Below are 56,715 nucleotides of genomic sequence, written 5' to 3' on the forward strand. Positions count from 1 at the left end.
ACAGGAACGGGATCTGGCGCTCCAGGCAGTAATGCAGAAGCTCTTTGGAGTACTGATAGTTGTTATCCATCATGTACTTGCCGTCCCACTCTGTGGTGGAAGAGCAGGCGCCTTCATGGAACACCGCTTCGATTTCGCCAAATTCTTCGCCGGCCATCACCTGGATCAGGAAGTCTTCTTTATCCATGTAATCCGCGATGTTCAGGTCAACCAGGTTCACAAACTTGGTGCCGTCTTTCAGATTGTCTACGACCAGAATGTCGGTAATGCCTTTGTCATTCAGGGCCTTAACGATGTTGCTGCCGATAAAGCCTGCGCCGCCGGTAACGATGATCATAACTGTAACCTTTGAAGTGTGGCGTCCAGAGACAATCCGGACGCGAATATTCATATCATATCACCACATGGAGAAGGCTTCAGCCATTCGCCGAAAAGGGGGTGTTGAGCGTGATTAATGCTGCAAATAATTCATTAAGGCATGCATCATCTCGTATCAGCGTATAGCTTTGGGTAATATGTGCCAAATTTTGCCGAATCTGGAGAGTTGCAATGCGTGGTGATTTTTACAAACAGTTAACCAATGACCTGGAGACCGCTCGCGCAGAGGGGTTGTTTAAAGAAGAACGCATTATCACATCGGCGCAGCAGGCGGATATCACCGTCGGCGGCAGCAACGTTATTAACTTCTGCGCCAATAACTACCTGGGTCTGGCGAACCACCCGGCACTGATCGCCGCGGCAAAAGACGGCATGGACAGCCACGGTTTCGGTATGGCTTCCGTGCGCTTCATCTGCGGGACCCAGGACAGCCACAAAGTGCTTGAGAAGAAGCTGGCTGAGTTCCTCGGTATGGAAGATGCGATTCTCTACTCCTCCTGTTTCGATGCCAACGGCGGCCTGTTTGAAACCCTGCTGGGGCCGGAGGATGCCATTATTTCTGATGCCCTCAACCACGCTTCAATCATCGACGGCGTGCGCCTGTGCAAAGCGAAACGCTATCGCTATGCCAATAACGATATGCAGGAGCTGGAAGCGCGTCTGAAAGAGGCCCGTGAAGCCGGTGTGCGTCACGTGCTGATTGCCACCGACGGCGTGTTCTCAATGGATGGCGTCATTGCCAACCTGAAAGGCGTCTGCGACCTGGCAGACCAGTACGATGCGCTGGTGATGGTTGATGACTCTCACGCCGTCGGCTTCGTCGGCGACAACGGTCGTGGCTCCCATGAATACTGCGACGTGATGGGCCGGGTGGACATCATCACCGGTACGCTCGGCAAAGCGCTGGGCGGCGCGTCTGGCGGCTACACTGCCGCACGCAAAGAGGTGGTTGAGTGGTTGCGCCAGCGCTCGCGCCCGTACCTGTTCTCCAACTCGCTGGCGCCAGCAATTGTCGCCGCCTCGATCAAAGTGCTGGAGATGGTCGAGACCGGCAGCGAGCTGCGCGACCGCCTGTGGTCCAACGCACGCCTGTTCCGCGAAAAAATGACCGCCGCGGGCTTTACCCTCGCCGGCGCTGACCATGCCATTATCCCGGTGATGCTGGGCGAAGCCGTGGTGGCGCAGAACTTTGCGCGCGAACTGCAAAAAGAAGGTATTTACGTCACCGGGTTCTTCTATCCGGTGGTACCAAAAGGCCAGGCGCGTATTCGCACCCAGATGTCTGCGGCGCATACCCCTGAACAAATTGAACGTGCGGTGGAAGCCTTTACCCGCATCGGCAAACAACTGGGCGTCATTGCCTGAGGGTGTGAGATGAAAGCGTTATCCAAACTGAAAGCGGAAGAAGGCATCTGGATGACCGACGTACCGGAACCGGAAGTCGGCCATAACGATCTGCTGATCAAAATCCGCAAGACCGCGATTTGCGGTACTGACGTACACATCTATAACTGGGACGAGTGGTCGCAAAAAACCATCCCGGTACCGATGGTGGTAGGGCATGAGTACGTCGGTGAGGTGGTGGGTATCGGTCAGGAAGTGCGTGGCTTTAAGATTGGCGACCGCGTTTCCGGTGAAGGGCATATTACCTGCGGCCACTGCCGTAACTGCCGTGCCGGGCGTACTCACCTGTGCCGCAATACTATCGGCGTGGGCGTCAACCGTCCGGGCTGCTTCGCACAATATCTGGTGATTCCGGCCTTCAACGCCTTCAAAATTCCTGACAACATTTCTGACGATCTGGCGTCCATTTTTGACCCGTTTGGTAACGCCGTGCATACCGCGCTCTCCTTCGACCTGGTGGGTGAAGACGTGCTGGTATCCGGTGCGGGTCCGATCGGCATCATGGCGGCGGCGGTGGCTAAGCACGTAGGTGCTCGCAACGTCGTCATCACCGACGTCAACGAATACCGTCTGGGCCTGGCGCGTAAGATGGGCGTCACCCGCGCGGTCAACGTCGCGCAGGAGAACCTGACTGACGTGATGGCGGAACTGGGCATGACCGAAGGCTTCGACGTCGGGCTGGAAATGTCCGGCGCGCCGCCGGCCTTCCGCACCATGCTGGACACCATGAACCACGGCGGTCGCGTTGCGATGCTTGGTATTCCACCGTCGGATATGTCGATCGACTGGACCAAGGTCATCTTTAAGGGTCTGTTAATCAAAGGGATTTATGGTCGAGAAATGTTTGAAACCTGGTACAAGATGGCGGCTCTGATCCAGTCTGGTCTGGATCTCTCGCCGATCATCACCCACCGTTTCGGCATCGATGAATTCCAGCAGGGCTTTGACGCGATGCGCTCCGGTCAGTCCGGCAAAGTGATTCTGAGCTGGGATTAAGCCATAACGACTGCCGCCCGGCGATGGCCGGGCGTAACGTCGCGATCCACTGAGCGCCTGCGGGCGCTTTTTTTTATTTAGTTTTGGATAACATTTCAACGCGTCTGCATCGCAAACGCACTATTTCTAAATCGATTTTTAACCTATTCGTTTATACAGTCGTTTAATCACCGTTTAATTTTATAAAACCATGTTTAAACTCTCTGTTTGCCTGCTGACCTGTAATTCTGCCCGCCTTCTACGGCAGGTTTTGCCCCCGCTGCTCGCCGTGGCGGATGAGTGTATTGTCGTTGATTCCGGTAGCAGCGATGCGACTCTGGATATCTGCCAGCAGTTTGGCTTAACGGTTCATCATCACCCCTATACCGCCCATGGCGATCAGATGAACTATGCCACGGCCCTGGCCAGCCATGACTGGGTGCTGTGCATGGATAGCGATGAAATTCTTGATAGCGACGTCGTCGCGGCGATCCTGAAGCTGAAAGCTGGCGAGGTGCCCGATCCGGCCTGCGCGTGGCGTCTGCCGCGTTACTGGTATGTGCTTGGCGAGGCGGTCAGAACTATCTATCCCGTCTCCTCGCCGGATTACCCGGTCCGCTTGTTCAACCGCACCACCGCCGCCTTTAATGACCGCCCGGTCGACGATCAGGTGGTGGGCCACACGCGCTCACTCAAGCTGCCGGGCCACGTGCGCCACGATACGTTTTATTCGCTGCACGAAGTGTTTAATAAGCTGAATGGCTACACTACCCGGCTGGTTAAAAACCAGAAGATCAGGCCGTCGTTATGCCGCGGGATCGTCAGCGCGATTGGCGCGTTTTTTAAATGGTATCTGTTCAGCGGCGCGTGGCGTCAGGGAAAGGTTGGGGTGGTCACCGGGCTGTACGCGACCTTGTACAGTTTTCTGAAGTATTTTAAAGCCTGGTATGCCGATGATGACAAACGGGAACCTGCCGTGGAAAAGCAGACGGATTCCCGCTCGACTTAGTTATTGGGATTATCCCAGCCCTGCCATTTCAGCTGGTAGTACTGCACCAGGGTGCTCTGGCTGATGCTTTCGCTCAGGATAGTGAAGAAACGACTGGCGGAAACCGGCTCAGGCGGATGCTTCGGCTTGCAGAATTTCACGCCGCGGAACGGGTTGCGCGGCTGTGTGTTCTGCGCTGGCGGCTGGCCTTTGTCTGGCGTTGAGGTATCGACCTGAGGTTCGTTCAGCAGGCTGCTGGGGCGAACGAGGGTGATATCCGGCGGCAGGTTATAGACCATCTGCTGCAGCACGCGCACCGTGGTGGGGTGCGGGTGACCGATGGCGATGGCTGAACCATTGCGGCGTGCCAGGGCGATCGCCCGATTAAACTGGACGCGAATATCGGCCTCATTCTGTGTGTCATCCAGAAACACCTTGCGCTTGATAACCTTGACCCCGGTCCCCTGCGCGGCGCGCATGGCCTGGGTATTCCCGATGGTGACGCTATCGAGGAAGTAGAGGTTGTAGCGCTCCAGCGCCTGCATCACCTTTTGCATGCCGAACAGGCTGGAGGTCATCGCGCTGCCCATATGGTTGTTCAGGCCAACGGCGTAGGGCACCTTGCTATAGGCGTCGCGGATGATGCGTTCGATCTCACTGCTGCTCATATCAGGGCGCAGGGTATCTTTTTCCAGCGGCTGTTTGCTGATTGGCGCCATCGGCAGGTGGATCAGTACTTCGTGACCGAGATTGTGCGCCCGGGTCGCCATTTCATGCGCATGGGGCGCGTTCGGTAAAACGGCAATGGAGATGGTCGCTGGCAGCGCCAGCACCTGGCTTTCCGTCTGGGGACGGTAGCCAAAGTCGTCGATAACAATGGAGAGTTTGCCGGCAAATGCGGGCGATGCCATAGCCAGCGTACCGGCTACCGCGAATGCAATTCTGCGAAATTGAAGCAAAACTTATCTTCCCAACCACGGCTGTGGATTGACCGCCTGACCCTGGCGACGAATTTCGAAATAGAGCGACGGGCGGCCCTGACCGCCGCTGCTGCCTACGAGAGCAATCGGCTGGCCCGCCCGGACCTGAGTGCCGACGCTGACCAGCGCGCTTTGGTTATAGCCGTAAAGGCTCATGTCACCTTTACCGTGTTCGACCACGACTACCAGGCCGTAGCCCTGCAGCCAGTCGGCGAGGATTACCCGGCCATCGGCAATTGCCTTGACCTCGGTACCTTCAGACGCAGCGATAACCATCCCTTTCCAACGTAGTTCACCTTGCAGCTGTTCGCCATAACGATGAAGCAACGTTCCGCGAACCGGCCAGTAGGCCTGACCGCGCGGCGAGCCCAGACCGCCGGTACGAGACATCAGCGAACGCTCGCTTTCCGTTGGTTTGTAGGTGGTGCCTTTACGGGATGCATCCTGCTGGCGATCGCGCACGGCCTGCGCATCGCGGGCTTCTCGATCGGCACGGGCCTTCGCCGCGGCTTCCGCCTGAGCGATGCGACCACGCAGGCGCGATTCGTTGGCCCGCATTTCGCCAAGCTGCTGCTGGCCTTTCTGAATGGAGGATTCAAGGCCTGAAAGGGTTTTCTTACGTTCGTTGCGTGCTTGTTCCAGCTTCGCCTGCTGTGCCCGCTGTTCGTAAACCAGCGTCTGCTGCTGGCTCTGCTTCTCTTCCAGATCGGCCTTTTGGGCGGCGACCTCTTCACGGGTCTGCTTCAGCTGGAGGATGGTTTCCTGGCGAGCCTGGTTCAGGTAACCGTAATAGACCTGCATGCGCTGGTTACGCTGCCCCTCTTCGCCACTGAGGATCATCTGCACCCCGGTGTGCGGCCCCTGGCGGAACGCGGCATCGAGCTGAGCGGAGAGGTTGCGCTCCTGGGAGGCGCGCTGGCGCTCGAGCTTCGCGATAGACGCGTTCATCTCGTTAATCTGCTTATTCAGCTGATTAAGGGTGTCCTGGGTTTCACGGAGTTTACGGGCCGCGGCGGAAATGGCTTCTTCCTGGGCCTTGAGCTGGGCGAGCAGGGAAGCGCGCTGCTGTTGCTGCTGCTTGATCGCCTGCTGTTTCGCGGCGATGTCAGCCTGAATGGATTTTAGCTGGTCACGATCGTCCGCCTGAGCGGGTGCGGCGCACAGCAATACGCCAGCGCTGAGTGCGCTGGCGTAAAGGACGGATCGAACAGCCGTTGCGATCCATGTGTTTGAATAAGTCGCCTTTCCCCTCATGGGGAAGGATTATTCCACGATGAACAGCGGCTTGCCAGTCATCTCTTGCGGGATTTCCATTCCCATGAGCGACAACATGGTTGGCGCGATATCGGAAAGCTTGCCACCTTCAGCCACTTTGACGTTTTTATCGCCAACGTAGATCAGCGGAACCGGCAGGTTGGTGTGAGCCGTATGGGCCTGACCGGTTGCCGGATCGCGCATCTGTTCTGCGTTACCATGATCGGCGGTAATCAGCAGCTGGCCGCCGACGGATTCTACCGCTTTGGTGACCTGCTCGATGCAGTTATCCAGGGTTTCAACGGCTTTAATCGCCGCTTCCATTACCCCGGTATGACCGACCATATCGCCGTTCGGGTAGTTACAGATGATGGTGTCATACTGACCGCCCTTGATGGCGCCAACCAGTTTTTCGGTCAGCTCGGCAGAGCTCATTTCCGGTTGCAGATCGTAGGTCGCCACTTTCGGGGAGTTGATCAGAATGCGCTCTTCGCCCTGGAACGGCTCTTCGACACCGCCGTTGAAGAAGAAGGTCACATGCGCATATTTCTCCGTTTCGGAGATACGCAGCTGGGTTTTGTCGTTCTTCGCCATCCACTCGCCGAAGGTGTTGGCCAATGAAGCAGGCGGATAGGCGCAGGCGACTTTGATGTCAGCGGCGTATTCGGTCAGCATCACGAAGTCGAGTTTGACGGTTTTCTTACGGGCGAAGCCGTCGAAATCGGCGTTCACGAAGGCGCGGGTGATCTCACGCGCACGGTCGGCACGGAAGTTCATGAAGATCAGCGCATCGCCATCTTCCATGGCGGCATCGGCCTGGCCTTCAGCACGGATCACGGTCGCTTTAACGAATTCGTCATTTTCATCACGGGCGTAAGCGGCCTGCAGACCGGCTACTGCGCTGTCTGCCTGGAACTCGCCTTTCGCCAGGGTCATCAGGTCATACGCCTGTTCAACGCGATCCCAACGGTTGTCACGGTCCATCGCGTAGTAGCGGCCAATGATAGAGGCCACACGGCCTTTACCCAGGGCCGCAAATTTTTCTTCAAATTTGGCCAGGGAGTTTTCAGCGCTGCGCGGTGGGGTATCGCGGCCATCAAGGAAAGCGTGCAGGTAGATTTTTTCTGCACCGCGCTCTGCGGCCAGTTCCACCATCGCCATGATGTGGTCTTCGTGGCTGTGAACGCCGCCAGCAGACATCAGGCCCATGATGTGCACCGCTTTACCGGCAGCAACGGCTTTATCGACCGCGGTGGTCAGCACCGGGTTAGCAAAGAAGGTACGTTCTTTAATTTCGACATCGAGACGGGTCAGATCCTGATACACGATACGACCGGCGCCGAGGTTTACGTGACCCACTTCAGAGTTACCCATCTGGCGGTCCGGCAGACCGACTTCCAGACCCGAAGCGTCAATCAGCGTATGGGGACGTTTGGCCCACAATGCGTCCATGACGGGGGTTTTCGCGCTATAAATCGCGTTATCCTGCTGGTCTTCACGATAGCCATAGCCATCAAGAATGACCAGTACCATTGGCTTTTTAGAATTCGACATTGCGACAACCTCATGCTCAAAGACAGAAAATTTGCGTAATTTTACTACAGCTGAATCGATCAAAGCACCGTAAAAGATCAAAGAAAGAGAGCGGCAATCGTCAACGAAAGTCACGCGGCGATTATTTTTTCGTGACGGACCGCAGAAAATGCATTACATCGCGCTCACTGGCTGTATTTGCCGCAATGCACAGGTATACTCCTTCCCTGGTTTTTTTATCACTTAGTCGGGAGTTGTAACCCCCCATGCAAGAAATTATGCAATTCGTCGGCCGTCATCCCGTCCTGAGCATCGCGTGGATCGCGCTGCTGGTGGCGGTGCTGTTCACCACCTTTAAAGGGCTGATGTCGAAAGTTAAAGTCATTACCCGTGGTGAAGCGACGCGCCTAATCAACAAAGAAGATGCCGTTGTCGTCGACCTGCGTCAGCGTGACGATTTCCGTAAAGGCCATATTGCTGGCTCCATCAACCTGCTGCCGAGCGATATCAAGGCAAATAACGTGGGTGAGTTGGAAAAGCACAAAGCACAACCCATTATAGTGGTAGACGGTTCCGGTATGCAGGCTCAAGATCCAGCCAGCTCGCTGAATAAAGCCGGATTCGAGAAAGTCTTTGTACTGAAAGAAGGCATCGCTGGCTGGAGCGGCGAGAACCTTCCGCTGGTACGCGGCAAATAATTTACCCCGCGTCTTTATGGCGTGACCGGGTCCCCCATTGTGCTGAACCGCCGGGGGTGCCTTGTCTGCGGCGTAAAATCCTCAGGGTAAAAACAGGAGTGAAGTCATGGCCAATATTGATATCTATACCAAAGCGACCTGTCCGTTCTGCGTGCGTGCTAAAGCGCTGCTGAACAGCAAAGGCGTAACCTTCAATGAACTGCCGATCGATGGCAATGCCGCAAAGCGTGAAGAGATGATCCAGCGCAGTGGTCGGACGACGGTTCCGCAGATTTTTATTGATGAACAGCACATTGGCGGCTGTGACGACTTGTATGCGCTTGATTCAGGTGGTGGACTTGATCCCCTGCTGCGCTAATTTTGCGTCCATCCACCTCGGATAGACGTATTTAAGGACAACACGAAAGGGTTTTACTATGTCAGAACAAAACAGCACCGAAATGACGTTCCAGATCCAACGTATTTATACCAAGGATATCTCCTTTGAAGCGCCGAACGCGCCGCAAGTTTTCCAGAAAGACTGGCAGCCAGAGGTTAAACTTGATCTGGATACCGCTTCCAGCCAGCTGGCTGAAGGCGTTTATGAAGTGGTGCTGCGTGTGACCGTAACCGCCGCGCTGGGCGAAGAAACTGCATTCCTGTGCGAAGTACAGCAGGGCGGTATTTTCTCCATCGAAGGCATTGACGGCAACCAGATGGCACATTGCCTCGGTGCATACTGCCCGAACATCCTGTTCCCGTATGCGCGTGAGTGCATCACCAGCCTGGTTTCTCGCGGTACCTTCCCGCAACTGAACCTTGCACCAGTGAACTTTGATGCGCTGTTTATGAACTATCTGCAGCAGCAGGCTGGCGAAGGTGCCGAACAACATCAGGATGCCTGATGAACGCACTTAATGCTGCAATGACTGTGATCGGTGCCGGCTCTTACGGCACCGCTCTTGCCATCACCCTGGCAAGAAATGGCCACGATGTCGTACTCTGGGGCCATGACCCGAAACATATCGCGACGCTGCAGCACGATCGCTGCAACGCGGCGTTCCTCCCTGACGTTCCGTTCCCTGACACGCTGCATCTTGAAAGCGACCTTGCTGCCGCACTGGCCGCCAGCCGTGACATTCTGGTGGTGGTGCCGAGCCATGTCTTTGGCCAGGTCCTGCGTCAGATTAAACCGCTGATGCGCTCTGATGCGCGCCTGGTCTGGGCGACCAAAGGGCTTGAGGCGGAAACCGGCCGTTTACTGCAGGATGTCGCGCGCGAAGCGCTGGGCGACACTATCCCGCTGGCGGTCATTTCTGGCCCGACCTTCGCCAAAGAACTGGCGGCGGGGCTGCCGACGGCCATTTCGCTGGCCGCAACGGATCCGCAGTTTGCTGACGATCTGCAACGCCTGCTGCACTGCGGCAAAAGCTTCCGGGTATATATCAACCCGGACTTTATCGGCGTGCAGCTTGGTGGCGCGGTGAAAAACGTCATCGCTATTGGCGCCGGGATGTCTGACGGCATCGGCTTTGGCGCCAATGCGCGTACCGCGCTGATTACCCGTGGCCTGGTGGAAATGTCTCGTCTCGGCGCCGCGCTGGGCGCAGACCCGGAAACCTTTATGGGCATGGCGGGACTCGGCGATCTGGTGCTGACCTGCACCGATAACCAGTCGCGTAACCGTCGCTTTGGCATGATGCTCGGTCAGGGCATGGATGTACAAGGCGCACAGGATACGATTGGCCAGGTGGTAGAAGGTTATCGCAATACCAAGGAAGTTCGCGTTCTGGCACAGCGTTTAGGTGTCGAAATGCCAATAACTGAGCAAATTTATCAGGTATTGTATTGCGGAAAAAACGCGCGCGAGGCAGCATTGAGCTTATTAGGTCGTGCACGCAAGGACGAGCGTAGCAACTAACTGCGATGGAACCTGGATCACCTGAATGACCCGGCCAGCATAGAACTGGCCGGTCATTATTATATCGTCTGGAGTCAGCAATGCCGTGTGAAGAACTGGATATCGTCTGGAATAATATTAAAGCCGAAGCTCGGGCTTTAGCTGACTGTGAGCCGATGCTCGCCAGTTTTTACCACGCAACGCTACTCAAGCACGAAAATCTGGGCAGCGCCCTGAGCTATATGCTGGCCAATAAGCTGGCATCACCGATTATGCCTGCCATCGCCATTCGCGAAGTGGTGGAAGAGGCCTATGCCGCTGACCCGGAAATGATTGCCTCCGCCGCCTGTGACATTCAGGCCGTGCGCACCCGAGACCCGGCAGTCGATAAATATTCAACCCCGCTGCTGTACCTGAAAGGCTTCCACGCGCTGCAGGCCTATCGTATTGGTCACTGGCTGTGGGCGCAGGGGCGTCGCGCGCTGGCGATTTTCCTGCAAAACCAGGTGTCGGTCTCGTTCCAGGTCGATATCCACCCGGCGGCTAAAATTGGCCGCGGGATTATGCTCGATCATGCCACCGGCATTGTTGTCGGCGAAACGGCGGTGATTGAAGACGACGTCTCCATTCTGCAGTCCGTAACCCTGGGCGGTACCGGTAAAACCAGCGGTGACCGTCATCCGAAAATTCGCGAAGGGGTCATGATTGGCGCCGGGGCGAAGATCCTCGGCAATATTGAAGTCGGGCGCGGCGCGAAAATTGGCGCCGGCTCTGTGGTGCTTCAGCCAGTGCCGCCGCACACCACCGCGGCGGGCGTGCCGGCGCGTATCGTCGGGAAGCCGGAGAGCGACAAACCGGCGATGGATATGGACCAGCACTTCAACGGGATACACCATACTTTCGAATACGGCGACGGGATTTGATTGATTTCCCGGAGGCGATGCTGCGCATCTATCCGGGCTATAAAACCGAGCGCTGTCCGGGACTCAACTACGCAATACTGCGCCAGCATATCCCAGCTGGCGCCACGCCTCATATACCACTACCGACACGGCGTTTGACAGGTTCATGCTGCGGCTGTCCGGCATCATCGGGATGCGGATTTTCTGCTCTGCGGGCAGAGCATCAAGAATGCTGGCCGGCAGGCCGCGCGTTTCCGGGCCAAACATCAAAAAATCACCCTCTTGATAGCTGACCGCGCTGTGGGCCGGCGTACCTTTGGTGGTCAGGGCAAACAGGCGCTGCGGCTTCGCGCTTTCCACAAAAGCGTGATAATCGTGATGACGCTGAACGGCGGTGAACTCATGGTAATCCAGCCCGGCGCGGCGCAGGCGCTTATCATCCCAGGTGAATCCCATCGGCTCGATGATATGCAGGCGAAAGCCGGTGTTGGCACACAGGCGGATAATATTGCCGGTATTCGGCGGGATTTCTGGTTCGAATAATACAATGTTCAGCATGCTGCCCTGTCTCATTAGGCTCTTGATCGCGGGGGGCAGAATAGCAGATATTTGCCCGGCGCTCACCCCTGCGGGCGCGCCGGGCGGGCAGATTACGCCGCGTTACCCTGCTTGAGGGCCGCGAAGGTCTGGAGCGCGTCGGCGCTCTGCACCAGCGAATCACGGCTGATTTCGCCGATGCTCTTCGCCCCGGTCAGGGTCATCGCCACCTTCATCTCTTTCTCAATCAGGTTCAGCAGATTGGCGACCCCTTGCTTGCCGTGGGTGGCCAGGGCGTACAGATAGGCGCGGCCCAGCAGTACGCTATCGGCACCCAGCGCAATCATCCGCACCACATCAAGGCCGTTGCGGATACCGCTATCGGCAAGGATCGTGATGTCGCCTTTTACCGCATCGGCAATAGCCGGCAGGGCGCGGGCGGAGGAGAGGACGCCGTCGAGCTGGCGGCCGCCGTGGTTGGAGACCACAATCCCGTCGGCGCCGAAGCGCACCGCGTCGCGCGCATCTTCCGGGTCGAGGATCCCTTTGATCACCATCGGGCCGTCCCAGAACTCGCGGATCCACTCGAGGTCCTTCCACGAAATCGACGGATCGAAGTTATTCGCCAGCCAGCCAATATAGTCCTCAAGACCGGTCGGTTTGCCCAGATAGGTCGAGATATTCCCGAGGTCGTGCGGGCGACCATTTAAGCCGACGTCCCATGCCCACTGCGGATGGGTCATCGCCTGCCAGTAGCGGCGCATGGCGGCATTCGGGCCGCTCATGCCGGAATGGGCATCACGATAGCGCGCGCCAGGCGTCGGCATATCCACGGTAAACACCAGGGTTGAACATCCTGCAGCTTTGGCACGCTCCAGCGCGTTACGCATAAAGCCACGGTCGCGTAGTACGTACAGCTGGAACCACATCGGGCGCTTAATGGTTGGCGCAACCTCTTCGATCGGGCAGACCGAAACGGTGGAGAGGGTAAACGGAATGCCTTTATCGTCCGCCGCCCCTGCCGCCTGCACTTCACCGCGACGCGCGTACATGCCGCACAGCCCGACCGGCGCCAGCGCAACCGGCATGGAGAGGGTCTCTTTGAACAGCGAGGTCTCCAGGCTCAGATCCGACATGTTCTTCAGTATCCGCTGGCGTAACGCCACGTCGGAGAGGTCTTCAACGTTGCGGCGCAGCGTGTGTTCGGCATAGGCACCGCCGTCGATGTAATGGAACAGAAACGGCGGCAGGATCCGCTGGGCGGCGGCGCGATAGTCGCTGGCGGCTGAAATAATCATCACGGGTTCTCCCTGGCATTTTCATTATGGTCACCGGGCAGGCGGGTAATTCGTGCCTGGCGGGCCTGGTCTTCATCAAAGTGTTTAATCGTGGCGTGGACAAAGCCGAGATGCGCCATCATCGCCTGCCGTGCGCCTTCGGCGTCACCGGCGAAAATGGCCTCCATCACGGCCTGGTGCTGCTCGGTGAGGCGGGCGAATACCGGCGGAACGAGGTACATCCGCTGGCGGCTTTGCTTGACCGAGGATTGTAAGAGGTCGAAAAAGCCGCGCATGGTTTGCAGCAGCACAACGTTATGTGAGGCTTCGGCAATCGCCAGGTGGAAGCGGACGTCAGCCTGCGAGGCGAGGTCCGGGTCTTCGCTCTGGGTGGCTTCAAAGCACAGGCGAATACGCTCTTTTTCGGCATCGGTTGCCCGCAGCGCCGCATGCCAGGCGGTGCTGGCTTCAATGGCGTGGCGGGCTTCCAGAATATCAAAGCTGTAATCGGGGTCGTCGGCGAGCAAGGTTTTCAGTGGCTGGACGATGTTCTGTTCCGACCACGCCTCATGCTGCCAGCGCAGGAAGGTCCCACCGCCGCGGCGGCTGACAAGCAGACCTTCGTTGACCAGCATCGCCAGCGCTTCACGCAGTGAGTTACGTGAAACGCCAAGCTGTGCGGCCAGCTGGCGCTCGGCGGGCAATCGCATGCCCGCCTCCAGATGTTGTTCTTCAATCAGCGCTCGCACACGACGAGCCACATCGTCTGCAAGGCGCCGGGGCATCACTATCATGGGATCATCCAGGTTAATACATAGGCCTGCAGCGTGGTGATGATGCCAACCATACAGGTAAAGATCAGGCTGTGTTTCACCGTGAAGCGGAACAGGTCTGATTCTTTACCCACCAGGCCGACCGCCGCACAGGCGATGGCGATGGACTGCGGTGAAATCATCTTGCCGGTGACGCCGCCGGTGGTGTTAGCCGCGACCAGCAGGATATCGGAGACGCCGATTTGCTGGGCTGCGGTGGCCTGCAGCGCGGCGAACAGGGCGTTAGATGAGGTATCCGAACCGGTCAGGAATACCCCCAGCCAGCCGAGGAACGGCGAGAAGAAGGTAAACGCGTGTCCGGTATGCGCCAGGGCCAGCGCCAGCGTCGAAGAGAGCCCGGAATAGTTAGAGATAAAGGCGAACGCCAGCACCATACCGATGGAGTAAATCGGCAGCGCCAGCTCTTTCAGCGTGCTGCCAAAGGTGACCAGTGCATCTTTTGGCTTCATGCGCAGCCAGACAATGGAAAGCAGCGCTGCGAACAGGATGGCGGTGCCGGTGGCGGACAGCCAGTCGAACTTATACACCGCCGCGTAAGGGGTCTCTGCGCTGACTACCGGCGGCATGCGGGCGACCATCTTATCGAGGAACGGTACGGAGATATTGATGACGAAGTCATACATCGCGCCGCCGGGGGCGAACAGGGCTTTAAACGGCGGGATGCTCCATAAGGTCACGGTGGCGGTCAGGAACAGGAAGGGCGACCAGGCGCGAACCACCTGTCCGGCGCTGTAGTGGGTGCGGGCCAGCGTTTGATCGACCTGTGCCGCGCCCATATCGCCGAAGCGGAAAATACGCACCGGCTGCCAGCGTTTGAGGAACAGGGTCAGACAGACCAGCGACACCAGCGAGGAGATGATATCCGGTAGTTCCGGCCCGAGGAAGTTGGAGCTGAGATACTGGGCGATAGCGAAAGAGCCACCGGCGACCATAACGGCCGGCCAGGTCTCTTTGATGCCGCGCCAGCCGTCCATAATCGCCATAATCCAGAACAGCACGATAATGGTCAGGAACGGCAGCTGGCGACCCACCATCTGGCCGATGGCGAAGCTATCAATTCCGGTCACCTGACCGGCAACCAGAATCGGGATCCCCATCGCTCCGAAGGCGACCGGCGCGGTGTTGACGATCAGGCACAGCCCGGCGGCATACAGCGGGTTAAAGCCCAGGCCAACCAGCAGCGCGGCGGTAATTGCCACCGGGGCGCCAAAGCCCGCGGCCCCTTCCAGGAATGCCCCGAAGGAGAAGCCGACAATCAGCATCTGCAGACGCTGGTCAGGGGTAATCGAGAGAATCGACGAGCGAATAATGTCGAACTGCCCGGTTTTGACCGAGATCTTATAGACGAACACCGCGGCGATAATAATCCACGCGATTGGCCACAGGCCGTAAAAGAAGCCGTAAACCACGGAAGTCAGCGCGCGGTCGACCGGCATTTTATAGAACAGCAGCGCGACCGACAGTGCAATGGCGACGGTCCAGGTTGCCGCGACGTACCCTTTGAGTTTGAGCTTAATCAGGGCAAAAAAGAAAAACAGAATCGGTAGCGATGCGATAAGACTCGAGATCCAGATATTACCGGCCGGATCGTAGTTTTGTTGCCAGAGGTTCATGCAGGTCTCCATCGGGCCATCATAATGTGGTGCTGAGTCTGCGCTCCTTGCAGGTCACATTATTTGTAAAATTGGCCCAGCCAAATTCAGTTGTAGGATTAACGACAACGAATGGTTAACCAAATGTTATTGCCAGGCAATATATCTGTGACCAAAAATGATGGATATGTGAACTGCTGGACGGTTTAAGAAATAATTGGTAGGGCCAATAATGCGGGGGAGGAATCAGGTCGCCCCGGTAAGCGTAGCGCCACCGGGGGAATGTTCAGGAGCAAAAGATCAGAACGCGGTTTTTGAAAAGCCGGTCATCTCTTTGAGGCCCATTTCGCGGCCGAGCGCGGTCATCGGATGAACAATCACCAGCCCGCGCACGCTTTTCTTCAGCTTGCCCATATCGGCCTGCTCTTTTTTGGTGATCGCGCGGCGATGTGGCAGCTTCATCAACTGTTGCGCTTCTTTGCTCAGTTTCTGGCCCTGCACGTCGCGCAGGCGAACGAGCTCAGCTTCGATGGTGGTTTTTTCTTTTTCCAGTTCGGCGTACTTGTCCGCCGCTTCAACCAGAGACAGGTCCGCCTGCTGGTGGCGGATGGCGTCGAGACGGTCGCTCAAACGCTTAATTTCATTCTTTTCGACTTCTTTCATGGTGACTTAATCTATTAATAAAGGGATTTCGACGTCATATAGTATGGGCTGTGACGGGTATTGTGGGTAGTCATTTATCAAAAAAGCGGCGTTTTTTCCGCGCGAGCATCAAAAGTGATGAATCTTAATTATTTGAATATAAATAATATTATGACTAATGTTCGCCTGAATTTCATCTCTGTGAAGTTCGTCGGTAATACCGCACGTTTTCCTCAAACAACCCCCTGCTTTTATCCGATCCTTTATAAGATTTATCCATGAAAAAGAGGAGGGCATGATGACAAAAATCGGTGACGGCGTACCGCGTATTATCGACAAGACGGTTGATTTTATGGCTTCAAGCCAGGCATTTATGGAGTATCTGAAAAAATCCCCGCGCATACAGCGCGTGCCGCGCGATATTCCGCAGAATAAAGAGGCGCTGTATCTGAGTCGTCTGGAGTACTACCGGCAGCTTTACCGGCCTGTTGATGAACAGGTAGAGTCCGGATCAGAGCGTTGATTTCTGGAAGGCTTTTTTTAAGCTGATTCGGGAAATCAGCTCAGTCAGAGACAGCATCATCGTTGAACGCACAACCTGCTGGTAGCGCAGTTTCTGCATTGCCAGCAGCTCATCGTCGCTGTCATCGAACAGCGGCAACGGCGGCAGGGCGGCGACGCAATGCAGTTCGCCAAACGGCCCAAGAATCTCATCATCGGTAAAACTGTAGTCATTACCGTCGTGATTGAGCTCTTCCCGCAGGGCCATCAGCAGCTCGGCGTCTTCGTATTCGGCGCGACTTATCACCCCAAGGCCGTAAATCAGCTTCAGGCGTACAGAAAGGTCGCCCAGCGGCCCGTCACCATCCAGCAACGGTTCCACTGCGTATTTCACCGCGTAATCGTCTTTGCGGAAAACCTGAAGCACCAGAATATTGACCGCTTCCGTGAGTAATTCGACGGCCGCAATCAGGAAGCTTCGTACGGTTTTGCCAGCATTCAGACGCTCAAGCACGCGGTTTTCAAATGCCTGTGTTTCTTCCATTATTGCCTGCATATCTGACAGGGGTGGTAATGGGCGCGGTTCATACCGCGCCAGATCTTGCATCATTTGGTCGCGTTATAGTCGAGAACGGCCTCCGCTACCACGGCGCTTGCTGCATCGAGACCAGAAATTTCTGCCAGTGCAGCCTGTGGACCTTTCTCGTCAATCAACGCAGCCAGTTCCTGCGCCTGCGGATCGTCTTCGCTACGGAAGTGCATCGCGGCAGCGATCCCTTTCACCAGATTAACGTGCGGCAGTGCATACTCCAGCGTGCCCAGCAGCGGTTTGATCAGACGATCGCCGGCGCTCAGTTTACGTAGCGGCTGACGACCTACGCGCTCCACGTCATCTTTCAGGTACGGGTTCTCGAAACGGCCGAGGATTTTCTGGATGTAGGCAGCGTGCTTCTGTGCATCAAAGCCGTAGCGTTTGATCAGCACCGCACCGCTCTCCTCCATGGCCCCTTTGACCACCGCGCGAATACGCTCATCGAGAATCGCGTCGCGGATTGTCTGGTGACCGGCCAGTTTTCCAAGGTAGGCGGTTATAGCATGTCCGGTGTTTAAGGTGAATAGCTTACGCTCGACAAATGCCATCAGGTTGTCGGTTAATTCCATTCCTGGGATCTCGGGCAGCGCGCCTTTAAACTGGGTTTTATCGACGATCCACTCGCTGAAGGTTTCCACCGTCACTTCCAGCGGATCGTGAGTTGCGGAGGCGGACGGCGGCACAATCCGGTCAACGGCAGAATCGACAAACCCGACGTGGGCCTCAACCCAGGCTTTGTCTTCTTCAGCCAGGGCGTTAAACACGTGGCCTTTGAGCTGCGTGGTGCCGCGCACCATGTTCTCACAGGCGATGATGTTCAGCGGGGTGGCGATCCCCTGAGCTTTGCGTTGTGCCAGCCCCTTCGCGATAGCCGGTGCGATGCGTTCCAGAACCACCGGGCCGACAGCGGTGGTGATCAGGTCGACGTGGGCAATCAGGTCAACCACCTCGTCGCCGATGCTGCTGATAGCATTGACGCCGGAAACGGTATCCACCTGCTCGTTTTCGCCGACAACATGGACCTGATAGCTATGACGGGCATTCAGGGCATCCAGGACGACCTGATTCACATCGGCGAATGTTAATGCGAGTCCTGCATCAGCCAGCAGTTTGCCGATGAAGCCACGTCCGATATTACCTGCGCCAAAATGTAATGCATTCATAGTATTAACCTTCATTAATGTTTTTACCTGAGAGGGTTCGGGTGAGGCTTGTCCCTCACCGGAACCCTCTCTCCCGTTCAGGAAGAGAGGGCCTGGGTTAAATTACGCTTTATTCCCCGCCAGCAGCGCCAGAACTTCGTCAACGCTGGTGGCATGAGTCAGGCGTTCAATGACTGATTCATCATCCAGCGCGTTGGTCAGGCTGGTGATCACGTGGATGTGCTCGTTGTTGCGAGCCGCGATACCGATGACCAGACGGGCAATGTCATCTTCTTCTTCACCGAAGCGGACGCCCTGCGGATACTGGCAGAACACCACGCCGGTCTTGAGAACGCGGTCTTTGGCTTCAATGGTGCCGTGCGGTACCGCAATGGACTCACCCAGATAGGTCGGGGTCAGTTTTTCACGGTCCAGCATCGCCTGCACATACTCCGGCTCAACGTAGCCTCCTTTGACCAGCTGCTCACCGGCGAAGAGGATCGCTTCTTCTTTGGTTGCCGCTGTGCAGCCGAGGAAAATGTTATCGGCACCGAGTTTGAACAGGTTGGTGTCTTTGGCATCAAAGCTGTCTTTCAGGCTGTCGCGTACTTTCACTTCGTTGTCTTCATGGCGCTGCGCGGCAACCAGACGTTCGGTCAGGCTGGTATACAGGCCACTGTCGAGGAAGTTGGTCAGCGAAATATGCTGGGCCTGCGGCACCTGACGCATCGCCCGCTCGGTCAGGTCACGGTGGGTAATCACCAGGTCGACATCCGGCGGCAGGTTGTTGATCGCACAGTTGGTAACGGAGATTGCGCTCAGTCCCGCATCCTGCACTTTCTTACGCAGTACGCCGGCACCCATGGCGCTGGAACCCATACCGGCATCACAGGCAACGATGATTTTGCGTACGTGGCTCAGGTCGTTAGCGACGTTCCCGGCAGACAGCGGCGTTGCTGCGCCTTTGGATTCGGCTTTCATATCGTGCATGCGACGGGTCGCGGCATCGATATCATCTTCTTCTTTCACTTTGCTGGTTTTCAGCAGGATAGCGGAGACCACGAACGAGACCGCCATAGCCGCAACAATCGCTGCGATGTTCGCGAAATAGGCACCTTTCGGGGTCATCGCCAGTACCGCCAGGATAGAACCCGGAGACGCCGGAGAAACCAGACCGCCGTTGAGGATAGTCAGGGTGAAGACGCCGGTCATACCGCCAAGGATAACGGCGAGGATCAGACGCGGGTTCATCAGCACATACGGGAAGTAGATTTCGTGGATACCGCCCAGGAAGTGGATGATTGCCGCACCGCCTGCAGACTGCTTCGCGCTACCGCGGCCAAAGAACATGTAGGCCAGCAGGACGCCCATCCCCGGACCCGGGTTAGCTTCAATCAGGAAGAAGATGGATTTGCCCAGTTCGTGAGACTGCTGAATACCCAGCGGTGAGAAGATACCGTGGTTAATCGCGTTGTTCAGGAACAGGATTTTCGCCGGCTCGACGAAGATAGATGCCAGCGGCAGCATGTCATGGACAACCATGAAGTTAACGCCCGCTGCCAGAATTTTGGACAATACTTCAACCGCCGGGCCAATGCCGAGGAAGGCCAGGATGGCGAGGATCATCCCGATAATGCCGGCGGAGAAGTTGTTGACCAGCATCTCGAAGCCGGATTTGATCTTACCGTCTACCCAGCTATCAAAGTGTTTAATCGCCCAGCCGCCCAGCGGACCGGCGATCATCGCGCCGAGGAACATCGGCATATCGGCACCGACAATGACGCCCATGGTGGTAATGGCACCAACCACGCCACCGCGCTCACCGCCAATCAACTTACCACCGGTGTAACCAATCAGCAGCGGCAGCAGATAGGTGATCATTGGACCGACTAACTTCGCCAGCGTTTCGCTTGGTAACCATCCCGTTGGTATGAAAAGTGCGGTGATGATACCCCACGCGATAAACGCGCCGATGTTGGGCATCACCATATTGCTGAGGAAACGACCAAAGCTTTGCACCTTGATCTTGATATCGGATGACATAAAACACCCCTTCTTCTGTTGAGCTTATCGCGTAGGCTAAAAGCCTGAGGCTTGTTGTTAATATGGCGGCAGAGGTCGCCGGACCCTGTTTGATGAAGCGAATTTGGCACCGAATCGTAAAACTGTCCAGTTGGTGGCTTTTTATGTGATCCGCGTCACGTGAATATAGGCGTTTGACGGTCATTTATAGTGATACTCATCACAAAATGGCTGTGCAAAAAAAATGCAGGAGGTCAAAAATAGGCCATTTCGGATAATTAATGTGAGATATGTCACGAAATATGGTTTGTTGTTTGTTTTGATAATGTGATGTTAATCACAATAAAAAGTGCGCTGTTTTTTCCGACTGTGATCCACCACAAATTCCATCTGACTGTTAGGGGTCAGTTTGGATATAGAGAATTATTGTACGGTAAGCCTGTTTTTTGAACAGGCTTACCTATAGCAAAAGGGTGTACTCCTGCGCTACATGCAGTTTCCCGTGGATTTTGTCTTATCAGATAACCTAAATGCGATACCACAAGAGCGATAACTTAAAAACGATAGCCGCTAAAGCCAAATCAATCAGTTATAAATATCTGTTGGTCAAATAATGCGCTTAACGTACAGAAATACCCACCCCCCCAATCCGACGCCTTAATAATCAATTACGTTTTGTTTGTTACAAAATGGCTACATGCCCTGTAAACTAAGCCCACAATAACATGAGGGATTAATGTATGGCGTTATATGGAAAAATGTTACTGAATGGTGCTGATATCGCGCCACTTTCCTTTCCCGGAGTAGGGACGTTTATGGCGTTCTCCGGTAATGGGGCTTATAAGAACCGGGGGGATGTGGAAAATATTCAGGGACAAAAGCGGGTGACGGCCCCATTCCTGAAGGAAACTACTGGATTGTGAGTCGTGGTAGTGGCGGTAAAATATCAAAGGCTATTGCCTGGGTGAAGGACTCGTATAATCAACACGCCAGCGGCGCGGAGTTTAGCCGTGATGAATGGTTTGCGCTGTACCCGAACGACTGGAACATCGATGACACACTCTGGATAGAAGGTGTTAAGCGTGAACACTTCCGGTTGCATCCTGGCGTCCTGTCTGACGGCTGCATAACCCTTGTAAGCAATGCCGAGTTTCGCACACTGCGCAACGCTTTACTGGCTACCACGCTAATCGACGTGCCCTGCATGAAAGATTTGAAAGCATATGGCATGATCGAGGTGGTCAACAATGGCTATAACACTTGCCCGTAGGCTAGCGAAAACCATCTGGTTTCTGGCGCTGTTCTGGCTGGGTACACGCTTGGTCTACCCTGAGTCGTTCATCAGTCTGTACACCTCTGAACGTTTCGCACGATGGGTTCATGGGTATTCAAGCCAGGAGAACTTCGACGATTTATGGGTGCTGACCTGGGTGGTAGGTTCTTTCGCGTTCGCGGTGGTAGGGTATCAGTTCTCCATGTGGACTGTCAGAAAAGTGCGCCGCTAGGGGCGCACTTTTTTAAGCCGTCTTGCGCTCGTTCCACGCATCAGCGTATTGCACATTACCATCCATGTAGTGCCAGGTGATTTTTTCGTAATTCAGACTGACGTTCTCAACATGATTAATCTGCGAGCTGGAGAGCTTGGTGTTCGGGATAGAGGTATTAACGCTCGTCACCTTCACGTTCTCCAGGATGATTTTGTAGTAACATTCTTCCTGGCCTGCGTGATTAATTCGGTAGAAACGGAACTCAGCGCTTTTCAGTGCCTGGCCTGTCGCCACCGCGCGATTAAAGTATGGGGAAGAGCTGTCGATCTCCTTCTCAATCATCATCGAGGAATGCTGGCGCGTGCCGGTGATTTTACCGCTGGCGCTGTCAACCGGCAGGCTGAGTCCGTGGGATAGACCGATAATCTCAATACTCCCATCACGATCCTGAACATCCACTGAGCCTTTGATGTCAGCACCACCATCATCCTTGAGCCATAAATACGCTGGAATTGGCATCTTTCCTTTTTTCCTCATGTTGTTAGTAAATCCACATAGGAAGTGTAGGATCTTTAGATTGGCGAGTAAACGATCAATTTTTTGCAGAAAATGTCGGTGTCTCACCCCCCTTGATTTGTACAAAAAATGCGCTAAACGTACAATAATTTCCTATATCCAAACTGACCCCTGTTACCGCTTGCGCCAGCCACAACTGACGAACTGAATGAAAAAACATCATCGAAACCCGACATGGAAAAAAGTAAAGATCTGTCTTAAGCTCAACGTGTAAAGTTAAGTATGTTGTTATTAAAGATATATTTTGTCACGCTTAAAAACTTGCAAGGAGAATAGTGAAAACCAATACTCCCCGGCCTTAAATTATAAATACACGCTGTTTGTACTTTAATTTAATTAATTAATTTGATTGCTTAGCATTTTAAATCATTGACGATTTGACATCGTATTTAGTGAGGTACATATGTTTCTCAACTACTTTGCACTGGGTGTATTGATTTTTGTTTTTCTGGTTCTTTTCTATGGCATCATCGCGATCCACGATATTCCATATCTAATGGCTAAAAAACGTAATCACCCCCACGCTGACGCCATCCATACCGCCGGATGGGTGAGCCTGTTTACGCTGCATGTTATCTGGCCATTTCTGTGGATCTGGGCCACGCTCTATCAACCTGAACGCGGGTGGGGAATGAAATCCCATATCCCGCCTCCCGAACGCGATCCCAGCGTTGATCAACTATCGCAACGTGTTGCCGAGCTGGAAAAACGACTAGGGGCGGTGTCCCCCTCCACAGATAAAGAGACGCCGGAGCGCTAATCATGGATCTGCTTATTGTATTGACCTATGTCGCGCTTGCGTGGACCGTGTTTAAAATATTCCGTATTCCGGTTAATCAGTGGACATTGGCTACGGCAACGCTGGGCGGTATATTTCTGGTTGGGGCCCTCATTTTATTAATGAACTATAACCACCCTTATACCTTTACGGCGCAAAAAGCGGTTATTTCTATTCCGATTACCCCGCAGGTTACCGGTGTTGTCAGTACCGTCACGGATAAAACTAACCAGCGGGTTAACAAAGGCGAGGTGCTGTTTACTATCGACCCGACGCGTTACCAGGCCCGGGTGGATCGGCTGCAGGCTGACCTGGTGACCGCCATGCACAGCATTAATACGCTGAAGGCGCAGCTTTCGGAAGCACAGGCCAACACGGTTCGCGTTTCCGCCGAGCGCGATCGGCTCTACAAAGATTATCAGCGTTACCTGAAGGGCAGCCAGGCGAGAGTCAATCCGTTCTCCGAGAGCGATATCGATAACGCCCGGCAAAACTATCTGGCGCAGGATGCGTTAGTGAAAGCGTCGATCGCCGATCAGGCGCAGGTTCAGAGCCAGTTAGACAGTACGGTGGGCGGCGAACAGTCGCAGGTTGTCAGCCTGCGTGCCCAATTAGCAGAGGCGAAATATAACCTTGACCAGACGGTCATTCGTGCCCCGAGCAACGGCTACGTGACGCAGGTGCTGATCCGCCCTGGCACCTATGCGGCGGCGTTGCCGCTGCGTCCGGTGATGGTCTTTATTCCGGAACAAAAACGTCAGATTGTGGCCCAGTTCCGCCAGAACTCGTTGCTGCGACTTAAACCTGGTGATGATGCCGAAGCGGTCTTCAACGCTCTGCCGGGCCAGGTTTTTCATGGCAAGCTGACCAGCATTCTTCCGGTCGTGCCCGGCGGTTCCTACCAGGCGCAGGGGACGTTGCAGTCGCTGAGCATCCTGCCGGGGACCGATGGCGTGCTGGCGACCATCGAGCTTGATGCCAACGCCGACGTGGATTCGCTACCGGATGGCATCTATGCCCAGGTGGCGGTCTACTCCGATCACTTCAGCCATGTCTCGGTGATGAGGAAAGTGCTGCTGCGCATGACCAGCTGGATGCACTACCTCTATCTCGATCATTAATTCCGACCGCGGCAGACTGACGCAACGTCAGTCTGCCATTTGTCTGTGCCTGAACCATACTTACCTTTTTGTTGGCGAAAGGAGCAGGCAATGAAACTGATCGGCAGCTACACCAGTCCCTTTGTGCGCAAAATCTCCGTCATTCTGCTGGAGAAAAATCTCCCCTTTGAATTCGTCAATGAATTTCCCTACCAGGAGGTCAACGGGGTCGGTAAATTCAATCCGTTAGGTAAAGTTCCGGTGCTGGTCACCGACGGCGGCGAGTGCTGGTTCGACTCGCCCATTATCGCGCAATATCTTGAACTGCTCGGCGTCGCACCGGCGATGCTGCCCGCGGACCCGCAGGCGGCGCTAAAAATGCGCCAGATGGAAGCCCTGGCCGATGGCGTGATGGAGGCGGCACAGGCGCTGGTGCGTGAAAAGGCCCGCCCTCCGGCGCAGCAGTCGGAAAGCGAACTGCTGCGTCAGCGGGAGAAGGTAGCCCGGGGCCTCGATGCCCTCGAGGCTCACGTTGCCGACGGCAGCCTGAGTACCGATGGGGTCAATCTGGCCTCGATCTCGGCGGCGTGCGCCATTGCCTACCTTAACTTCCGTCGGGTGGCCCCCGGCTGGTGCGCGACGCGGCCCAGGCTCATTAAACTGGTCGATACGCTGTTCCAGCGCGCCAGTTTTGCCCGTACCGAACCGCCAAGGACTTGACCCAGACAGGTAACAGTTTCCCCCTGGAGACGTTACAATCACTGCTGATTTGTTGACTCCCTCTCCCGTCGGGAGGGGGGAAAATAACCTACCGCCAGGTCCATTCATGACTACCGATATTCGTGCGCTTTACACCCGCCTTCCGGCTACCGACCGTTTGCTCCGCGATCCCGCGTTTTCCACCGTGCTGGCCGAGTATGGCCATGCTCAGGTTGTGGCGCTACTGCGTCAGATGCTGGAAGAGGCCCGTGAATCTGTTCGTCAGACGCAGGCGCTGCCGGCCTGGTGTGACGACTGGGCGCAGGAGGCCGCACGGCGGCTGGCGCAAACCGGGCAAAGCGCGCTGCGTCCGGTTTTCAATCTCACCGGCACCGTACTGCATACCAATTTAGGGCGTGCCGTACAGGCCGATGCGGCGGTTGAGGCGGTGGTACGGGCGATGCGGGCGCCGGTGACGCTGGAGTACAGCCTCGATGATGCCGGGCGCGGCCACCGCGATCGCGCGCTGGCTGAGCTGCTGTGTCGGATAACCGGTGCGGAAGATGCCTGTATCGTTAACAATAACGCGGCGGCGGTGCTGCTGATGCTGGCGGCGACGGCGGCGGGCAAAGAGGTGGTCGTTTCGCGCGGTGAACTGGTGGAGATCGGCGGCGCGTTCCGCATTCCCGACGTGATGCGCCAGGCCGGCTGTGTGCTGCATGAAGTAGGCACCACCAACCGTACCCACGCGAAAGATTATCGCCAGGCGGTGAATGACAACACCGGCCTGTTGATGAAAGTCCACACCAGCAACTACAGCATTGAAGGTTTTACGAAGGCGGTCGATGAAACCGAACTGGCGGCCCTCGGGCAGGAGATGAATGTGCCGGTTGTGGTTGACCTTGGCAGCGGTTCACTGGTCGATTTAAGCCAGTACGGCCTACCGAAAGAGCCGATGCCGCAGGAGATGATTGCCGCTGGGGTCAGCCTGGTGAGCTTCTCCGGCGATAAACTGCTGGGCGGTCCCCAGGCGGGGATTATTGTCGGCAAGAAAGCGATGATCGCCCGCCTGCAGAACCACCCGCTGAAACGCGCGCTGCGGGTCGATAAGATGACCCTCGCGGCGCTGGAAGCCACACTGCGTCTGTATCTGCACCCTGAAAAACTGGCAGACCGTCTGCCGACGCTGCGCCTGCTGACCCGCCAGGCGGTGGATATTGCCGGGCAGGGCCAGCGCATGCTGAGCGCCCTGGCGGCACATTATCCCGACTTTGCGCTGCGGGTAGAGCCGTGCCTGTCGCAGATTGGCAGCGGCTCGCTGCCGGTGGACCGTTTACCCAGCGCGGCGCTGACGTTTACCCCACGTGACGGTCGCGGCAGCCAACTTGACGCGCTGGCGGCCCGCTGGCGCCTGCTGCCGGTGCCGGTTATCGGCAGGGTTTATGAGGGGCGCCTGTGGCTGGACCTACGCTGTCTTGACGATGAATCCGGGTTTATGGAGATGCTACTGAGATGATTATTGCCACCGCCGGGCACGTTGACCACGGCAAAACTACGCTGCTGCAGGCGATTACCGGTATCAATGCCGATCGCCTGCCGGAAGAAAAAGCACGCGGTATGACGATTGACCTCGGCTACGCCTACTGGCCGCAGCCTGATGGGCGGGTGCTGGGATTTATCGACGTACCCGGTCATGAAAAGTTTTTGTCCAACATGCTGGCGGGGGTGGGCGGCATCGATCACGCGCTGTTGGTGGTGGCCTGTGACGACGGCGTCATGGCCCAGACCCGCGAACATCTCGCGATCCTCCAGCTGACGGGCAAGCCGACGCTGACCGTCGCGCTGACCAAAGCGGACCGTGTTGAAGCGCAACGCGTTGAAGAGGTGCGTGGTGACGTAACGGCGGTGCTGGCAGAATTTGGTTTTACCGACGCCACGCTGTTTGCCACCGTGGCCACTGAAAACCAGGGGATCGCCGAACTGCGCGAGCATTTACTGCAGCTGTCTGCCCGTGCGCACCCGCAGCACCAGCGCTTTCGTCTGGCGATCGACCGGGCCTTTACGGTTAAAGGTGCCGGGCTGGTGGTCACCGGCACGGCGCTGTCGGGCGAGGTCAATGTGGGCGATACGCTGTGGCTGACCGGGGTCGATAAACCGATGCGCGTGCGCGGTCTGCACGCACAGAACCAGGCGGTCGGGCAGGCCTGGGCAGGCCAACGCATTGCGCTGAATATTGTCGGCGATGCGCAAAAAGAGGCACTGAATCGCGGTGACTGGCTGCTCTCGACGCGGCCGCCGGAAGCCTCGGAACGGGTGATTGTTGAACTGCAGTGCCACACGCCGCTGAGCCAGTGGCAGCCGCTGCATATTCACCATGCTGCCAGCCACATTACCGGCCGCGTATCGCTGCTGGAAGGGGCGCTGGCGGAGCTGGTGCTGGATACGCCGCTGTGGCTGGCGGATAACGATCGCCTGGTGCTGCGCGATATTTCCGCCCGCGTCACCCTGGCCGGCGCGCGGGTGGTGGCGCTGAATCCGCCGCGCCGCGGCAAGCGTAAGCCTGAATATTTACAGTGGCTGGCGGCGTTAGCCGCGTCGCAGCGTGATGATGCTCAGGCGCTGGATATTCATCTGCAACGCGATGCGGTTCGCCTCGATGATTTTGCCTGGGCGCGACAGCTCAGCGATGAAGGCCTGAACGCCTTGATCAATCGCCCGGATTACCTGCAGGCGGGCAACAGTCTGCTCAGTGCCCCGCTGGCTGCGCGCTGGCAGCGCAAGCTGCTCGATGCCCTGGCGCGATATCATGACCAGCATCGCGACGAGCCGGGTCCGGGCCGCGAGCGTTTGCGACGTATTGCGTTACCGATGGAAGACGAAGCGCTGGTGCTGCTGCTGATCGAGCAGATGCGCGACAGCGGGATTGTCCGCAGCCATCACGGCTGGTTGCATCTGCCGGAGCATACCGCAGGCTTTACCGATGAGCAGCAGGTCATCTGGCAGCGGGTTGCCGGGCTGTTTGCCGATGAACCCTGGTGGGTGCGCGATCTGGCGCGGGAGGCCCGTGTCGAGGAGCCCGTTATGCGTGCGGTGTTACGCCAGGCCGCGCAGCAGGGGATGATTACGGCGATCGTCAAAGATCGTTATTACCGTAACGATCGGATTGTGGCGTTCGCCAGGATGATCCGCGAGCTGGATCTGGCGCGCGGATCCACCTGTGCGGCCGATTTCCGCGATACCCTGAACGTCGGACGCAAGCTGGCGATTCAAATTCTGGAATATTTCGACCGGATTGGTTTTACCCGCCGACGCGGTAACGACCATATCCTGCGTGATAAGGCGCTGTTCCTGTAGCCAGGGAAATCCCGGAGGCGGCGCTTGACGCGCCTGTCCGGGCAACCAACCTGTAGCCCGGACAGCGTAGCGCCACCGGGAAATGTGAGTCCGCCGGTGGTTCAGCGATAGCTTTCGCGCTTACGCCTCCGCTTCTTTCACCCAGATGCGCATCTCACCTTCGCCACGGTTAGCCCAGCTGAACCACGGAATAAAGGTCAGGGTCTGCGGCTGGCGGGTTGTCGGCGCGCGGTCGTAATGCCACAGTGCCTGCTGGCCGGCGTCTTCCGCCGTTTGCTTATAACCCGGCGCCTGCAGGATCACCTTGTGGGCAAAAATCCCTTTCCCTTCAAAGGCGCTGAACCGGGCGTCGCGTGGCAGCTGCAGGTTATGCAATTGCTCGCCGTTATCCGCCTGCTCCAGACAGTACACCAGCGGACCGCGCTGAACGGCAACCTGGCCGGCCTGATGACGCACCAGCGGATTACCGTAAAGACGGCGCACCGGCATCGGCAGCGTTAACAGAAGCGTGTCGCCTTCCTGCCAGCGATGGCTGATATGCAGATACCCCTTGCGCACATCCTGCGCCACCGGTTTGCCGTTGAGCGTCACCTGCGGATCATCGCACCAGTCCGGCAGGCGCAGCGCCAGGGTGTGATTGACCGGCGTCGGCGAGTCGATCGCGATCTTCACCTGCTCCTGCCACGGATAGTTGCCGCTGATACGCAGGCGCAGGGTCTCATCCCCCACCGGGATCTCCGCGCTGTTCCCCACATACAGGTTGATGTACAACGCATCCTGATGCGGCGTGTAGATATAGTGCCCCAGCGAGGTCAGCACGCGGGCAATGTTTGGCGGGCAGCAGGCGCAGCCAAACCAGCGCTGACGCACAGGCTTCACGTGGTCATAGATATGGTTGAATTTTAACGATGTCGGGTGCACTTCCAGCGGGTTAACGTAAAAGAAGTGCTTACCATCCAGCGCCATCCCGCCCAGCACGGTGTTATACAGCGCGCGCTCCATCACATCGGCATACTGGCTATCGGCTTCCATCTCCAGCATCCGGCGGGCAAACATCATCAGTCCGATAGAGGCGCAGCTCTCCGCGTAAACCGTGTCGTTTGGCAGGTCATAGTCGCTGCTGAAGGCTTCGCCGCTGCTCTGCGAACCAATGCCGCCGGTAATATACAGCTGGCGCTGAGCCATATTGTTCCACAGGCGCAGGCAGTCCTGACGTTTCCCCTCGTCCTGACTTAAGCGGGCGAGATGGGCGACGCCGGTCATCAGGTAGACAAAACGCACCGCATGGCCGATGGCGACGGGCTGTTCGGAAATGGGCTGATGCGCCTGGCTGTAGGGCTTATCCATCACCATCCAGGCCGGACCGTAGGTGTTCCAGTAGGAGGTTTTGCCCCGCTTTTCATATTCGATATCGTAAAAGTGCGGTTGCGTGCCACGCTCTTCGACGAAGTAGTTCACCAGCGCCAGATAGCGCGGCTGCTGGGTGATGTCGTACAGGCGCATTAACGCCAGCTCGATTTCCGGGTGGCCGGGGTAGCCGTGCAGCTGATTCTCACCGGGGCCGAACACGCTGTCGATATGGTCGGCGAGACGGCAGACCACCTCCAGCAGGCGGCGTTTGCCGGTGGCCTGGAAGAAGGCGACGCCCGCTTCAATCATGTGGCCCGCGCAGTACAGCTCATGGCATTCCGCAAGGTTGGTCCAGCGTTCCGCCGGGGCTTTGACCGTGAAATAGGTGTTCAGGTAGCCATCTTCGCACTGGGCGGCCGCCACCAGTTCAATCACCTCGTCGGCGGTCTTTTCCAGTTCGGCGTCCGGCTTCTGGCACAGCGACCAGGCAACGGCTTCCAGCCATTTCGCCACGTCGCTGTCCTGAAAGACCATGCCGTAAAATTCCCCTTCCTGCTGCCCCGCGGCAATCCGGAAGTTTTCTATCGCATGGCTCGGGTCCGCCTCGGCAATGCGGTCGTTCAACGCATCCCATTGATATGGGATCACCACATCGCGCACCAGTTGCTGGTACTGGCCGAGGAACGGGTCGCTGATTTTCAGTTTGTGCAGATCGACTTCCATAACAGACATGACGGACTCCTTAAGACTGAACGTGACGGGTGCGCAGGTCGCTGGCAATACGCGCCATCATAGGATTATTAAGCTTGCAGGCGCGAATGGTGAAGGCCAGCAGCAGATGGAACAGGGCAGGCAGCAGGGTCTCCATGGAGGAGATACCGGCCAGCGATGATGCCGTTTGGTTTTCCGCGCCCGGCTGATAGGCCACATAGATAAATACCAGGCTGATAATGCCGGCGCTGGAGGCCCATGCCAGCTTGATGAAGAACAGGTTAAAGGCGAAGTTCATGCCGGAAGAGCGCACGCCGGTTTTCCATTCGCCGTAGTCGTCGGAGAAGGCCATCAGCGAGAAGTGCAGCGGCAGAGTGAAGCCGAGAATAATGCCGTTACCGAGGATCACCACCAGCCACAAGGTCTGGTAAGCCGGGCCGGTCGGCAAAAACCACATCGCGAAGGCAATCGCGGCTAACACCAGGTTGGTGTAGTAGTAGAGTTTGACGGTATCGAAGCGGCGCGACAGCAGGTTGATAATCACCGAGCCGCCAATCGAGGCGAAGGTCACCATGGTGAAGAACAGCGAGGTATAGCCGGTAGATCCACCCAACACGTAGGTGATGAAGTACATGTAGCCGCCGCCGCGGATATTAAAGACGTTGATCAGCAGGAACGACATCACCAGCATCAGCAGCAGCTGGTCGTTCTGGCGCAGCCCGGCGATATGCTCGCGCAGGGTGAATTTACCCATCATGTCCAGCGAGACGCGTTCGCGAACCCAGAAGAAGCAGCACAGGAACATCACCACCGCGATGGCGCAGAGTACGCCGACGCCATACTGATAGCCCTGCGCGGTGTTGCCCTGGCCGAGCGCCTTCACCAGCCACGGCAGCCCAACGGATACCAGGAACCCTGCCACGCCGCACAACACAAAACGCCACGCCTGGCACGAGATCACTTCACTGTGGCGCGTGGTCATGGTGTTAATCAGCGCGCAGTAGGGCACGTTAATCGCGGTATAGCTCACCGACAGCAGCAGATACGTACCGAAAGCCCAGGCGATTTTTACGCCCATGCTGGCATCCGGCACGGTAAAGGTCAGAACGCCGATGATGCCGATGGGCAGCGCTATCCACAGTTGCCACGGGCGAAAACGTCCCCAGCGGCTTTGGGTGCGGTCGGCCAGCACACCCATGATCGGGTCGGAGATAGCGTCAAACACGCGCAGTGCCAGGAACAGCGTCCCGACCAGCGCCGGCGTCAGTCCAAAGACGTCGGTATAGAAGAAAGTTAAAAAGTTCATGATCAGGCAGGTAATGACTGTCCCGCCCGCATCGCCCAGGCCATAACCGATTTTTTCACGGAGCGTGAGGGAATCGTCCTGGGTGCGTTGTGCTATATCACTTGTCGTAATCGGAGCCGAAGTCATAAATAACTCCCGGAGATGATGTGCGGAATAATATCCCGCTGAAGTGCGGGCTTTTATTTGTCATTTGCAAAGTACGTTATTTATTCTGCACTAAATACCTGGGCTAACAAGGGAAGGGAAAAGTATAAAAAGGTGACGATTCCGACTTCATGATAAAAGTGTGATTGCGATCCTGAATCATGCGGTTTTATCGTGAATAATCAAAGGCAAAGCGAGTATCTGGTGATACAAATAGCGGGAATTTTCATATCTATGCTTGAATTATCCATGTCTTTACCGATTAGAGTCCAAAATGGCGGGTTATTTATTTCTCGCGGTATTGGCAGCCATCCGGCACGACAGCTTCGCTCCTGGGAAATTATCTTCGTTGAAAAAGGGACATTAACGATTCGCGAAGATAACGAGGTATTTAGCGTGAATGCCGGGGAAAGTTTGCTGCTGTGGCCGCAGCGTTTGCATGTTGGGGTGGGGCAATTTCTGGCGGATTTAAAATTCTACTGGCTGCATTTCGAAGTGATATCAGACGAGGCTGCGTCGCTGCCAGAAGCGTTGCTGGCGGTGCCCCAGCACACGCGGGTGAGCGAGCCGCAATATATAATCTCCCTGTTCAGGCAATTTTTACATGAACAGGAAAATATCCATCGTAGCATCGCGCTGGAGCTGATCCTGCTGCTGATTTTGCAGCAGATTGCGGCGGCGGCCAGCGAGCAGCCCGCCGATAGTCCCGGCACCGCGCTGGCGTGGAAAGCGCAGCAAATCATCCTGACCCGGTTTCATCTGCCGATTTCCGCCTCCACGCTGGCAAAGGAGCTGCACTGCAATGCGGACTACCTCGGGCGGGTCTATCGCCATGCTTTCCGGCTGACGCTAACCGAAGCGCTGCACCGCCAGCGGGTGAGGGCGGCGGAAAAGCTGCTGATCAGCGATTCGCTGTCGTTGACCGACGTGGCGTTGAAGTGCGGGTTTAACGATGTGGGCTATTTCCGCAAAATTTTCCGCAAGCACACCAGTCTGACCCCGGCAGCCTGGAAGCGTCGCTATTGTAAGGAGCACGTGAATTCGGCGTAGGATTTAGCGGTTCATACAAAAACCACCCCGGTGGCGCTGCGCTGACCGGGCTACCGGCTCGCGTCGGTAGCCCGGTCAGGCGCGTCAGTTTTGCCCGTAATAGGCATTGGCGCCGTGTTTACGCAGATAGTGTTTATCGAGCAGTTCAGACTGCATATCCGGTAGTTGCGGGGCCAGCTGGCGTGAGAACAGCCCCATGTAAGCGCACTCCTCCAGCACCACCGCGTTATGCACCGCATCGGCGGCATCTTTTCCCCAGGCGAACGGGCCGTGCGAATGGACGAGGACCGCCGGGATCTGCGCCGGATCCAGCCCGCGTTCTTCGAAGGTTTTAATGATCACTTCGCCGGTCTGATATTCGTATTCGCCGTTAATTTCGTCGACGGTCATCAGGCGGGTGCAGGGAATGGTGCCATAGAAATAGTCCGCATGGGTGGTGCCCCAGGCCGGCAGGTCGATGCCCGCCTGCGACCAGATCGTCGCGTGACGGGAATGGGTGTGCACGATCCCGCCGATCTGCGGATAGCGGCGATAGAGCGCCAGATGGGTCGGGGTATCGGAAGACGGCTTTTTGCTGCCTTCAACGACCTTACCGCTGGCGATCTCCACCACCACCATATCGTCGGCGGTCATCACCGTGTACTCGATGCCGGAAGGTTTGATGACCATCAGTGTGCGCGAGTCATCGATCGCGCTGACGTTGCCCCAGGTAAACGTTACCAGGTGGTGTGCCGGCAGCGCCAGGTTGGCGGCCAGGACCTCGGCTTTGAGTTGTTCTAACATGTAAATCCTCCTTCCTGCATTCGCGATTCAATCCAGCGCCGCGCCTGGATAATTTCCAGCACCGGTTCGCTGGCTTTCTCCGTCCACATTTCAATCAGGAACGAGCCGCGATAGTTCAGCTCATGCAGGGTTTTGAAAATGCCGACAAAATCGACACAGCCTTCGCCAAACGGCACGTCACGAAACTGCCCTGGACTGTGCGCGGTGACCGGCTGGGTGTCTTTCAGATGGATGGCGGCGATGCGGTCGATACCCAGTTTGAGCTCGGCGGCCACATCGTTACCCCAGGCGCTGAGGTTGCCGACGTCCGGATAAACGGTGAACCACGGAGAAGAGAGCATCTCATCCCACGCTTTCCACTTGCTGATAGAGTTCATAAAGGCGGTATCCATGATCTCCACCGCCAGCATCACCTGCGCTGCCGCGGCCTGTTCCACCGCCCACGCCAGCCCTTCGGCAAAGCGCTGACGGGTGCCTTCATCGTGTTCTTCGTAGTAAACGTCATAGCCCGCCAGCTGAATGGTGCGGATACCCAGATCGCGCGCCAGACGGATGGCTTTGGTCATGATCTCCCGCGCCCGCTGGCGGGTGGACTCATCGCGGCTGCCAAAGGGGAAGCGGCGGTGGGCGGAGAGGCACATCGACGGAATGGCCACCCCGGTTTCCAGCATGGCGGTCACCAGCGAGGCGCGCTGAGCGGGGCTCCAGTCGAGACGCGACAGGCGTTCGTCGGTCTCATCCACCGACATTTCAACAAAATCAAACCCGCAGCTTTTTGCCAGTACCAGCCGCTCTGGCCAGCTGAGATCTTTAGCCAGAGCTTTCTCATAGATACCTAATGGATGATTACGCATGCTGTTCTCCCCAGATGGCGTCAATCTGTGCGTGGAATTCGCCGGCAACCTGTGCCGGGTGGGCGGCGCCTGACAATGCGCGTCCGGCAATAAACGCTTTGACGTTAATATCGCGGAACAGCACCAGGTCGGCGGGGGTGATACCGCCGGTAATCGACAGTTCGAGACCAATATCCGACAGCGCCTTCATGCGCGTCAGGTCGGCGTCACTCCACTGTTGTCCGCTGGCCTGGGCGTCGCGTCCGCGGTGGTAGATCGCCTGACGAACCCCGGTGCGATACCAGTCACGGGCATCCTCCAGCGTCCAGTTGCCAAACAGCTCCATCTGAATTTCTCCACCGCAGGCCTGCGCCACGGCGTGGCCTTTCTCTACCGTGGCGAGCGGGGCGGCGCAGATGATGGTCATCCAGTTGGCACCGGCGTTAAACGCCTGCTGTGCCAGGGTTTCACCGGCATCCGCCACCTTCCAGTCGGCGACGATAATTTTGTCCGGACACTGGGCGCGCAGGGCGGTCACCGCGCGCAGCCCTTCGGCAAGACACAGGATTGTACCGGCTTCAACGATATCGACGTGGTTCTGTAACAGGGCGACATCGTGCTGTGCCGCCTGAAGATGGGTATGGTCGAGCGCCAGTTGCAGTAATGGACGGCTCATAGTGCGTGCTCCTTAATGCGGGCGTGGTAGCCCTGTAGTGCCTGAATCAAATGTTGGTATTGCTGGTATTTGTGCTGGTAGCGCGCATGCGCGGCCATGTCGGGCTGCAGCGTGCGTACCGGATGTTGTAGATCGTGCTGGGCGTCGTGGAAGGTGCGGTAGACGCCGGTCCCGACGCGGGCAGCAAGGGCCGCGCCGAAGCAACCGGTCTCCTCGACCTGCGGCAGTTCGATGCGCAGGCCGCTGACGTCGGCCAGCATCTGCATCCAGACGTCAGAGTGCGCCGGGCCGCCGGTGACGCGCAGGGCGTGAACATCGGAAAAGCGTTCACGCATGCGGTTCAGGTGGGTCATATGGCTGAAGACCACCCCTTCGTAGACCGCCTGCAGCAGATGGGCGCGGGTGTGTAGCGCCTGCAGGCCGTAAAACCCGCAGGTCATCTCCAGCCCGGCGTTGCTGCCGTAGAGAAACGGCAGGAAAAAGAGCTGACTGTCGGCTTTCGGCAGCCCGGCGACGGCCCGGTTGATCTCATCGAAAGAGAGATCGCACCATTGGGCCGTGAACCATTCGAGATTGCCGGAAGAGGTCGGGCTGGCTTCGTGAACGATGTACTGCCCGTCGTTGACGTAGCGACCGTAAACGTAAGGGTGGGCCTCGTGGTCGCGCAGGCCGTGGGTGATCCCGCTGGTCACCGCCCAGGTCCCCATCACCGCATTGAGGGTGAACTCATCTTCGATCCCCGCGCAGAGTGCGGTGGAAACCACATCAAACAGACCGCCGACGACGGGCGTTCCCGCCGCCAGACCGGTAATAGCGGCTGCCTGAGCGGTGATTTCCCCGCATATTTCTGCTGAACCGACGATGGGCGGTAACGCACTATCGATTTCACTGATGCCCAGCCAGCGGGTCAGCTGTGGATCGTACTGGCCGGTTGCCATGTTGTAGAGGTTGGACTCGGAGATGTTGCTCTCCTCGCAGCCTTTGACGCCGGTTAAGCACCAGCGCAGGTAGTCGTGCCCCATCATGACGTTGCCGATCTGCGCGTAACGCTGAGGCTCATGCTCTTTTACCCAGCGCAGCAGCGAGGCCGGATGCCCGGTCCACAGCGTCTGGCGGGTGACCGGATACAGCTGTTCAGGGATGCCGTCCTGCTGCCAGCGTTGGACGATGTCCAGCGCCCGGCGATCGGAAGAGAGCATGGCATTGCCCAGCGGCCGATCCTGTTTATCCAGGAGAAACAGCCCCTTGCCCTGCGCCGAAATACCGATCCCGGCAATCTGTTCGCCCATGACACCGGTGCGTTGCAGTAGCCCGGCGATGGTCGCCACGCATTGTTGCCAGAGCTGGTGCATGTCGCGTTCGGCATAGCCCGGCAATGGCGACGCCGTCTGCAGCGACTGCCGATGAATGCCATGCTCATGACCTTTGGCGTCATATAAACCGGCTTTCAGATAGGTACCACCGCAATCGATACCGAGCCAGAAGGTCTTTTTCTCACTCATCTTTGCATTCTCATTGTTGCCGGGAGGCGCAGACCCCCCGGCAGGGGTTACGCCGCGTGTTTACGTGGGCTCATCGTTTTTACCGGGGCTGCACCGGTATCGCATTTTGACGGCAGCAGAAGGGCCATCAGCGCAGCCAGCGCCAGGGAGATCGCCAGGCAGTAAACCCCGGCGTCTTTGCTGTAGAGGGTGATCAGTACGCCCACCGCGTATGGGCCGCAGAAGCCACCGAGATTGCCGAGGGCGTTGATGACGCCACGGGCGCCACCGGCCATTTCAGCGCTGAACAGACGGGCCGGAATGGTCCAGAACACCCCCGCCGCGGACTGCAGGAAGAAGCCGCAGCCCACCAGCGCGGCATAGGCCAGCCAGATGTTGTTTTTCAACGCCACCGACAGGAACATGCACAGGGCAAAGCCAACCAGCGGCAGGCAGACGAACAGTTTGCGTTTTCCGGTACGGTCAGAGAGGGAAGAGAACAGGAACATCCCGGCAATCGCCCCGACGTACGGCAGGATAGCGAGCATCCCAACCTGCCCCATGCTGCTGTGCGTCAGCTCTTTGAGAATGGTGGGGAGCCACAGGGTGTAGCCGTAAATACCGGTCTGATAGAAGAAGTTCAGGGCGATCAGTTGCCACATGGTTCTGTCGGCCAGAACGGCGCTGAGGGACGCATTTTTGACGGTGGTTCCGGCGATGGCGCGTTGCTCTGCGGCGAGGGTGTCGACGAGGTAGCGCTTTTCGGCTTCAGTAATCCACCGGGCTTCCTGCGGGCGGTCGTAGACGGTATAGGCCCACAACGCCAACACCACCACCGAGAGCAAGCCTTCAATAATGAACAGCCAGCGCCAGTCGAGGATGGTAATGATCCACCCGGAGAGCGGGGCGGTGATAATGCCGGCAATTGGGACAAACATAATCACAATCGCGTTGGCACGGCCACGTTCAGCATCCGGGAACCAGTTGCTGATCATCGTCAGCACCACGGGCAGCATGCCCCCTTCGGCGACGCCCAGTAAGAAGCGCAGGACCAGTAACTGATACTGGTTGGTGATTAAACCGGTCAGGACCGAAATCACCGCCCAGGCAACCAGCGACCAGCCGATAAACTTCTTGCCGCTGCCGTGGACCGCGATTTTTCCGCCCGGCACCTGTAAAAACAGATAGCCGATAAAGAAAATCCCGCCCGCAAGCCCCGCCATGGTGGCAGAAATACCGAGTTCAGCATCCATCCCGCCGGGCATGGCGAAAGCAATGTTGACCCGGTCCATATAGGAAATAATACACGCGATAAGAATAGGGGGAATAATTCTTAACCAGCGTTGGCGCGGAATATCCGCGGTGGTAGCGTAAGAGGAAGTGTTCATATTAATCTCGTGTTTAAAGTAACTGACGTTGCGATTAAATTGACGCTTTATATTTATTGTTGGGCTATGTTTAACGCGTTAATGCCATCGCGTAATATGGCTATGCGATGATTCGCATCAGCATTCTCATCAATTTCCAGTAACTTAATACCGGCAAACTGTAATTTTGCAGAATCAGCCACATTAAATAGTTCTTGTGCGTGCGCCGCCGTTAACAGGCTGTGCGGGCAGAACGGGGCGAACGGGGTGTGCAGGTCAGTCCATTCGCCGTACGGCCCTTGGGTTGCGGTGCCAGAGAACATCAGCGCCCCCAGTTTGCCTGCGGCATGTACCGCCTGAGCATGCGTCAGTGGCAGGGTGGTATTACGCCCTTCAATCGCCGAACGCGCCCAGTTGATACAGATATCGATGTTGTAACCTGCCAGGACCTCCAGCACGTTTTCCAGCGGCAGAAAGCCTTTGCGCGGCGCCGGTTGGTTCATGGCATCACAATGTTCCAGTACGAGTGAGCATGACCAGTCCCAGGCCGCTATCTCTTTGATTGAGCGCGCGAAAGCATCGGTTGCCTGTCCGACGTTTGCATTGCCTGCAAGCGGCGCTGCCTGCAGCTCCAGGGAGATAACCTTGCCGGCAAAACGTTTGTTTAGCGCATTGATTTTGTTGCGTAAATGACGATGAAATTCGACGCATGCCAGGCGCTGCTCTTCATCGCTGGAGGCCAGGCCGAAAGCCGTGTTGCCGCCGCCGCGACGCCGCATCGTTTCCGGGATGGCAGTCACCACCATCTTCCACTCCTGCGGCGTATGCTGGATCAACCACTCATCACCATAGGGGTGAAAGTTCTCATGGCATGGCTGCTCCAGCCCGCGGATGTGGGGCGTGTCCGCGAGTAAGCGCCAGAATTCCGTCTCTTCTTGTTCGCTCTTTTGGTGAAATGAAGGTGCGCAAGGGTATGCGCCGATGATATAACCGGCGTCATTTCTTTCCATTTTTCACTCCTTTTATTTATCGCCGTGCGACAAATAAACTACGGATTAATCTAAAGCGGAAATAGCAACTTTAACCACTATTTTCCTGATTGCCGTTGCCCGATGTTTATTACAGGCTGGTCGGTGAACATCCTGCGGGAAAAATATGGCGTAGTTCCCCGGCCTCATTTCTATTAACGATTCATTTTCGCTGTGGTGATAGAAAATAATATCCCGCTGCTCAAGTAATTCTTCACTAACGACATTATTGCCGGTATCGATAGCGACACCGATCTGCTCTTCACCGGAATATAAAAACTGGATATCCAGGTAGCGGCGGTGCACTTCCGGGCGCAGCTCATCGTGCGGGCGGGTGGTCAGGTCGAGGATCTGCGCGAAGATCGTGCGCCCCTCGATTTCGACCACCCCGGTCTCCAGTTTGCTGAAGTCCGTGGTGCGCAAAAATTCCAGTGCTTTTTCAATCGCCGCCGGATACCGGCAGGCGTTGGGTTGAGAAATATGCCCATAAATCATGATGATATTCCTTACAGCGCTTTGATTTTTGCCCACACGCTGTCATCAACGGTGATGCCGTTGCGGCGGTTCTCTTCCAGCAGACGGGAAAACTCATGACCAGGCAGACGGACCGGCACGTTTTCGTCGGCACGTTCGGCGCTGGTGATGTAATCCATGATGCGTTGCAGCTTGGCGTCGCGGGTGGCGCCGTCTATCAGTTTGTCCACTTCGATAGCAATAAAGACTTGTGAAATGTTGAATTCGTCACTGTTGTCTTCAGTTACCGCAGCAACGGAAGCGCCATCGGAGAGCAGGGTGGCGATCATGTCCAGCACAATGGAGAGGCCCGAACCTTTCCAGTAGCCCATCGGCAGAATACGGCGGTTTTTCTCGATGGGGGCCGGGTCTTTGGTCAGGTTGCCTTCGTCATCGAAGCCGCCGTCAACCGGCAGCTGGCGGCCCGCCAGACGGTTCACTTCCAGCATGCCGTAGGAGAACATCGACATCGACATGTCCACCATGGTGATCGGCGTCGACGGAATGGCGACGATCAGTGGGTTAGTCCCGATGCGGCACTCTTTGGCACCCCACGGCGGCATCACGGCAATGGAGTTGGTCCAGCAGATACCGATGTAGCCTTTTTCCGCCGCCTGCCAGCCGTAGCTGCCGCCGCGCATCCAGTGGTTGGCGTTTCGCACAGCAACCAGGCCAATACCGTGGTCCGAAGCCAGTTCAATGGCCCGGTCCATCATTTTTTTCGCCGTCAGGTTACCGATTGAACGCTGGGCATCCCACTGCTCAATCGCCCCCAGAGAAGTGGTGCGTTTTGGCTGGGCCTCCGGAATGATATCGCCGTTTTCCAGTTGCTGAATAAAGCGCGGGAAGCGGTTTACGCCGTGTGAATAGACCCCTGACTCGGTGGTGCGAGCGAACATTTCTGCGCAGGCATCGGCGGTTTCAGCCGCCACGCCGCGTGCCAGCAGGACACGGGTAAACTCATTTTTAAGGTCAGAAAAACTCAGTAACATACGTTTTCTCCATTACAGCTTTCGTTTCACATAGTGGAATATGATTCCACTAAATAGTGTCGGGTTGCAAAAACACGCCGGCAGGGCCGGTGCGTTTCGGTATTACTCTGGTTTATCCCTGAAGGCGGGATGGGGCGAGGGTCACCCGGTACAGCGATGTCGTCGCCGTAATAAAAAGCGTATTCCCGTCGGGGCCACCAAAGGTGCAGTTAGAGACGCGCTCGGGGACCGCAATAGTGTCCAGTAATTCGCCTGCGGCAGAGAAAATCAAAATCCCTGTCTCGCAGCTGCAGTAAATATTCCCGTCCTGGTCGACGCAGAATCCGTCCGGAATACCCGGTTTGACCTGGGTTACGACGTGGGAAAATAACGCGTTATCGCCTTCAAGACGGTAGGCGCGAATTTCCCGGCGGCCCTGGCTCGGAAAATCAATAACCGACATATCTGCCACGTAGAGCCATTTATCATCCGGCGAAAAGGCCAGCCCGTTGGGACGCTGGGTATCGCTGATGGCAATCGCGACCTGGTGACGCGCTTCATCAAAGCGGTAGACGTAGCAGCCAATGACCTGACTTGCGGCGCGATAGCCCTCTTCGTCACCGACGATGCCGTAGGGCGGATCGGTAAACCAAATCGACCCGTCCTGGCGCACCGCGATATCGTTGGGCGAGTTAAAACGCAGCCCGTCGACTTTATCCACCAGCAGGGTGTGATTGCCTGCGGCGTCGGTACGGCTGATCCCGCGCCGACCGTGCTCGCAGGTCAACAAACGCCCTTGCAAGTCCCGCGCGTTGCCGTTGGCAAAGTGGGATTCGGCACGAAACACGCTGACGCCATTTTGCCCATCCCAGCGGAACATTCTGTTGCCTTTCACATCGCTGAAAATCAGGCACTGCTGGTCTGCCAGCCACACCGGGCCTTCCGCCCAGATCGCTGGTGAGCACAGGCGTTCAACACTTCCCGTGACGGCTAACATCTCACTTCACGCCCCAGATGGCTTTGTAGCGATCGCGATAATGGTTGTCCGGGTCGAATTCGTTGTTCTGGCCACCGTCGGCGGCAATGTTCTCTTTGGTCACCAGATGTGCCGGGGTGACATAACCAGACGGCTCTTTGCCCGCGAAGGCGCGGTTAAATTCATCCAGCAGCTGCCAGCCGTGCAGTTTCAGCGGTTCTGGTACGGTTGCGATCTGCGCTTTGCCTTCACGCACGCGCTGGTAGGCGGTGACGGAACCATCGCCAGCGGAGATGTTGTACGGTGGTTTATCTCCGCTGCCTTTGCCCGCGGTTTTCAGGGCTGGGGCCATAAAGTCGAAGTACAGATCGTTAATAGCCAGCGAGTATTCGAATTTGTCGCCATATTTTTGGATCAGGCTGTAGGTCATGCCCGGCATGCGGTTGGAAGTATCGGCGAGGGGGGTATCGATAAACTCCACCACCTGGCAACCGCTGCACTGCTCAATCACCTTCTTCATCGCGTTGGCCTTATCCAGCGCGATTTGGTACAGCGAGTCGGTGAAAATCAGTACTTTGGCGGTGCCGTTGGATTTCGCCACCGCATACAGCGCCGCCATGCGCGAGACTTCGTTCGAGTCGGAGGTCACGTTGTAGAAAATGTTGTAAGCCGGAACCGGGCCAGGCGCGGGAACCGCGTGCCATGCGGTCAGCACGATGCCCTCTTTTACGGCTTTTTTCAGCGGGATTTTGGCGACGTTCGGGTTCCAGCCGCCAATGACGATACCGTCCGGTTTACGAGCGATCGCCTGGTTTAGCGCCGCCAGTTGATCTTTCACCGAACCTGCTCCATCCAGCACATCCAGCTGCCAGCCTGCGGTTTTCGCCGCTTCCTCCAGACCCTCTTTAACGCCCAGTACGCCGCCGTTTTTCATGTCCGAGGCGATGAAAATGATCTTTTTATTCGGCTGCAGCGCCGGGCCCTGGGTTGGGCCGTCCCAGGTGGTGACTGGCGCGGTTGCTTTGGCAATCGCCGTTTTCGCTTGCTGAACAAAGGTATCGTCGGCGAGGCTGAAACCACTTGCCATCATCAACCCGGCAGCCAGACAGCATTGAACTATTTTGTTATTCATTTTCAGTTCCTTACGCGAGAGTCATTGGGTAACGGAGGAGCCCGATGCTGGCGATTGTGTCCGCTGCACCAGTTTTTTATTTAATGCCCGACGGCGTTGGGCGTAGCCCGCCAGGGTAATCGACAGCAGCAGCGTCGCGCCGTTAAACAGCGGTTCGACCCAAAACGCGCCGCCGAACTGCTGGATACCCGCAATACCAATCGCCAGCACTGCAATACCGACGACCGTGCCCCAGACGTTTACCCGGCCGGGACGAATGGTGGTACTGCCAAGGAAGGCGCCCACCAGAGCCGGGAGCAGATAATCCATCCCGACGCTGGCCTGGCCCACGCCCTGCTCGGCGGCGATGATCACCCCGGTAAAGCCGGTTAAGGTGCTGGAAGTAATAAATGCCCCGATGATGTAACGATTAACGGAAATGCCGTTGAGCGCTGCGGCGACGGGGTTGCCGCCCACCGCATACATGCAGCGGCCGATCGGGGTATGTTCGGTGATAATCCACAGCACCACGGCGGCAATAAGGACGTAGAAGGCCACCACCGGAATGCCGAACAGGTCGGAGTGATGCAGGGCGATAAAGGCGTCCGGCAAGTCACCGACGATCTGCCGACCGCCAGAGTGCCAGAGCGCGACGGCGTACAGCACCGTACCGGAACCCAGGGTCGCAACAAAGCTGTCGATATCCGCCAGCGCCACCAGAATCCCGTTCAGCAAGCCGTAGAGCGCAGAGAGCACCAGCACGATCGCCACTGCGACGGGCCAGGAGAAACCATATTCAACCTGCAACGTAATGGCGAGGATGTGCCAGAGCACGATGCCGAAGCCGACGTTCAGGTCAATCTTGCCAACAATCATCGGGATCGTGGCCGCCAGCGCCAGCAGGGCGATTTTCGATTTGCTGTCGAGAATTGCCTGCAGCGTCAACAGGGAAGCAAATGAAGGCGTTGTCAGTGAAAAAACGATAACCAGCAGCACGCAGATCGCGGGTAAACCGTAACGAGTGGTCAATTGTCCAAGCCAGGCGGCCGCACCGTGTTCATGAAGTGATACGCGTGATTCCAGGGCCGTCGATTTCATTGATGTTTTAGCCATAACGCACTCCGACTTAATGTATGGTGCCGCTGCCTGATGCCAGCTCAAGCAATCTGGCAAAGGTGACATCCTGGTTGAGAAGTTCGCCGACGATCTGCCCGCGGTTAAACACCAGCGCCCGGTTACAGATGTGCGCCACCTCTTCCAGGTCGTTGGAGATGACCAGAATGGCAACGCCGTTTTGCAGCGCCTGATTGAGTAAATCGTAAATTTCTGCGCGTGCGCCTACGTCAACGCCGGCAGAAGGATCTTCCAGGATAAGCAACGGTGCATTGAGCGAGAGCCAACGCGCCATGACCACTTTTTGCTGGTTGCCGCCCGACAGTGCACTGATTTCAATATTTATCTGCGCAGGACGCACGTCGAACTGGCGGATTTTCTCCCAGCTCAGCGGCGCTTCGCTTTTTTCGTTATAGCGGGAAAGCAGCGCGTGACCGTGTTTACACGGGTTCATAAACAGGTTTTCACGCACCATCATGCCCGGGATCAGACTTTCATGAAGACGGTCACCTGCAACAAAAGAGATGCCTGCGGACATCGCCTCCCCTGGTGTTGTCGCCGTAAACGGCACGCCGCTTAACGTGATTTGTCCACTCTCCTGCGGCCTGCAGGCAAACAGTAAACGCCCAACCTCTTCCTGACCGGCGCCACGCAGACCGGCGAGTGCCACCATCTCACCGGCACGCAGCTCGAAGGAGACCGGCCCGGTATCACCCACTTTGACGTTGTCCATTTTCAACAGCACCGGCGCGCTGGCATCGGGTAAGGCCTGACGCTGATCGTCGCGGATGCTTTCGCCCACAATCAGTTCGACCAGACCACGCAGGCTATAGCGACCGATATCGCCGCCCCCGGCGTAGCAGCCGTCGCGCATCGCGCACACGGTATCAGCCATCTCCATCACCTCATCCAGGCGGTGGGTGATGTAAATCATGCCGACCTGCTTCTCGCGCAGGATGTTCATCACGCGGAACAGGTGGCAGACATCGTCAGCAGGCAGTGAGGCTGTCGGTTCATCGAGTACCAGCACCGAGGCGTCAACGGCCACCGCGCGGGCAATCGCCAGCAGGGATTTTTCGGTGCGGGAAAGGTCAAACACGCGGTCATCCGGGTCGAGCTGAATACCGATATCTTCCAGCGCTTTTTGCGCCTGGCGTTTGGTGGCTGCCCAGTCGATCAGGCCGAAGCGACGGGGGAAACCCATCACCAGCGCCATGTTTTCGGCGACGGTCATCCACTCTACCAGGCCTAAATCCTGATGAATAAAGGCGATAGGCTGTTCGTTGCCCTGACGTAACGCGGCGGCGGAGTCCACCGGCTGACCGCGAAACAGGATCTCTCCGCCATCACGGGAATAAACACCCGCCAGCACCTTAATCAGCGTCGATTTACCGGCACCGTTTTCTCCCAGCAGTGCCACAACCTGGCCCGGATAAATATCCAGGCTGACGTTATTGACCGCTACGTTTCCACCAAAGCGCTTGATAATGTGGCGCATGGATAACAACGGAGACAACACTGCTGCTTCTGCCATTTAAGGTGACCTCCCGATGTGAGGGAAAGAACGTTTTACATGCTATAAGTTTCACTATGCGAAATCTGATTTCAAATATATCGATCATGATTTGACAAAGCAATCGGTGAGGTTGTTTTTGAAATTCAATAAAATCAGATAATTACAAAATTTCTGTTCAGATCGTGAAGTGAAACACACTTTGCGCTACCATCAGAGCGGGTCGAAAAGGGGAGCTGATGAGATGGACATAAAAGAGAGAGAAATGACGCAAGATAAAGAAAGGCCTGCGGGAAGCCAGAGCCTGTTCCGCGGGTTGATGCTGATTGAAATCCTCAGTAACTATCCGAACGGTTGCCCGCTGGCGCACCTTTCGGAGCTGGCGGGCTTGAACAAAAGCACCGTCCATCGTCTGCTACAGGGGCTCCAGTCCTGCGGCTATGTGACGCCCGCACCCGCGGCCGGTAGCTATCGGCTGACCACCAAGTTCATTGCGGTGGGGCAAAAAGCGCTCTCCTCGCTGAATATCATCCACGTTGCTGCGCCGCACCTCGAGACGCTGAACCTGCTCACCGGTGAGACGGTGAACTTCTCCAGCCGGGAAGATGATCACGCCATTCTGATTTACAAGCTGGAGCCCACCACCGGGATGCTGCGCACGCGGGCCTACATCGGCCAGCATATGCCGCTGTACTGCTCGGCGATGGGCAAGATCTACATGGCCTTTGGTCACCCTGACTATGTCGAGAGCTACTGGGAAACTCACCAGGATATTATTCAGCCGTTGACCCGCAATACCATCACCGGGCTGCCGGCGATGCATGATGAGCTGGCGCAGATCCGCGAGCGTAATATGGCGATGGACCGGGAAGAGAACGAACTGGGCGTCTCCTGCCTGGCGGTGCCGGTGTTCGATATCCATCGCCGGGTGCCTTATGCGATCTCTATCTCCCTGTCGACCTCGCGCCTGAAGCAGGTGGGCGAAAAAAACTTGCTGAAACCGCTGCGCGATACCGCAGAGGCGATTTCTCGTGAGCTGGGCTTTGCCGTACGGGAAAACTAAGGCAGATGACCAAATTCCGCTGACGTCACGAAAAAAAGACCGCTGACTCCATTCAGGATCAAGGCGCGCAGGAGGATTTTTCTGGCACGCTGCCGTTTTATCCCCAATGGAGCAGTGGATGAACCGTTTTATCATCGCGGATGCGCAGAAGTGTATTGGCTGCCGTACCTGTGAAGTGGCCTGCGTGGTCTCCCATCAGCACGACCAAAGTTGTTCGACGGTTTCTGCGACTCAGTTTGCGCCGCGCATTCGCGTGGTAAAAAGCGACGCGTTGTCTACGGCCACTATGTGCCGGCAATGTGAAGATGCCCCCTGTGCCAATGTCTGTCCGGTTGAGGCCATCCAGCGCGACCGTGGGGTCTGGCGCGTCGACCAGCGCCGCTGTATCGGCTGTAAAAGCTGTATGGTGGCCTGCCCGTACGGGGCGATGAGCGTGATGATGACCGGGGAAGGGGTGCAGGCGTTGAAATGCGATTTATGTAGCCACACTGACGCAGGCCCGGCCTGCGTGGCGGCCTGTCCGACCCAGGCGCTGCGCTGCATGGAACCGATCGAGCTGGAAAGACTAAGCGCCGAGCGTCGCCAGCGCATGGCGCTGGCGATGTAGCGTATTCCCCGGAGGCCGCGCTGGTGCGCCTGTCCGGGCGACGGGCCGGTTACGCCCCCTGTTCACTCCAGGCCCGCTCAATCTCTTCGGCGAGGATTTTCACGCCCGCTTCGATTTTTTCCGGGTCCGGTACGTAGTTCATTCGCATACATTGATGGGTGTGCGGCCAGGGTTTATCCAGCCCCGGGAAGAAGTAGTCGCCCGGCACCATCAGCACGCCACGCTTTTTCAAACGCTGATACAGCAGCTCGGTGGAGATCGGCAGATCTTTAAACCACAGCCAGAGGAAAATCGCCCCTTCCGGTTTATGAATCAGGCAGCGTTCTTCGGAAAGATAGCGGCGAATGGTCGCGATCGTCTCCTGTACGCGCTGATAATAGAACGGCTTAATCACCGTTTCTGACAGCCGCAGCAGGTCGTGGCGTTTGATCATTTCACACATCATCGCCGGGCCCATTCCGCCTGGCGCCAGGCTGATAATCCCGTTCATATTGCTGATAGCGGTAATGATCTTTTCATTGGCGATGATGATGCCGCAGCGGCTGCCCGGCAGCCCCAGTTTTGACAGGCTCATGCACAGCACGATATTGGGGTTCCACAGCGGTCTGGCATCGCTGAAGATAATGCCCGGGAACGGCACGCCATAGGCGTTATCAATCACCAGCGGCACCCCGTGCTGATGGGCCAGCGCATCGAGCTTGATTAGCTCTTCATCGGTGATGACGTTGCCGGTGGGGTTGGTGGGGCGAGAGACGCAAATCATGCCGGTCTCTTCAGTTATCTGCAGGTGCTCGAAATCGACGTGATATTTAAACTGGCCTTCTGGCAGCAGCTCGATATTCGGTCGTGTTGCGACAAACAGATCCTCTTCGAGGCCCGAGTCGGCGTAGCCGATATACTCCGGCGTCAGCGGGAACAGGACTTTACGGGTGGTGCCATCCGCACGGCGCCCGGCAAAGAGGTTAAATAAGTAGAAAAATGCACTCTGACTGCCATTTGTTAGTGCAATATTCTGTGGTTCAATCTCCCAGCCCAGTTCGTTCCGCAGCATCTCCGCCAGCAGAGTCAGCAGCTCGCTTTTCCCCTGCGGGCCGTCGTAATTGCAAAGCGCATCAAGGGCTTTGCCGTTGCTCAGCATGTCGGCCAGCAGATTGTTGAAGTAGTCATTCATCTCTGGGATCTGCGCGGGGTTACCGCCGCCCAGCATGATGGCGCCTGGCGTGCGCAGGCCGTCATTGAGGTCTTCCATCAAGCGGGTAATGCCCGAATGACGGGTGAATTTGTCGCCGAAAAGTGAAAATGTCATCGCGGATAATCTATCGGTCTTCCTGGAAAGTGGGTAACCATAACGCCAGCGTTAGCGCGGTGCAAATCGGCAGGACCGACAAAGGTATCGCGATTATTCTTTTATTTATTTGTTCTGCAGTTATTTATTCTGTTAAGGCTCCTCCGGAAGCGGAGGAGCCTCTTCAGAAGGCGGGTTATCGCTGGCCTGCCCACACCACCATGACTTTGTCATCGCCGCTTTCGCGGGTGAAGCCATAGCCCTGCGGCAGCGAGAGCGTGGTCTGTTTACCCATGCCAATCGCCGGGTGGCGGGCGCGGAACTGGCCGAGCTTCTGCCAGTGGCTGACGCTGAGGGCGGCTTTACCCTCGACATCCTGCCAGTTCATATCGGAACGGGTTCCCTGCAGTGGATCGGACCCGGTAGGGCCAAACGGCCTGGCGGACTCATCACCGTAGAAGATCTGTACCGCCCCTGGCGCCAGCAGTAACAGTTCTGCCGCCGACGAGCCGCCTTCACGGAACAGGCGGGTATCGTGAGAGGAGAGGTAGCTCAGGACGTTAAAAGTCTGCAGTTTATCCGCCATCTGCTGCCAGGTCAGGTCAATCCCGGAGAGACAGCCTGAGGCCTTCGCAGCCTGGTCTTGATAGTCGAAGTTAATCATCGCATCAAAGCCGTGGCGATAGTAATCGCTCTGCATCACGCCGTGGCCCCAGGCTTCGCCGGTCATCCAGAACGGGGCGTTATCCAGCGCTTTGTCCGGGTTGGCCTGTTTCCATTCCGCCAGCGCCGCGGTGGCCTGGGTTTTCAGCTGTTGCCACGCGGCCTGTTCAACGTGCTTGGCGGTATCGACACGGAAACCGTCGATGCCATAATCACGCACCCACTGACTCAGCCAGTGGGTCAGATAATCACGCGGCGTGTAGCCGGGGATCGCTTTTGCCGCGGTGTCCGGCTTCTGTTGATAGAAGTTCGGCAGCCCGGAGGCGGTCGTCGATTCGGTTTTCAGGTCCGGCAGGAAGGCCAGCGACATGGTCAGATCGTCAAAGCCGGGGTTGTCGTAGTCGCCAATATCGGTGCGGATCCACTTTTTCCCCCACCATTTTTCCCAGCCGGCTTTATCGCTGAAGTTGATGTAGTCGTTAAAACTGTGCCAGCTCTGGCCCGGGCCGGGTTTCCAGTCGGTCCAGTGCTCGCCAAGCGTCTTTTTCAGCTCGTCGCCCTGCAGGTACAGCGATCCGAATTTGAACTCCTGCATGTCGGCGAGCGTGGCGTAGCCGATGTGGTTCATCACCACATCGAACAGGATGCGAATGCCGCGTTTGTGGGCTTCGTTGACCAGGCTGCGTAAATCCGCCTCGGTGCCCATATTGGCATCCAGTTTGGTCCAGTCCTGGGCGTAGTAGCCGTGGTAAGCGTAATGGGGGAAGTCACCCTTGGTTCCGCCACCGACCCAGCCGTGTATTTGCTCCAGCGGCGAGCTTATCCACAGCGCGTTAACGCCTAATGTTTTCAGGTAATCCAGTTTGCTGGTCAGGCCCTGCAGGTCGCCGCCGTGGAAGGTGCCAATTTCCTGCATGCCGTCTTTGTGGCGCCCGTAGCTGTTGTCGTTCGCCGGATTGCCGTTGACAAAGCGATCGGTCAGGACGAAATAGACGGTGGCGTTATGCCAGTTGAACGGGGCGTCGGCGGCGGTTTTTGCCTGCTCGAGCAACAGTAAGCCGTTGCTGTTGTGCGCCGGTTGCAGGGTGATTTTGCCGCCGCTGACCGTGGCGATGTTGCCGCTGTAGAAATCACGGACCTGGCTACCTTCGGCAAAGGTTTTGCTGACGTCCAGCGTCAGCGGCTTGCCATCCCATTTCGGGCACTGACGCAGCGGCGTGGCCGATGCCGTCACCGGCTCTTTTTCCTCCAGCGAGATCATCAGCGTCGGTGTACCAGAACGGGTATCCACCGCCAGGGTGTACAGACCTTCGCGGAAAACCCGCCACTGTGCAGGGGTTCCGTGGCAGGGTTCCATCGACAGCATCTGGTTGAGTTTTATGGCTCCGGCGGGCTGCCAGCACTGTTGGTCAAAATTAATGTGCAAAGGACGTGTACCCTTCGCCACCTCATTTTGACTGATAAATCGGCCGCTGCCTTCTTCAGTGAAGGCAGGAAAATCAGTGGTGGTCCAGGCGGCGAACGCCATCCCAGGCAACAACAGCGACGCAAGCGCAGCGAGTTTCATTCCGGAGTCCTGTGAGCGGTTTTTACCTAGTGTGCCCGGCAAATTCAGGGATGAACTCATCCCGCTGAGGCTTTTGCAGGGATGATGAAAAGGGGTGAGTGACAGGGGTCAAAAAATAGACAAAAAATGAGACGGCGCTAGCATTTTCGCACCCTCGTAACGGCACCGAAACCGATTTCAGATGACAGCATTTAGGAATTGGACTATTTCTGTTAGTGCTCTGACTGGGTATTTTTGATACTATTCGCGACTCAATTAACGTTTTTTTGCGTAAAACAAGGTGTTGGAATGATTAAATCCGACCAGGAGACCTAATGATATCGATTCCCATGCGACGATATGGGGCGGCGATACTCATGTTACTTACCTGCATATTTTCAGGTAGTGTGTTGGCAACAACCCACACGGCAACAACGAGTCATAAAGCCTCAAAAGTTACAAAAAGTAGTCAAGTTAAGGTAAGCAGTAAACAAGAGTATTCTCGCAATAGTGTAAAGAGCAGTTCACTTCCTGATTTGCGAAAATACCCTTCCGGGACACCAAGGAAAAAAGCGTTTCTCCGGACAGTAATGCCTTATATTACTAAACAAAATCAGGTGATTACCGCCGATCGCAACTGGCTTGTTACTAAGCAGTACGACTCGCGCTGGTCACCGACAGAGCGTACACGTCTGAAGGACATTGCGTCACGCTATAAAGTGAAATGGTCCGGTAATACCCGGCACATTCCATGGAACACGCTGATGGACCGCGTTGATATCATTCCGAACAGTATGGTCGCGACGATGGCGGCCGCGGAAAGCGGTTGGGGCACGTCCAAACTGGCGCGTGTGAACAACAACCTGTTTGGTATGAAATGCGGCGGCGGTAATTGCCAGGGTGCCATGAAAGGCTATTCGCAGTTTGATTCTGTAGAGCAGTCGGTTCAGGCGTATGTGACTAACCTGAACACGCACCCGGCTTACAAATCCTTCCGCAAATCCCGTGCGCAACTGCGTAAAACGGATCAGGAAGTGACGGCCAGCACCATGATTCATAAGCTGAAGGGCTATTCGACCAAAGGGTCGAGCTACAACAACTATCTCTTCGCGATGTATCAGGACAATCAGCGCTTAATTGCTGCTCATATGTAATTGAAAATGCCCGGTGCGCAAGCCCGGGCATTTTTCTTTCTGCACTTTTCCCTGCGTCTGTCTCTGCTACATGCCCTACATCATCACTTCACTGTGCCGGTCCCGGTACTCCTTCGGCGTGACGTCGTACTCTTTCTTAAACACCGAATAGAAATATTGCAGCGACGGATAGCCGCACATCTGTGAGATTTCGTTAATCGACAGCGTGGTGGAGACCAGCAGGCTGCGGGCCTTTTCTAACTTCTCGCTATGAATAATGGTGTGAATTGTATCGCCCACCTCCTCTTTGAAGCGTTTCTCGAGGTTGGAGCGGGAGATGCCGACGGCATCCAGTACCTGTTCGACCTTAATGCCTTTGCAGGCGTTATTGCGGATGTAGTGCATCGCCTGAATGACCGAGGGATCGCTCAGTGAACGGTAGTCCGTTGAGCGGCGCTCGACGACACGCATGGGCGCAACCAGCCGGCGCTGAAGCGGCAGCGGCTCATTATCCAGCAGACGATGCAGCAGCTTTGCCGCCTGGTAGCCCATCTGGCGTGTTCCCTGGGCCACCGAGGAGAGCGCGACGCGCGACAGGTAGCGGGTCAGCTCTTCGTTATCAATCCCAATGACGCACAGCTTCTCCGGCACCGGAATATGCAGCAGTTCGCAGGCCTGTAACACATGGCGGGCGCGGGCGTCGGTCACTGCGATGATGCCGGTTTGCGGGGGCAGCGTCTGTAGCCAGTCGGCCAGGCGATTCTGGGCGTGCTGCCAGTTTTCCGGCGCGGTCTCCAGTCCCTGATAGACCACGCCGCGATATTTTTCTTTCGCGACCAGCTGACAGAACGCATGCTCGCGCTCCACCGCCCAGCGCTTGCCGCTGGAGGTCGGCAGCCCGTAGAATGCGAAACGCTGCACGCCTTTTTCTTTCAAATGCAGAAAAGCGCTCTCAACCAGCGCGGCGTTATCCGTCGCAATATAGTGTACCGGAGGATAGTCGTCGGGATGGTGGTAGGAGCCGCCTACGCCGATAATCGGCACCTCGACCCCCGCGAGCAGTTTTTCAATTTCCGGGTCGTCATAATCGGCAATGACGCCGTCCCCCAGCCACTCCCTGATATTCTCAATTCGCGCCCGAAAATCCTCTTCAATGAAGATGTCCCATTCCTGTTGCGATGCCTGTAAATATTCACCAACCCCTTCGACAACCTGCCGGTCATAGGCTTTGTTGGCATTGAACAGCAGCGTAATACGGTGGCGCTTTGCAAACATAGTGTTGTTCCCTGGTCTTTCTGACTGGCCATACAATACCGGCCAATGCCCGAATCATGACAAGCGTCTTATGCGCAAATCTGGCGGTAGCGCAAATAATTCGGGCATTATTTTCTTAACGGACCTACCCGCGACGTTTGGTTGCTGAATCCATCCATACCGCCAGCAGCAATATGGCGCCTTTGACGATGTACTGCCAGAAGGTCGCGACGTCCATCATGCTCATACCGTTATCCAGCGCCGACATAATAAAGGCCCCCATGACCGCTCCTGCGACGCTCCCTACGCCGCCGGCCAGGCTGGTACCGCCGATAACGCAGGCGGCGATGGCATCCAGCTCGGCAATGTTCCCGGCGGAAGGCGAACCGGCCCCCAGACGCGAGCTCAGAATCAGGCCGGCGATAGCCACCATCAGGCCATTGATAGCAAAGACCGCCAGTTTGGTGCGCTCGACGCTGATGCCGGACAGACGCGCGGCTTCCAGATTACCGCCAATGGCGTAGATCCGGCGGCCAAACGCGGTACGGGTCGCCATAAACATGCCTGCCAGCAGCAGGGCCGCCAGAATCAGCACCGGCGTCGGCACGCCGCGATAATCGTTTAATAACCAGATGGCGCCTAGCACGATAACCGCGGTAATACTCTGACGCGCCACCGTTGAGGTGGGGGCCGGCGTGGTTAATCCCAGCGACTGGCGACGCAGGCGACCGCGCCACTGCCAGACGATAAAGGCCGCCATGCCAATCACCCCGATGCCGAAGCCCAGGCCATCGGGCAGATAGCTTTGGCCAATTTGCGACATCGCCGGGCTGGTGGGGGAGACGGTAGTGCCGTTGGTGATACCGATCAGAATACCGCGGAACGCCAGCATCCCGGCGAGGGTCACGATAAACGACGGGACTTTGCGATAGGCAACCCACCAACCGTTCCAGGCACCAAGCAGCAGCCCCATGACCAGCGTGACCACGATGGTCAGCGGCAGCGGCCAGCCAAGCCAGACGTCAAAAATCGCCGCCGCACCGCCGAGCAAGCCCATCATCGAGCCAACGGAGAGGTCGATCTCCGCGGAAATAATCACGAAGACCATGCCGACCGCCAGAATCCCGGTGATCGCCGTCTGTCGCAGCAGGTTGGAAATATTGCGCGCGCTTAAATAGGCCCCCTCGGTGGCCCAGGTGAAGAACAGCATAATCACCACGATCGCGGCGATCATGACGAAAACCTGCAGGTTCAGCCCCTTGAATCCAGGCAGGCCAGCAGAGGCGGGCGGGATAACTTTAATCTCAGACGACGTGTTTTTCGACATGGGGTTCGCTCCTCAGCGCGGCTTCCATCACCTGTTCCTGGGTCAGATCGTGGTTGACTAAATTGGCTTTCAGCTTGCCTTCATGCATCACCAGTACCCGATCGCTTAACCCCAGCACCTCGGGGAGTTCGGAAGAGATGACGATGACGGCGATGCCCTGCTGCACCAGTTGATTAATCAGTTTGTAGATTTCGTATTTCGCGCCGATATCGATACCGCGGGTTGGCTCATCGAGGATCAGAATGCGGGGATTCAGCAGCAGGCAACGGGCCAGAATCGCTTTCTGCTGATTGCCGCCGCTCAGACGGCCGATGGCCAGCTCCGACGAGGAGGTTTTGATTTTCAGCCGCTGAATGGATTGCTGAATGCAGTGCTGCTCGGCGGCATCATCCAGGCTGCTTAGCGGGCCGGTAAACTGGTCTAGCGCCGCCAGGGTGATGTTCTTTCCGACCGCCATCACCGGGACGATGCCATCTTTTTTGCGATCCTCCGGCACCATGGCGATACCGTGGGCGATAGCCTGCTGGCAGTGATGAATGGCAACCTGTTGCCCGTCGATGAAAATGTCCCCCTGCCAGCGACCCGGCCAGACGCCAAACAGGCATTGCACGGCCTCGGTGCGCCCGGCACCGACCAGCCCGGCAATGCCGAGGATCTCGCCTTTATGCAGAGAGAAGGAGACATCGTTGACCCGCTTAATATGGCGATTCACCGGGTGCCATGCGGTTAAATGCTCGACGCGTAGAATTTCATCGCCGCGTTCGTGCGGTTCGTTGGGGTAGAGGGCAGTGAGCTCGCGGCCTACCATCATGGTAATTACGTCATCTTCATTCATGCCGCTGGCGTCGCGGGTGCCGATATGCTGACCGTCGCGAATGACGCAAATGGTGTCGGAGATGGCCTTCACCTCATTCAGCTTGTGGGAGATGTAAATACAGGCGATCCCGTGATGCTGGAGATCGCGAATAATATTCAGCAGAATCGCTGTTTCCTGCTCGGTTAATGACGCCGTAGGCTCATCGAGAATTAATAAACGGACCTGCTTATTGAGCGCTTTAGCAATTTCAACCAACTGCTGCTGACCGAGGCCTAAATCGCCGACGCGGGTGTCGGGTGAAATGGCTAAATTAACCTGAGCCAGTAGTTTCTGACAGCGCAGGGTCATGGTTTCATAATCGAGAAGGCCATGGCGGGATATTTCCGTACCAAGAAAAATATTCTCCAGTACGCTCAGGTGTTTTACTAGTGCGAGCTCCTGATGAATAATGGCAATGCCTTTGCGTTCGGTGTCACGAATATGGTGGGGCGTGATGATTTCACCGGAAAAAACAATCTCCCCTTGATAGCTGCCGTGAGGATAAATGCCGCACAAGACTTTCATCAGGGTGGATTTTCCCGAGCCATTTTCACCACATAATGAGACGATTTCCCCGGCGTTGAGCCGCAGGCTGATATTATCCAGCGCTTTGACGGTGCCGAACGATTTGGTGATGTTTTTCATTTCGAGTAACCAGGTCATAGATGCTCCGCATAAGCGATATCCGACTGGACAGAAATAGCGCCCCGGCAGGGGCGCCAAAATTATAATTCGCTCTTTTTGTGGAACCCGTCTTTGATCACCGTTTGTTCGATATTGTCTTTATTCACTTCAACCGGGGTTAACAGCCGGGCCGGGACATCTTTCAGCCCATTATTCAGCGTGGTATCGGCCTTCGGTTGCTTATCGTTGCCTAACTCGACGGCGATCTCCGCCGCGGTGGTGGCCAGGGTGGTGATCGGTTTGTAGACGGTCATCGTCTGGGTTCCGGCAATGATACGTTTCACGCCGGCAAGGTCGGCATCCTGACCGGATATCGCCACTTTGCCTGCCAGGCCCTGGGCGCTTAATGCCTGAATGGCGCCGCCGGCGGTGGCGTCATTGGACGCGACAACCGCATCGATTTTGTTATTGTTGGCGGTGAGCGCATTTTCCATAATTTTCAGCGCATTTTCTGGCAGCCAGCCGTCGACCCACTGGTCGCCGACAATTTTAATTTTGCCTTCATCGATATACGGCTTGAGGACTTTCATCTGTCCGGCACGGAACAGCTTGGCGTTGTTATCGACCGGAGAACCGCCCATCAGGAAATAATTCCCCTGCGGGGTTTTATCAACCAGGCTCTGGGCCTGCATTTCACCAACTTTTTCGTTATCAAATGAAATATAGAAATCGATATCGGCGTTGTTGATCAGGCGATCATAGGCCAGGACTTTAATCCCTTCCTGTTTCGCTTCTTTAATGACATTACTTAATACCTGACCGTTGTAGGGAATAATAACCAGAACATCAACGCCGCGATTTATCATGTTTTCGATTTGCGACATTTGTGTTTCTTCATTACCATTGGCGGACTGCACAAATACTTTCGCACCTAATGATTCGGCTTTGTTGACAAAAATATCACGATCTTTCTGCCAGCGTTCAAGACGGAGATCGTCAATGGCCATACCAATCTTAACTTCTTTAGCAATACCCGCCATGCTGGTGAGCAGGAGTGAAGCACAGAGCGTGAGGCAAAGGTTCTTTATCTTCATAATAATAACGCCTTTTTTGTAGGGTGCAGGATAAGACGAACGGGGTAAAGAAACGGCCTGGTACTTAGTAGATTCTTAACAGCCAAAGGACCGCTGGCAATTATCTGTGCTTATTTTGCGGTTACGAAATTTCGTTTGTTTGCTGATTTATGACCACGATCTTATTTTTAAAAATGATGGTTTGCGCTATATCATTGATATGTCTCTGAAGGGA

At 56.5% G+C, this 56,715-nt stretch carries 53 protein-coding genes (1 of these 53 running past the window's edge); 20 read left to right on the top strand and 33 right to left on the bottom strand.

Translation table 11 applies throughout. The annotated features are described in order from the left end of the window. On the bottom strand, positions 1 to 337 hold the 5' end (the start) of the coding sequence (gene rfaD / locus ACMYSN_RS15570) for an ADP-glyceromanno-heptose 6-epimerase (RefSeq protein WP_123757119.1). 644 nt of this gene lie to the left of the window's left edge; the window shows 337 of its 981 coding nt (coding positions 1-337); it begins with the start codon at positions 335 to 337; its stop codon lies beyond the left edge, outside the window. 212 nt (positions 338 to 549) lie between these two features. Between rfaD and kbl the strand changes: the two genes are divergently transcribed. The 3 genes from kbl to ACMYSN_RS15585 all read left to right on the top strand — a co-directional run bounded on the left by kbl (position 550) and on the right by ACMYSN_RS15585 (position 3,766). Next, entirely contained in the window at positions 550 to 1,743 is a 1,194-nt protein-coding gene (gene kbl, locus ACMYSN_RS15575; RefSeq protein WP_462495406.1) for a PLP-dependent aspartate aminotransferase family protein, read from the top strand. A 9-nt stretch (positions 1,744 to 1,752) separates the two neighbouring features. Next, on the top strand, positions 1,753 to 2,778 hold the full coding sequence (gene tdh / locus ACMYSN_RS15580) for an L-threonine 3-dehydrogenase (protein ID WP_462495407.1): 1,026 nt from the start codon (positions 1,753 to 1,755) through the stop codon (positions 2,776 to 2,778). A gap of 190 nt (positions 2,779 to 2,968) precedes the next feature. Then, complete coding sequence (locus tag ACMYSN_RS15585; RefSeq protein WP_462495408.1) at positions 2,969 to 3,766, top strand: glycosyltransferase family 2 protein; 798 nt, start codon at positions 2,969 to 2,971, stop codon at positions 3,764 to 3,766. Here ACMYSN_RS15585 and ACMYSN_RS15590 read toward each other — a convergent pair. Genes ACMYSN_RS15590 through gpmM form a run of 3 tightly spaced genes read right to left on the bottom strand, consistent with a single transcriptional unit; the run spans position 3,763 to position 7,533 of the window. Then, positions 3,763 to 4,704: a divergent polysaccharide deacetylase family protein gene (locus tag ACMYSN_RS15590; protein ID WP_462495409.1), complete on the bottom strand. Its 942-nt coding sequence runs from the start codon at positions 4,702 to 4,704 to the stop codon at positions 3,763 to 3,765. The two genes, ACMYSN_RS15585 and ACMYSN_RS15590, sit on opposite strands and share 4 nt — an antisense overlap. A 3-nt stretch (positions 4,705 to 4,707) precedes the next feature. Further along, positions 4,708 to 5,979: a murein hydrolase activator EnvC gene (envC, locus tag ACMYSN_RS15595; RefSeq protein ID WP_462495410.1), complete on the bottom strand. Its 1,272-nt coding sequence runs from the start codon at positions 5,977 to 5,979 to the stop codon at positions 4,708 to 4,710. A 9-nt stretch (positions 5,980 to 5,988) separates the two neighbouring features. Continuing rightward, positions 5,989 to 7,533, bottom strand: coding sequence for a 2,3-bisphosphoglycerate-independent phosphoglycerate mutase (gene gpmM, locus ACMYSN_RS15600; RefSeq protein WP_462495411.1), 1,545 nt, complete (start codon positions 7,531 to 7,533; stop codon positions 5,989 to 5,991). Positions 7,534 to 7,778: 245 nt separating this feature from the next. Here gpmM and ACMYSN_RS15605 point away from each other — a divergent pair, with 245 nt between their 5' ends. The 5 genes from ACMYSN_RS15605 (at position 7,779) to cysE (ending at position 11,012) form a co-directional block, all read left to right on the top strand. Then, a complete protein-coding gene (locus ACMYSN_RS15605) occupies positions 7,779 to 8,210 on the top strand; it encodes a rhodanese-like domain-containing protein (protein ID WP_123757126.1) in 432 nt (143 codons plus the stop codon). A gap of 106 nt (positions 8,211 to 8,316) precedes the next feature. After that, positions 8,317 to 8,568, top strand: coding sequence for a glutaredoxin (grxC, locus tag ACMYSN_RS15610; protein WP_462495412.1), 252 nt, complete (start codon positions 8,317 to 8,319; stop codon positions 8,566 to 8,568). 58 nt (positions 8,569 to 8,626) lie between these two features. Beyond that, positions 8,627 to 9,094, top strand: coding sequence for a protein-export chaperone SecB (gene secB / locus ACMYSN_RS15615; protein WP_041143201.1), 468 nt, complete (start codon positions 8,627 to 8,629; stop codon positions 9,092 to 9,094). Continuing rightward, the gene (gene gpsA / locus ACMYSN_RS15620) at positions 9,094 to 10,110 is read left to right on the top strand and encodes an NAD(P)H-dependent glycerol-3-phosphate dehydrogenase (protein ID WP_174509562.1); all 1,017 of its coding nucleotides are present in this window, start codon (positions 9,094 to 9,096) and stop codon (positions 10,108 to 10,110) included. Before secB ends, gpsA begins: the two co-directional genes overlap by 1 nt. Positions 10,111 to 10,190: 80 nt before the next feature. Next, the gene (gene cysE / locus ACMYSN_RS15625; protein WP_094326422.1) at positions 10,191 to 11,012 is read left to right on the top strand and encodes a serine O-acetyltransferase; all 822 of its coding nucleotides are present in this window, start codon (positions 10,191 to 10,193) and stop codon (positions 11,010 to 11,012) included. 63 nt (positions 11,013 to 11,075) lie between these two features. Here cysE and trmL read toward each other — a convergent pair whose 3' ends face one another. The 5 genes from trmL to ACMYSN_RS15650 form a co-directional block, all read right to left on the bottom strand. Further along, positions 11,076 to 11,549 carry a tRNA (uridine(34)/cytosine(34)/5-carboxymethylaminomethyluridine(34)-2'-O)-methyltransferase TrmL gene (trmL, locus tag ACMYSN_RS15630; RefSeq protein WP_123757130.1) on the bottom strand — a complete coding sequence of 158 codons (474 nt, stop codon included), beginning with the start codon at positions 11,547 to 11,549 and terminating at the stop codon, positions 11,076 to 11,078. A gap of 92 nt (positions 11,550 to 11,641) precedes the next feature. Beyond that, entirely contained in the window at positions 11,642 to 12,826 is a 1,185-nt protein-coding gene (lldD, locus tag ACMYSN_RS15635) for an FMN-dependent L-lactate dehydrogenase LldD (RefSeq protein ID WP_123757131.1), read from the bottom strand. Continuing rightward, a complete protein-coding gene (lldR, locus tag ACMYSN_RS15640; RefSeq protein WP_123757132.1) occupies positions 12,826 to 13,599 on the bottom strand; it encodes a transcriptional regulator LldR in 774 nt (257 codons plus the stop codon). The genes lldD and lldR overlap by 1 nt, the downstream gene beginning before the upstream one ends. Beyond that, positions 13,596 to 15,251, bottom strand: coding sequence for an L-lactate permease (gene lldP, locus ACMYSN_RS15645; RefSeq protein ID WP_462495413.1), 1,656 nt, complete (start codon positions 15,249 to 15,251; stop codon positions 13,596 to 13,598). Before lldP ends, lldR begins: the two co-directional genes overlap by 4 nt. A gap of 279 nt (positions 15,252 to 15,530) precedes the next feature. After that, positions 15,531 to 15,893, bottom strand: coding sequence for a YibL family ribosome-associated protein (locus tag ACMYSN_RS15650; protein ID WP_123757134.1), 363 nt, complete (start codon positions 15,891 to 15,893; stop codon positions 15,531 to 15,533). Positions 15,894 to 16,170: 277 nt separating this feature from the next. On the opposite strand from ACMYSN_RS15650, the gene ACMYSN_RS15655 reads away from it, so the two are divergent. Continuing rightward, positions 16,171 to 16,395 carry a hypothetical protein gene (locus ACMYSN_RS15655; RefSeq protein ID WP_123757135.1) on the top strand — a complete coding sequence of 75 codons (225 nt, stop codon included), beginning with the start codon at positions 16,171 to 16,173 and terminating at the stop codon, positions 16,393 to 16,395. Here the strand turns inward: ACMYSN_RS15655 and mtlR are convergent. From mtlR to ACMYSN_RS15670, 3 genes are all read right to left on the bottom strand, one after another. Continuing rightward, a complete protein-coding gene (gene mtlR / locus ACMYSN_RS15660; protein ID WP_123757380.1) occupies positions 16,384 to 16,980 on the bottom strand; it encodes a mannitol operon repressor MtlR in 597 nt (198 codons plus the stop codon). The two genes, ACMYSN_RS15655 and mtlR, sit on opposite strands and share 12 nt — an antisense overlap. After that, entirely contained in the window at positions 16,980 to 18,128 is a 1,149-nt protein-coding gene (mtlD, locus tag ACMYSN_RS15665) for a mannitol-1-phosphate 5-dehydrogenase (RefSeq protein WP_462495414.1), read from the bottom strand. Before mtlD ends, mtlR begins: the two co-directional genes overlap by 1 nt. A 102-nt stretch (positions 18,129 to 18,230) precedes the next feature. After that, positions 18,231 to 20,150: a PTS mannitol transporter subunit IICBA gene (locus tag ACMYSN_RS15670; protein WP_462495415.1), complete on the bottom strand. Its 1,920-nt coding sequence runs from the start codon at positions 20,148 to 20,150 to the stop codon at positions 18,231 to 18,233. A 719-nt stretch (positions 20,151 to 20,869) separates the two neighbouring features. Between ACMYSN_RS15670 and ACMYSN_RS15675 the strand changes: the two genes are divergently transcribed. Next, positions 20,870 to 21,052, top strand: coding sequence for a hypothetical protein (locus ACMYSN_RS15675; protein ID WP_462495416.1), 183 nt, complete (start codon positions 20,870 to 20,872; stop codon positions 21,050 to 21,052). Continuing rightward, positions 21,049 to 21,399 (top strand): tlde1 domain-containing protein, encoded by a 351-nt coding sequence (locus tag ACMYSN_RS15680; RefSeq protein ID WP_462495417.1) that lies wholly within the window; start codon positions 21,049 to 21,051, stop codon positions 21,397 to 21,399. Before ACMYSN_RS15675 ends, ACMYSN_RS15680 begins: the two co-directional genes overlap by 4 nt. Before the next feature lie 247 nt (positions 21,400 to 21,646). Here the strand turns inward: ACMYSN_RS15680 and ACMYSN_RS15685 are convergent, their stop codons facing one another. After that, positions 21,647 to 22,135 (bottom strand): Hcp family type VI secretion system effector, encoded by a 489-nt coding sequence (locus ACMYSN_RS15685; RefSeq protein WP_462495418.1) that lies wholly within the window; start codon positions 22,133 to 22,135, stop codon positions 21,647 to 21,649. A 460-nt stretch (positions 22,136 to 22,595) separates the two neighbouring features. Here ACMYSN_RS15685 and ACMYSN_RS15690 point away from each other — a divergent pair, with 460 nt between their 5' ends. The 5 genes from ACMYSN_RS15690 to selB all read left to right on the top strand — a co-directional run bounded on the left by ACMYSN_RS15690 (position 22,596) and on the right by selB (position 28,123). Continuing rightward, positions 22,596 to 22,952 carry a DUF3302 domain-containing protein gene (locus ACMYSN_RS15690; RefSeq protein WP_123757138.1) on the top strand — a complete coding sequence of 119 codons (357 nt, stop codon included), beginning with the start codon at positions 22,596 to 22,598 and terminating at the stop codon, positions 22,950 to 22,952. A gap of 2 nt (positions 22,953 to 22,954) precedes the next feature. Next, positions 22,955 to 24,091 carry an HlyD family secretion protein gene (locus ACMYSN_RS15695; protein WP_462495419.1) on the top strand — a complete coding sequence of 379 codons (1,137 nt, stop codon included), beginning with the start codon at positions 22,955 to 22,957 and terminating at the stop codon, positions 24,089 to 24,091. A gap of 90 nt (positions 24,092 to 24,181) precedes the next feature. After that, a complete protein-coding gene (locus ACMYSN_RS15700; RefSeq protein ID WP_462495420.1) occupies positions 24,182 to 24,790 on the top strand; it encodes a glutathione S-transferase family protein in 609 nt (202 codons plus the stop codon). Between the two features lie 106 nt (positions 24,791 to 24,896). Further along, positions 24,897 to 26,285 carry an L-seryl-tRNA(Sec) selenium transferase gene (gene selA / locus ACMYSN_RS15705; protein ID WP_462495421.1) on the top strand — a complete coding sequence of 463 codons (1,389 nt, stop codon included), beginning with the start codon at positions 24,897 to 24,899 and terminating at the stop codon, positions 26,283 to 26,285. After that, on the top strand, positions 26,282 to 28,123 hold the full coding sequence (gene selB / locus ACMYSN_RS15710; protein ID WP_462495422.1) for a selenocysteinyl-tRNA-specific translation elongation factor SelB: 1,842 nt from the start codon (positions 26,282 to 26,284) through the stop codon (positions 28,121 to 28,123). Before selA ends, selB begins: the two co-directional genes overlap by 4 nt. Positions 28,124 to 28,243: 120 nt before the next feature. Here selB and ACMYSN_RS15715 read toward each other — a convergent pair whose 3' ends face one another. Continuing rightward, complete coding sequence (locus ACMYSN_RS15715) at positions 28,244 to 30,205, bottom strand: glycoside hydrolase family 127 protein (RefSeq protein WP_462495423.1); 1,962 nt, start codon at positions 30,203 to 30,205, stop codon at positions 28,244 to 28,246. Between the two features lie 10 nt (positions 30,206 to 30,215). Continuing rightward, positions 30,216 to 31,616, bottom strand: coding sequence for an MFS transporter (locus tag ACMYSN_RS15720; protein WP_462495424.1), 1,401 nt, complete (start codon positions 31,614 to 31,616; stop codon positions 30,216 to 30,218). A 252-nt stretch (positions 31,617 to 31,868) separates the two neighbouring features. On the opposite strand from ACMYSN_RS15720, the gene ACMYSN_RS15725 reads away from it, so the two are divergent. Then, positions 31,869 to 32,684 (top strand): AraC family transcriptional regulator, encoded by an 816-nt coding sequence (locus ACMYSN_RS15725; protein WP_462495425.1) that lies wholly within the window; start codon positions 31,869 to 31,871, stop codon positions 32,682 to 32,684. 84 nt (positions 32,685 to 32,768) lie between these two features. Here the strand turns inward: ACMYSN_RS15725 and araD are convergent, their stop codons facing one another. From araD to ACMYSN_RS15785, 12 genes are all read right to left on the bottom strand, one after another. Then, positions 32,769 to 33,467, bottom strand: a complete 699-nt coding sequence (araD, locus tag ACMYSN_RS15730; RefSeq protein WP_462495426.1) for an L-ribulose-5-phosphate 4-epimerase — start codon at positions 33,465 to 33,467, stop codon at positions 32,769 to 32,771. Then, positions 33,461 to 34,321 carry an L-ribulose-5-phosphate 3-epimerase gene (locus ACMYSN_RS15735; protein ID WP_174509555.1) on the bottom strand — a complete coding sequence of 287 codons (861 nt, stop codon included), beginning with the start codon at positions 34,319 to 34,321 and terminating at the stop codon, positions 33,461 to 33,463. The genes araD and ACMYSN_RS15735 overlap by 7 nt, the downstream gene beginning before the upstream one ends. Next, positions 34,314 to 34,976, bottom strand: coding sequence for a 3-dehydro-L-gulonate-6-phosphate decarboxylase (gene ulaD, locus ACMYSN_RS15740; protein ID WP_462495427.1), 663 nt, complete (start codon positions 34,974 to 34,976; stop codon positions 34,314 to 34,316). The genes ACMYSN_RS15735 and ulaD overlap by 8 nt, the downstream gene beginning before the upstream one ends. Next, entirely contained in the window at positions 34,973 to 36,478 is a 1,506-nt protein-coding gene (locus ACMYSN_RS15745; RefSeq protein ID WP_462495428.1) for an FGGY-family carbohydrate kinase, read from the bottom strand. The genes ulaD and ACMYSN_RS15745 overlap by 4 nt, the downstream gene beginning before the upstream one ends. 47 nt (positions 36,479 to 36,525) lie before the next feature. Next, positions 36,526 to 37,845, bottom strand: coding sequence for an MFS transporter (locus ACMYSN_RS15750; protein ID WP_462495429.1), 1,320 nt, complete (start codon positions 37,843 to 37,845; stop codon positions 36,526 to 36,528). 53 nt (positions 37,846 to 37,898) lie between these two features. Further along, complete coding sequence (locus ACMYSN_RS15755) at positions 37,899 to 38,834, bottom strand: DUF4862 family protein (protein ID WP_462495430.1); 936 nt, start codon at positions 38,832 to 38,834, stop codon at positions 37,899 to 37,901. A 45-nt stretch (positions 38,835 to 38,879) separates the two neighbouring features. Further along, positions 38,880 to 39,347, bottom strand: a complete 468-nt coding sequence (locus tag ACMYSN_RS15760; protein WP_462498271.1) for a NanQ anomerase/TabA/YiaL family protein — start codon at positions 39,345 to 39,347, stop codon at positions 38,880 to 38,882. 11 nt (positions 39,348 to 39,358) lie between these two features. Further along, positions 39,359 to 40,357: a 3-dehydro-L-gulonate 2-dehydrogenase gene (gene yiaK / locus ACMYSN_RS15765; protein WP_123757152.1), complete on the bottom strand. Its 999-nt coding sequence runs from the start codon at positions 40,355 to 40,357 to the stop codon at positions 39,359 to 39,361. Positions 40,358 to 40,469: 112 nt separating this feature from the next. Continuing rightward, complete coding sequence (locus ACMYSN_RS15770) at positions 40,470 to 41,333, bottom strand: SMP-30/gluconolactonase/LRE family protein (RefSeq protein ID WP_462495431.1); 864 nt, start codon at positions 41,331 to 41,333, stop codon at positions 40,470 to 40,472. A 1-nt stretch (position 41,334) separates the two neighbouring features. Further along, positions 41,335 to 42,402, bottom strand: a complete 1,068-nt coding sequence (locus ACMYSN_RS15775) for an ABC transporter substrate-binding protein (RefSeq protein ID WP_462498272.1) — start codon at positions 42,400 to 42,402, stop codon at positions 41,335 to 41,337. A 63-nt stretch (positions 42,403 to 42,465) separates the two neighbouring features. Continuing rightward, the gene (locus ACMYSN_RS15780; protein ID WP_462495432.1) at positions 42,466 to 43,536 is read right to left on the bottom strand and encodes an ABC transporter permease; all 1,071 of its coding nucleotides are present in this window, start codon (positions 43,534 to 43,536) and stop codon (positions 42,466 to 42,468) included. A 13-nt stretch (positions 43,537 to 43,549) separates the two neighbouring features. After that, entirely contained in the window at positions 43,550 to 45,070 is a 1,521-nt protein-coding gene (locus tag ACMYSN_RS15785) for a sugar ABC transporter ATP-binding protein (RefSeq protein WP_462495433.1), read from the bottom strand. A 223-nt stretch (positions 45,071 to 45,293) separates the two neighbouring features. On the opposite strand from ACMYSN_RS15785, the gene yiaJ reads away from it, so the two are divergent. Next, positions 45,294 to 46,112 carry an IclR family transcriptional regulator gene (gene yiaJ, locus ACMYSN_RS15790; RefSeq protein WP_462495434.1) on the top strand — a complete coding sequence of 273 codons (819 nt, stop codon included), beginning with the start codon at positions 45,294 to 45,296 and terminating at the stop codon, positions 46,110 to 46,112. Positions 46,113 to 46,230: 118 nt separating this feature from the next. Next, positions 46,231 to 46,719: a 4Fe-4S binding protein gene (locus tag ACMYSN_RS15795; protein ID WP_462495435.1), complete on the top strand. Its 489-nt coding sequence runs from the start codon at positions 46,231 to 46,233 to the stop codon at positions 46,717 to 46,719. Between the two features lie 49 nt (positions 46,720 to 46,768). On the opposite strand, the gene avtA is transcribed toward ACMYSN_RS15795, so the two are convergent. Continuing rightward, positions 46,769 to 48,025 (bottom strand): pyridoxal phosphate-dependent aminotransferase, encoded by a 1,257-nt coding sequence (gene avtA, locus ACMYSN_RS15800; RefSeq protein ID WP_462495436.1) that lies wholly within the window; start codon positions 48,023 to 48,025, stop codon positions 46,769 to 46,771. A gap of 175 nt (positions 48,026 to 48,200) precedes the next feature. Continuing rightward, positions 48,201 to 50,234 (bottom strand): alpha-amylase, encoded by a 2,034-nt coding sequence (locus ACMYSN_RS15805; RefSeq protein ID WP_462495437.1) that lies wholly within the window; start codon positions 50,232 to 50,234, stop codon positions 48,201 to 48,203. A 314-nt stretch (positions 50,235 to 50,548) separates the two neighbouring features. Between ACMYSN_RS15805 and ACMYSN_RS15810 the strand changes: the two genes are divergently transcribed. Then, entirely contained in the window at positions 50,549 to 51,367 is an 819-nt protein-coding gene (locus ACMYSN_RS15810) for a protein bax (RefSeq protein WP_123757160.1), read from the top strand. 75 nt (positions 51,368 to 51,442) lie between these two features. On the opposite strand, the gene xylR is transcribed toward ACMYSN_RS15810, so the two are convergent. From xylR to xylF, 4 genes are all read right to left on the bottom strand, one after another. After that, positions 51,443 to 52,621: a D-xylose utilization transcriptional activator XylR gene (gene xylR, locus ACMYSN_RS15815; RefSeq protein WP_123757161.1), complete on the bottom strand. Its 1,179-nt coding sequence runs from the start codon at positions 52,619 to 52,621 to the stop codon at positions 51,443 to 51,445. A 124-nt stretch (positions 52,622 to 52,745) separates the two neighbouring features. Next, entirely contained in the window at positions 52,746 to 53,927 is a 1,182-nt protein-coding gene (gene xylH, locus ACMYSN_RS15820) for a sugar ABC transporter permease (protein WP_462495438.1), read from the bottom strand. Further along, positions 53,905 to 55,446 carry a xylose ABC transporter ATP-binding protein gene (locus ACMYSN_RS15825; RefSeq protein ID WP_462495439.1) on the bottom strand — a complete coding sequence of 514 codons (1,542 nt, stop codon included), beginning with the start codon at positions 55,444 to 55,446 and terminating at the stop codon, positions 53,905 to 53,907. The genes xylH and ACMYSN_RS15825 overlap by 23 nt, the downstream gene beginning before the upstream one ends. A gap of 62 nt (positions 55,447 to 55,508) precedes the next feature. Further along, the gene (xylF, locus tag ACMYSN_RS15830) at positions 55,509 to 56,501 is read right to left on the bottom strand and encodes a D-xylose ABC transporter substrate-binding protein (RefSeq protein ID WP_434582577.1); all 993 of its coding nucleotides are present in this window, start codon (positions 56,499 to 56,501) and stop codon (positions 55,509 to 55,511) included. Positions 56,502 to 56,715 lie beyond the last annotated feature (214 nt).

Source organism: Klebsiella sp. R445, assembly GCF_051131755.1.
Classification (GTDB): Bacteria; Pseudomonadota; Gammaproteobacteria; order Enterobacterales; family Enterobacteriaceae; genus Klebsiella; species Klebsiella lignicola.

Excerpts from the sequence above, each read along its gene's own strand:
- kbl (WP_462495406.1), top strand. The coding sequence starts at position 550 with ATGCGTGGTGATTTTTACAAACAGTTAACCAATGACCTGGAGACCGCT.
- tdh (WP_462495407.1), top strand. The coding sequence starts at position 1,753 with ATGAAAGCGTTATCCAAACTGAAAGCGGAAGAAGGCATCTGGATGACC.
- ACMYSN_RS15585 (WP_462495408.1), top strand. The coding sequence starts at position 2,969 with ATGTTTAAACTCTCTGTTTGCCTGCTGACCTGTAATTCTGCCCGCCTT.
- envC (WP_462495410.1), bottom strand. The coding sequence starts at position 5,979 with ATGAGGGGAAAGGCGACTTATTCAAACACATGGATCGCAACGGCTGTT.
- gpmM (WP_462495411.1), bottom strand. The coding sequence starts at position 7,533 with ATGTCGAATTCTAAAAAGCCAATGGTACTGGTCATTCTTGATGGCTAT.
- ACMYSN_RS15605 (WP_123757126.1), top strand. The coding sequence starts at position 7,779 with ATGCAAGAAATTATGCAATTCGTCGGCCGTCATCCCGTCCTGAGCATC.
- grxC (WP_462495412.1), top strand. The coding sequence starts at position 8,317 with ATGGCCAATATTGATATCTATACCAAAGCGACCTGTCCGTTCTGCGTG.
- secB (WP_041143201.1), top strand. The coding sequence starts at position 8,627 with ATGTCAGAACAAAACAGCACCGAAATGACGTTCCAGATCCAACGTATT.
- gpsA (WP_174509562.1), top strand. The coding sequence starts at position 9,094 with ATGAACGCACTTAATGCTGCAATGACTGTGATCGGTGCCGGCTCTTAC.
- cysE (WP_094326422.1), top strand. The coding sequence starts at position 10,191 with ATGCCGTGTGAAGAACTGGATATCGTCTGGAATAATATTAAAGCCGAA.
- trmL (WP_123757130.1), bottom strand. The coding sequence starts at position 11,549 with ATGCTGAACATTGTATTATTCGAACCAGAAATCCCGCCGAATACCGGC.
- lldD (WP_123757131.1), bottom strand. The coding sequence starts at position 12,826 with ATGATTATTTCAGCCGCCAGCGACTATCGCGCCGCCGCCCAGCGGATC.
- lldR (WP_123757132.1), bottom strand. The coding sequence starts at position 13,599 with ATGATAGTGATGCCCCGGCGCCTTGCAGACGATGTGGCTCGTCGTGTG.
- lldP (WP_462495413.1), bottom strand. The coding sequence starts at position 15,251 with ATGAACCTCTGGCAACAAAACTACGATCCGGCCGGTAATATCTGGATC.
- ACMYSN_RS15650 (WP_123757134.1), bottom strand. The coding sequence starts at position 15,893 with ATGAAAGAAGTCGAAAAGAATGAAATTAAGCGTTTGAGCGACCGTCTC.
- ACMYSN_RS15655 (WP_123757135.1), top strand. The coding sequence starts at position 16,171 with ATGACAAAAATCGGTGACGGCGTACCGCGTATTATCGACAAGACGGTT.
- mtlR (WP_123757380.1), bottom strand. The coding sequence starts at position 16,980 with ATGCAAGATCTGGCGCGGTATGAACCGCGCCCATTACCACCCCTGTCA.
- mtlD (WP_462495414.1), bottom strand. The coding sequence starts at position 18,128 with ATGAATGCATTACATTTTGGCGCAGGTAATATCGGACGTGGCTTCATC.
- ACMYSN_RS15670 (WP_462495415.1), bottom strand. The coding sequence starts at position 20,150 with ATGTCATCCGATATCAAGATCAAGGTGCAAAGCTTTGGTCGTTTCCTC.
- ACMYSN_RS15675 (WP_462495416.1), top strand. The coding sequence starts at position 20,870 with ATGGCGTTATATGGAAAAATGTTACTGAATGGTGCTGATATCGCGCCA.
- ACMYSN_RS15685 (WP_462495418.1), bottom strand. The coding sequence starts at position 22,135 with ATGCCAATTCCAGCGTATTTATGGCTCAAGGATGATGGTGGTGCTGAC.
- ACMYSN_RS15690 (WP_123757138.1), top strand. The coding sequence starts at position 22,596 with ATGTTTCTCAACTACTTTGCACTGGGTGTATTGATTTTTGTTTTTCTG.
- ACMYSN_RS15695 (WP_462495419.1), top strand. The coding sequence starts at position 22,955 with ATGGATCTGCTTATTGTATTGACCTATGTCGCGCTTGCGTGGACCGTG.
- ACMYSN_RS15700 (WP_462495420.1), top strand. The coding sequence starts at position 24,182 with ATGAAACTGATCGGCAGCTACACCAGTCCCTTTGTGCGCAAAATCTCC.
- selA (WP_462495421.1), top strand. The coding sequence starts at position 24,897 with ATGACTACCGATATTCGTGCGCTTTACACCCGCCTTCCGGCTACCGAC.
- selB (WP_462495422.1), top strand. The coding sequence starts at position 26,282 with ATGATTATTGCCACCGCCGGGCACGTTGACCACGGCAAAACTACGCTG.
- ACMYSN_RS15715 (WP_462495423.1), bottom strand. The coding sequence starts at position 30,205 with ATGTCTGTTATGGAAGTCGATCTGCACAAACTGAAAATCAGCGACCCG.
- ACMYSN_RS15720 (WP_462495424.1), bottom strand. The coding sequence starts at position 31,616 with ATGACTTCGGCTCCGATTACGACAAGTGATATAGCACAACGCACCCAG.
- ACMYSN_RS15725 (WP_462495425.1), top strand. The coding sequence starts at position 31,869 with ATGCTTGAATTATCCATGTCTTTACCGATTAGAGTCCAAAATGGCGGG.
- araD (WP_462495426.1), bottom strand. The coding sequence starts at position 33,467 with ATGTTAGAACAACTCAAAGCCGAGGTCCTGGCCGCCAACCTGGCGCTG.
- ACMYSN_RS15735 (WP_174509555.1), bottom strand. The coding sequence starts at position 34,321 with ATGCGTAATCATCCATTAGGTATCTATGAGAAAGCTCTGGCTAAAGAT.
- ulaD (WP_462495427.1), bottom strand. The coding sequence starts at position 34,976 with ATGAGCCGTCCATTACTGCAACTGGCGCTCGACCATACCCATCTTCAG.
- ACMYSN_RS15745 (WP_462495428.1), bottom strand. The coding sequence starts at position 36,478 with ATGAGTGAGAAAAAGACCTTCTGGCTCGGTATCGATTGCGGTGGTACC.
- ACMYSN_RS15750 (WP_462495429.1), bottom strand. The coding sequence starts at position 37,845 with ATGAACACTTCCTCTTACGCTACCACCGCGGATATTCCGCGCCAACGC.
- ACMYSN_RS15755 (WP_462495430.1), bottom strand. The coding sequence starts at position 38,834 with ATGGAAAGAAATGACGCCGGTTATATCATCGGCGCATACCCTTGCGCA.
- ACMYSN_RS15760 (WP_462498271.1), bottom strand. The coding sequence starts at position 39,347 with ATGATTTATGGGCATATTTCTCAACCCAACGCCTGCCGGTATCCGGCG.
- yiaK (WP_123757152.1), bottom strand. The coding sequence starts at position 40,357 with ATGTTACTGAGTTTTTCTGACCTTAAAAATGAGTTTACCCGTGTCCTG.
- ACMYSN_RS15770 (WP_462495431.1), bottom strand. The coding sequence starts at position 41,333 with ATGTTAGCCGTCACGGGAAGTGTTGAACGCCTGTGCTCACCAGCGATC.
- ACMYSN_RS15775 (WP_462498272.1), bottom strand. The coding sequence starts at position 42,402 with ATGATGGCAAGTGGTTTCAGCCTCGCCGACGATACCTTTGTTCAGCAA.
- ACMYSN_RS15780 (WP_462495432.1), bottom strand. The coding sequence starts at position 43,536 with ATGGCTAAAACATCAATGAAATCGACGGCCCTGGAATCACGCGTATCA.
- ACMYSN_RS15785 (WP_462495433.1), bottom strand. The coding sequence starts at position 45,070 with ATGGCAGAAGCAGCAGTGTTGTCTCCGTTGTTATCCATGCGCCACATT.
- yiaJ (WP_462495434.1), top strand. The coding sequence starts at position 45,294 with ATGGACATAAAAGAGAGAGAAATGACGCAAGATAAAGAAAGGCCTGCG.
- ACMYSN_RS15795 (WP_462495435.1), top strand. The coding sequence starts at position 46,231 with ATGAACCGTTTTATCATCGCGGATGCGCAGAAGTGTATTGGCTGCCGT.
- avtA (WP_462495436.1), bottom strand. The coding sequence starts at position 48,025 with ATGACATTTTCACTTTTCGGCGACAAATTCACCCGTCATTCGGGCATT.
- ACMYSN_RS15805 (WP_462495437.1), bottom strand. The coding sequence starts at position 50,234 with ATGAAACTCGCTGCGCTTGCGTCGCTGTTGTTGCCTGGGATGGCGTTC.
- ACMYSN_RS15810 (WP_123757160.1), top strand. The coding sequence starts at position 50,549 with ATGATATCGATTCCCATGCGACGATATGGGGCGGCGATACTCATGTTA.
- xylR (WP_123757161.1), bottom strand. The coding sequence starts at position 52,621 with ATGTTTGCAAAGCGCCACCGTATTACGCTGCTGTTCAATGCCAACAAA.
- xylH (WP_462495438.1), bottom strand. The coding sequence starts at position 53,927 with ATGTCGAAAAACACGTCGTCTGAGATTAAAGTTATCCCGCCCGCCTCT.
- ACMYSN_RS15825 (WP_462495439.1), bottom strand. The coding sequence starts at position 55,446 with ATGACCTGGTTACTCGAAATGAAAAACATCACCAAATCGTTCGGCACC.
- xylF (WP_434582577.1), bottom strand. The coding sequence starts at position 56,501 with ATGAAGATAAAGAACCTTTGCCTCACGCTCTGTGCTTCACTCCTGCTC.